The sequence below is a fragment of the Streptomyces seoulensis genome (assembly GCF_004328625.1).
GTDB classification, from domain to species: Bacteria; Actinomycetota; Actinomycetes; order Streptomycetales; family Streptomycetaceae; genus Streptomyces; species Streptomyces seoulensis.
On record NZ_CP032229.1, the window covers coordinates 6,181,203 to 6,238,873 of the forward strand.

Sequence of the window (57,671 nt, forward strand, 5' to 3'; positions counted from 1 at the left end):
TCCGACTACTGGCTCAACCAGCAGGGCCGGCTCACCGAGCCCATGGTGAAGTGGCCCGGCGCCACCCACTACGAGCCCATCAGCTGGGAGAAGGCGTTCGAGGTCCTGGCCAAGGAGCTGAAGCAGCTCACCTCCCCCGACGAGGCGATGTTCTACGTCTCGGGCCGGCTGAACAACGAGGCCGCCTTCCTCCTCCAGCTGTTCTCCCGCGCGTTCGGCACCAACAACCTGCCCGACTGCTCCAACATGTGCCACGAGTCCACCGGCTGGGGCCTCGGCGCCGCGCTCGGCATCGGCAAGGGCAGCGTCTCACTGGACGACATCCACCACTCCGACCTGATCTTCCTGGTCGGCCAGAACCCCGGCACCAACCACCCGCGCATGCTCGCCGCGCTGGAGGAGACCAAGCGCAACGGCGGCGAGGTCGTCGCGGTCAACACCCTCCCCGAAGCCGGCCTGATGCGGTTCAAGCACCCGCAGAAGGCGCGCGGTGTCATCGGCAACGGCACCCAGATCGCCGACCAGTTCGTGCACATCCGCGCCGGCGGCGACATGGCCCTCTTCCAGGGCCTCAACAAGCTGCTGCTCGACGCCGAGGACGCCGCGCCGGGCACCGTGCTCGACCACCAGTGGATCCGGAAGAACTCCCGCGGCTTCGAGGAGTTCGCCGAGAGCGTCCGCAAGATCTCCTGGGACGACATCCTCCTCGCCACGGGCATGACCCTGGACGAGATCAAGGAGGTCCATGAGCGGGTCATGAAGAGCAAGAGCGCCATCGTCTGCTGGGCGATGGGCGTGACCCAGCAGAAGCACGGTGTCGCCACCATCCGCGAGATCGTCAACTTCCTGATGCTGCGCGGCAACCTCGGCAAGCCCGGCGCCGGTGTCTGCCCGGTCCGCGGCCACTCCAACGTGCAGGGCGACCGCACGATGGGCGTCTGGGAGCAGATGTCCGACACGTTCCTGGACGCGCTCGGCCGCGAGTTCGGCTTCGAGCCGCCCCGCCACCACGGCTACGACGCCGTGCAGGGCATCCGCGCGATGTACGAGGGCAAGGCCAAGTTCTTCCTCGGCGTGGCCGGCAACTTCGTCCGCGCCACCCCGGACAGCGAGTACACCGAGCAGGCCATGCGCAACTGCTCGCTGACCGCGCACATCTCGACCAAGCTCAACCGCTCCCACACCGTCTGCGGCGACACCGCGCTGCTGCTGCCCACCCTGGGCCGCAGCGACCGGGACATGCAGAACGGCGTCGAGCAGTGGATCACCGTCGAGGACTCGATGAGCGACGTCCACCGCTCGCACGGCAAGCTGCCCCCGGCCTCCAAGCACCTGCTCAGCGAGGTCGCCATCATCAGCCGCCTGGCGATCGCCACCCTCGGCGACACGTACGGCATCCCGTGGCAGGACTTCGAGGCCGACAACGACCGTATCCGGGACCGGATCTCCCGCGTCGTGCCCGGCTTCGAGAACTTCAACGAGCGCATCCGGCAGCCCGGAGGGTTCAACCTGCCGAGCCCGGTCAACAGCGACACCTTCCCGACCCCGAGCGGCAAGGCCGAGTTCTGGGCCAGCCGGTTCGAGATGCCGCACGTGCCCGCAGGCCACCTGCTGCTCCAGACGCTGCGCTCGCACGACCAGTGGAACACCATCTGGTACGCGCCCAACGACCGCTACCGGGGCATCCACAACGCCCGCCGGGTCGTCATGGTCAACCCGGCCGACCTGGAGCAGTTCGGCTTCCGCGACGGCGACATGGTCGACCTGGTCAGCGTGTGGACCGACAAGGAGCGCCGCGCCGAGTCCTTCAAGGTCGTCGCCTACCCGACGAGCCCCGGCTCCGCCGCCGCGTACTACCCGGAGACCAACGTGCTCGTCCCGCTGGACAGCGTCGCCGACATCAGCAACTGCCCCACCTCCAAGGGCGTGCTGATCCGGCTGGAGCCGTCCCGCATCCCGGCCCCCGGCCTCGCCGGCTGACCCGGCCCCCGACTCCCCTCCCGACGGTCCGGGAGGGGACGTGAACCGCGGACGGCCCGGTGCCCGCTTCCCGGCGGAACCGGGCCGTCCGCGGCTGCCACCCGTATCCGGCGCCCCGCCCGTGGCCGGGCCGCCACGCCCGTACTTCCGCCCTCTCCTCGTACCACGGCGTCACCTAGAGTGGATTCCCCACGCCACCGCCGCATGCCGTCACCGCAGGAGCCGACCCCGGCGGGCCCCAGCCACGGCCCGGCCCGCCGCCCCGACAAGCGGCCCCCCGCAGGGCGGGCCCACACTGGCTCCAGAGGTGACGGCAACCCCGGCCCGGAGCCCGAGGAGAGGAAGAAGACCATGGGACGAGTGACCGTGCGGCGTCGAGTGCTCCGCATCCGTGACGGCGCGTCCTCGCACCGCCCGGACACCCTGGCCGCCGAGGAGCCGATGGAGATCCGCGTCGGCGGCCGCCCGCTCACGGTGACCATGCGCACCCCCGGCGACGACTTCGACCTCGCCGCCGGCTTCCTGGTCAGCGAGGGCGTCGCGCACGCCGAGGCCGACGTGGCCGGCATCCGCTACTGCCTGGGCGCCACCGACGACGGCAGCAACACCTACAACGTGGTCGACGTCGTCCTCGGCCCCGGCGTCGAGGCCCCCGACGCCTCCCTGGAGCGCAACTTCTACACCACGTCCTCCTGCGGCCTGTGCGGCAAGGCCAGCCTGGACGCGGTCCGTACCGTCGCCGCCTGGTCCGTCGCCGACGACGGGCTGCGCATGAGCCCGCAGATGCTGGCGACCCTGCCGGAGAAGCTCCGTGCCGCCCAGAAGGTGTTCGACAGCACCGGCGGTCTGCACGCGGCCGGTCTCTTCTCCTCCGACGGCGAACTGCTCTGCCTGCGCGAGGACGTGGGCCGGCACAACGCCGTCGACAAGGTCGTGGGACACGCCCTGCGCTCCGGGATGCTCCCGCTGCGCGGCTGCGTCCTGATGGTCAGCGGCCGCGCCTCGTTCGAGCTGGTGCAGAAGGCGGTCATGGCCGGCATCCCGATGCTCGCCGCCGTCTCCGCCCCGTCCTCGCTCGCCGCCGACCTCGCCGCCGAGAGCGGCGTCACCCTGGTCGGCTTCCTGCGCGGCGACTCCATGAACGTCTACACCGGCGCCGAACGCCTGGAACCGCAGCCCGTCGCCTGACCCGCCCCGGTGGCCGCGCCCGATACGGGCGCGGCCCCGGCCGGTACTACGCGAGCGGCAGCGCGGGACCGCCGGGCAGGCGCTCCAGGGCGCCGGCCACGTCCGTCTCGGTGGCGACCTCGGTCAGCGCGCGGGCCATCACCGACCCCGGCTGCTGGGACGTCGTCACCAGGCCCACCGGCACCGTCCAGTCGGGCTCCACCAGCGGCACCGCCCGCATGCCGTGCGGCACACCGAACACGTGCAGCCAGGCGTGCGGGACGACGCTCGCCCACCGGCCGGTCCTGACGTGCGCGAACAGCGCGGCCACGGAGTCCGTCTCCACCCGGGGCACCGGCTTCGCGCCCGCCTTGGCGAACACGTCGTCCAGCACCCGCCGGCCCTGCATCGACTCGTTCAGCAGACACAGCGGGAGCCGGGCGGCCTCCGCCCAGGTCGCCGTCGACTGATGCGCCAGACCGTCGGCCGCGGTGATCAGCAGCACATAACGTTCCTCATAGAGCGGAATGGCCTGGAAATGCCCCGAGAGTTCTTCCGGCAGATACGTGATTCCGGCGTCGATCTCGAAATTCTGGAGCTGCCGGAGAATGTCCTCCGACTGAAGATCCGCTATCACTTCCACGGTGACCAGCGGATGCTCCGTGCAGAACGGACCGGTCAGCAGGGAGACGGCCGCGGACGCGGTCGGCACCGAGCCGATCCGCATCCGCCCGCTCAGCCCGCAGCGCAGGGCGCCGACCTCGTCCCGCAGCGCGTCCCGGTCCGCGAGAATCCGCTGCGCCCACACGACGATGCGCTCGCCCTCCGGAGTGAGCCCCTCGTACTTGCGGCCGCGGCGGACCAACGGCACGTCAAGTTCGTCCTCCAGCTTCCGGATCGCCTCGGAGAGCGCGGGCTGGGAGACGGAGCACGCCTGGGCGGCGCGGGCGAAATGGTGCTCCCGCGAGAGAGCGACGAGGTATTCGAGTTGGCGAAACAGCACGTCATGGGTGTACCCGACCGCTGACCGAAAAGCCAATCGGCGCAGCGGCCCCGACCGCCCGGACCGCTGCCCGCCGGCGGCCCCCGGGGCGGGCCGCGCGGGCTTCGCGGCCGCCTCCGCCGCGTGCTGACCGTAGGCGAATTCACACCCTGCCGGACTCCCCTTCGGTATTGTCCGGCAAATTCACCGAGCGTAATGCGCGAGGGTACTCGGCCCTCCCTGATTTGCTAGAGTTAGTGATCTATGAAACGCGGCAACACCTCTCAGCTCACCGCTGGACTGGCCCGTGTTCTCTCGCCACGCGGCTCCTTCCAGATGGCCAAGGTCAGCGGGGCGCTCCCTTTCGCGCTGCGGGCCGCGCTCACCATGGCGCTGCCCACCCTGCCGCTGGTGCTGCTCGGCCACCCGGACCTCGCCGTCTTCCCGGCCCTGGGCGCCTTCACCATCACCTTCGAGCGCAGCCTCCCGCTGCGCCGCCGCAGCCGGCTGTGGGTGCTCGCACTGGTCGCCGTGGCGATGACGGCCGCCGTGGGGCTCGGCTCGCTGCTCGCCGTCTGGGTGGGGCCCTCCGGCCCCTGGAACCAGGGCCTCGCCGCCGTGGTGGGCATGGCCGCGGTCGCCGGACTCGCCAAGTTCGGCTGTGACTACGCCGGGCTGCGGGGCCTCGGGGCCGTCCTGATCCTGGTCGCCTTCGCCATCACCGCCGAGGGCACGCCCGCCCTCACCGACGTGCTGCCGCACACCGCGCTCACCGCGCTCGGCGCGGCCATCGCCTGGCTGGTGTGCCTGCCCAACTCCCTCCAGCCAGAGCGGCTCCAGCGGCTCGCGCTCGCCGACGCCCTGGAGTGCTTCGCCCGCGCCCTGGAGGCCGCCGGGCCGATCGAGACCTCCAAGGCCCGCCACCAGGCCATCGTCGCCGCGCTGCGCGCCCACCACGCGCTCAACGACCCCGACGACGGCGACGGCGTCCTCGGCCTCACCCGCCGGACCCCCGGACGGCCCGTCACCGGCTACTCCGCCGACTACGTCTGGGCCCTGCTGACCACCGACACCTGGCGCGACGCCGAGGGCGAGGCCGTCGCCCGCCACCTGCGCGAACAGGCGCGAACGCTCTCCGACCGCCGCTGGCACACCCTGCTGCCGCTGCCCGAGGAACTGCTGGAGCCGCACACCGGTGACAGCGCCCCCGGCCGCCCCGCCACCGTAGTCCCCGCCCCGCCCAGGACCCGGCCGCCGACCCCGCCCGCCTCGGCCGCGCACACCGACGGCAGACCCGCCGGGACCCGCGGACGGCGCCGCCGCCGGGCCGCCGCCTTCCTGCCGACCGCCGTACGGACCTTCGTCGGCACCGCGGCGGCCGGCGGGATCGCCCTCTTCCTCGGCGTCGGCCACAGCTACTGGGCCGCGATCTCCGCCGCCGCCGTGCTGCACTCCGTCAACGTGTGGAGCACCATGCAGCGGGCCGTGCAGCGCACCCTCGGCACCGCCATCGGGCTGCTGCTGACCAGCGCCGTCCTCTTCCTGCACCCCGGCCCGGTGACGATCATCTGCCTGATCATCGTCTTCGAGTTCTGCCTCGAGTACGTCGTCGCCCGCAACTACGGCCTCGGCGTCATCTTCCTCACCCCGCTCGCCCTGCTGCTCAGCGAGCTGTCCTCGCCGGTCTCCGCCTCCCGGCTGCTGCACGACCGCGTGATCGGAAGCGGCATCGGCATCAGCGTCGGCCTGGTCTGCGCCCTGCTCCTGGTGCACGGCCGGGCCGCCGTCCGCATGCGCGAGGCGCTGCACCTGTGCACGGTCGTCTCCGACCAGGCCGAGCACGCCCTGCACAGCACGGCCGGCCGGCGCCGGGTGGCCCAGGTGCAGCTGGCCGCCTCCGCCGTCGAGCTGTACGAGGCGAAGGAGGCGGCGAGCGGCGAACTGCGGCCCACCGGCGTCGACCCCGCCGCCGTCGCCGCCGCCGAGCACCGCGCGTACGACCTGCTGGGGCGGCTCAGCCGGGCCGTGCTCGCCGACGACCGCGCCAGACGCGGCCGGGGCCGCAGACGCCCCGGAGCGGCTCGGCCGTCGTGAGCCGCAAAGGCTCAGCTTTACTTCCATAAACCCCGCTGCGCCGCACCGGCGCAAAGCCACGCGACGCGAATTCGCGGGATTCGGCGCGGCCGATGTGAACAGGCCGCGCCGTCGGCGAGAATCCGCACGGCAAGCCGCCCGGAGCGTCTATGTTCGTCTCGCGTGCAAGCTGATCAGAAAGCAGGTTTCCATGACCGAGACACAGCCCGTCGTCGTTCCTCCGGCCAGGGCGGCGGTATTCCTCGTGGTCACCATCGACGAGGGCGGCGAGGACACCGTACGAGGCTTGCTGGAGGACGTGCAGTCGCTGCGCCGCTCCACCGGATACCGCGATCCCGACGCCCAGTTGAGCTGCGTGGTCGGCATAGGCTCCGCGGCCTGGGACCGCCTCTTCAGCGGGCCGCGCCCCGCGGAGCTGCACCCCTTCGTCCAGCTGGACGGCGAGCGCCACAAGGCCCCCGGCACCCCCGGCGACCTCCTCTTCCATGTGCGCGGCCGCCGCATGGACATCGTGTTCGAGCTGGCCCGGCAGTTCGCCCAGCGGCTCAAGGGCGCCGCGACGGTCGTGGACGAGGTGCACGGCTTCAAGTTCTTCGACGACCGCGACCTGCTCGGCTTCGTGGACGGCAGCGCCAACCCCGAGGGCGAGCGCGCCGCCGACTCGGTGTACGTCGGTGACGAGGACCCGGACTTCCAGGGCGGCAGCTATGTCATCGTGCAGAAGTACCTGCACGACATGGACGCCTGGCACGCCCTGTCCACGGAGGCGCAGGAGCGCGCCATCGGCCGGTCCAAGCTCGCCAACATCGAGTTCCCGGACGACGTGAAGGCCCCCGACTCCCACGTCGTGCTCAACACGATCGAGGGCAAGGACGGCCGCGAGCTGAAGATCGTCCGCGAGAACATGCCGTTCGGCACCATCGGCGACGACGAGTACGGCACCTACTTCATCGGCTACGCACGTACCCCCGACGTCACCGAGCGGATGCTCCGGAACATGTTCCTCGGCCGGCAGCCCGGACAGCACGACCGGATCCTCGACTACTCGACGGCCGTCACCGGTTGCCTCTTCTACGTCCCGACCGTGGCGTTCCTCGACGCGCTCCCCGCGGCCCCGGAGAAGAAGGCCGAGCGGGACATAGCCCTCAACGCCTCATAGCCCCAGCACGCCTGAATGGACGGCACCGGCCCTCTCGGAAGGCCGGTGCCGTCCGCGTTCCGGCGTGCCCCGACCCCCTGCCAGCGGACGCTGATCGGACCCAGGAAGCACTCATGTCGCCTCTCTCGCACGGCACTTCCCAGCAGCAGCCCGACGAACCCGCCCTCGCCGTCAACCCGTTCTCCGGCCAGGCGAACCCGGTGAGCGGAATGACCGAGGACCCGCCCAAGCACCGCCTGGCGGAACGGCCGCTGGCCCCCGACACCGCCTATCAGGTTGTCCGCGACGAGCTGATGCTCGACGGCAACGCCCGGCTCAACCTCGCCACCTTCGTCACCACCTGGATGGAACCCCAGGCCGGGCGGCTGATGGGCGAGTCCCGCGACAAGAACATCATCGACAAGGACGAGTACCCGCGCACCGCCGAGCTGGAGCGGCGCTGCGTGGCCATGCTCGCCGACCTGTGGAACGCCCCCGACCCCTCGCAGGTCGTGGGCTGTTCCACCACCGGCTCCAGCGAGGCGTGCATGCTCGCCGGGCTCGCCATGAAGCGCCGCTGGACCCAGCGCAACGCCGACCGCTATCCCGGCAGCGCCCGCCCCAACCTGGTCCTCGGCATCAACGCCCAGGTCTGCTGGGAGAAGTTCTGCAACTACTGGGAGGTCGAGGCCCGCCAACTCCCCATGGAGGGCGACCGGTTCCACCTCGACCCGCACGAGGCGGTCGAGCTGTGCGACGAGAACACCATCGGTGTCGTCGGCATCCTCGGCTCCACCTTCGACGGCTCCTACGAGCCCATCGCCCAGCTCTGCGCCGCCCTCGACGCCTACCAGGAGCGCACCGGCATCGACATCCCGGTGCACGTCGACGGCGCGTCCGGCGCGATGATCGCCCCGTTCCTCGACCCGGACCTTCAGTGGGACTTCCGGCTCCCGCGCGTGGCCTCCATCAACACCTCCGGCCACAAGTACGGGCTGGTCTACCCCGGCGTCGGCTGGGCGCTGTGGCGGGACAAGGCGGCGCTGCCCGAGGACCTGATCTTCCGGGTCAACTACCTCGGCGGGGACATGCCGACCTTCGCCCTCAACTTCTCCCGCCCCGGCTCCCAGGTCATCGCGCAGTACTACACCTTCCTGCGCCTGGGCCGCGAAGGCTTCCGCGCGGTGCAGCAGGCCACCCGGGACGTCGCCATGTCGCTGGCTCGGAAGGTCGAGGACATGGGCGACTTCACCTTGCTCACCCGGGGCGACCAGCTGCCGGTGTTCGCCTTCACCACCGCCGACCACGTCACGTCCTACGACGTCTTCGACATCTCCCGCCGGATGCGCGAGACCGGCTGGCTGGTGCCCGCGTACACCTTCCCGCCCAACCGGCAGGACCTCGCCGTGATGCGGGTGGTGTGCCGCAACGGCTTCACCCGCGACCTCGCCGACCTGTTCGCCCAGGACCTCGCCCGGCTGCTGCCCGAACTGCGCGACCAGCCGCACCCGATGGTCCGGGACCACCAGGCCGGGACCGGCTTCCACCACTCGGAGAACCGCGCGGAACGGTAGCCCGCAAAAAGGTGCCCTGTACAGGCAGTTCACCGTCGCCCCGCACCGCCGGCCCGCTCCCGGCGCCCCGTGGGGCGACGCCGTTCCTGGTCACGGGCGCACCCCCGTGTCCTAGGCTGGGGCGTACTCGCGTCATGTGCACGCAGCGAGTCGGCCTGGGACACAGGGAGTTGTGATGAGCCAAGACACGTCGGGACGACCCACCGAAGACGCCGGGAAGCGGGCCCCGGTGTTCCGGCCCTACCACCACCCGGCGGCCGGCTGGGGCGCCGCCAAGAGCGTGACGCGCTTCCTGATACGCGAGCGTGAACTCCTCGAAGGCCCCAAGGCCATCCAGAAGATGAACCACGAGGGCAAGGGCTTCGACTGCCCCGGCTGCGCCTGGCCGGACGACCTCAAGGGCCTCCGGCTCGACATCTGCGAGAACGGCATCAAGCACGTCACGTGGGAGATGACCCACAAGCGCGTCGGCCCCGCCTTCTTCGCCGCCCACACCGTCGGCGAACTCGCCACCTGGAGCGACGCCGCGCTGGAGGCCCAGGGCCGCCTCACCCACCCGATGCGCTATGACGCGGACACCGACACCTATGTCCCCATCTCCTGGCAGGACGCCTTCGAGCTGGTCGGCAGCACCCTGCGCGGTCTCGACAGCCCCGGCCAGGCGTCGTACTACACCTCCGGCCGGCTGGGCAACGAGGCTACCTTCCTCTACCAGTTGATGGCCCGCGAGCTGGGCACCAACAACCTGCCCGACTGCTCCAACATGTGCCACGAGGCCAGCGGCCGCGCCATGCAGGCCGCCCTCGGCACCGGCAAGGGCACCGTCGACCTGGAGGACTGGGAGAAGACCGACGCCCTGTTCATCATCGGCGTCAACGCCGCGTCCAACGCGCCCCGCATGCTCACCTCGCTCGCCGAGGCGTACAAGCGAGGGGCGAAGATCGTGCACATCAACCCGCTGGTCGAGGCCGCCGCCACCCGCACGATCATCCCGCACGACTTCGTCGACATGGCGCTCAACCGCGCCACCCCCACCAGCTCGCTCAACCTCCAGCCGCGCATCGGCGGCGACATGGCCCTGCTGCGCGGCATGGCAAAGGCGATCTTCGCCGAGTCGGAGACCAACCCCAAGGCGCTGGACAAGGAGTTCATCGACCGGCACACCTCGGGCTTCGCCGAGTACCGCGCCGTCGTCGAGGCCACCCCCTGGGCGGAGCTGGAGCTCCAGTCCGGGCTCAGCCGCGCCGAGATCGAGTCCGCCGCCCGCATCTACTGCGACGCCGACCGCTCCATCTTCAGCTGGTGCCTCGGCGTCACCCAGCACGAGCACGGCGTCGACACCGTCCGCGAGATCGTCAACGTCCTCCTGCTGCGCGGCAACCTGGGCCGCGAGGGCGCCGGTCCGTCCCCGGTGCGCGGGCACAGCAACGTGCAGGGCAACCGCACCTGCGGCATCGACCACCGGCCGTCCAAGGAGTTCCTGGACCGGCTGGCCGAGGTCTGCGAGATCGACCCGCCCCGCGAGCACGGCCTGGACACCGTCAACACCATCGAGGCCATGCACACCGGCGACGTGAAGGTGTTCGTCGGCATGGGCGGCAACTTCGCCCTCGCCGCGCCGGACAGCGCCTACACCTTCGACGCGCTGCGCAAGTGCGAGCTGACCGTGCAGGTCAGCACCAAGCTCAACCGCAGCCACCTGGTGCACGGCAAGCAGGCGCTCATCCTGCCCTGCCTCGGCCGCACCGAGAAGGACGAGCAGGCCACCGGTGAGCAGGGCACCTCGGTCGAGGACTCGATGTCCATGGTCCACCTCTCCGTCGGCATGAAGCGCCCCGCCTCCGAGCACCTGCTCTCCGAGCCCGCGATCATCGCCGGGATGGCACGCGCCGCGCTGCCCGACAGCGCCACCCCCTGGGAGTGGTACGTCGAGGACTACGACCGCATCCGCGACACCATGGCCAAGGCGCTGGAGGGCTTCGAGGACTTCAACCGCCGGGTCCGGCTGCCGCTGGGCTTCCGCATCAAGCAGCCCGCCCGCGAACTGGTCTTCCGCACCCCCTCCGAGCGCGCCGAGTTCTCCAGCCCCGGCCTGACCGACGTCGTCCCCGGGGCCGGCATGCTCAAGCTCGGCACGATGCGCTCCCACGACCAGTGGAACACCACGATCTACTCGGACGACGACCGCTACCGAGGGGTCAAGAACCTGCGCACGCTGATCTTCATGAACCAGGAGGACATGGCCGAGCGCGGGCTGAGGCTCTTCGACGAGGTCGACATCACCAGCATCGCCAAGGACGGCAGCAAGCGCAGCGTGTACGGCTACAAGGTGATCCCGTACGACATCCCGCAGGGCTGCGCGGCCGGGTACATGCCGGAGATGAACGTGCTCTGTGCGATCGGTGACTACAGCACCCAGAGCGATCAGCCGCTGATGAAGAACGTGAACGTAGTGGTGACGCCGGTGGCTTAGAACGCCGGTGGCTCAGAACACGGCGAAAGCGGCCGGTCCTTTTCCGTGAAGGCCGGCCGCTTTCGTGTGTACTGCGCTTTCAGGAACCGATCTCGATCGTGCGCCGGGTCGTCGCCTGGGATTTCGGCAGCCGTACCGTCAGGACGCCGTCGGAGAGATCGGCCTGCACGCCCTCGACATCGACGTCACCGGGTACCCGTACCCCGTAGGAGAAACTGCCGTCCCTTCGGCGCAGCGCGTTTCCGCTCGTGTTCTCGTCGAGCGAACCGTGAATGTGCAGTTCGCGTCCGTCGACCTCGATGTTCACGCTGTCCCGGGGAATGCCCGGCAATTCGGCGCGGACCAGATAGGCGTCGCCCGCGTCCTCCTCCTCGACCAGCGGCATCCAGTGCCGGGCCGGTTCGGCCGGCTGTGCGGACTGCTCCACCAGGCGGCTGACCTCGCCCCACAACTGCTGGAGTTCCACCACGGGATCGTGTCCGGCCCACCAGGCCGATCTCGCAACGCCCGCACGTTCGCTCATGCCCGGACCTCTCTTCTCCTCGCGTGCACATATATAAGGAGTGTGCACAACACCCTCGACAGCGGCAGCAAGGCTCTGGCAAACGGGTGGAGCGAGCGCGAAAAACCCTTGGGGGGCTTGCTTCCCCCGGTTGCGAGGCCCTGGACATCGCGGTTCAGTGAATACCTGATCCGTCGCGCACCAGGAGCTGCCATGTCGATGTCGTTCGGTTCACCGTTCGGTTCCTCCGACCCTTTCAGCGACCTGCTGAACCGGTTCTTCGGCATGTCACCGGCGTCATCGCCCCCCGCAGTGCAGCGAGTTCCCATCGGACGGCTCCTGACCGAGTCCTCGCAGGAACTGCTCAACCTGGCCGCGCAGAAGGCCGAGGACGACGGCACCTCCGACCTCGACACCCAGCACCTGCTGTGGGCCGCGACCAAGGTCGAGCCCAGCCGCCGCATCCTGGCGCAGGCCGGGGTCGACCCCGACAAGCTCGCGCAGACGATCAGCGAGGTGCTGCCCGGCGAGTCCGGCACGCCGTCCGCCGAGCCCGGCCTCACCCCGGCCGCCAAGCGCACCCTGGCCGACGCCTTCGCCCAGTCGCAGGCGGCCGGCAACTCCTACATCGGCCCGGAGCACATCCTCGCCGCGCTGCTGGACGACGCCGACTCCGGCGCCGGACGCCTGCTGTCCTCCGAGGGCCTCGACGGCAAGAAGCTGGCCTCCCGCACCGAGCAGGCCGCCCGGCACGACCAGGGCCGCGCCGGGAGCGGAGGGCCGACCAGCACCCTGGACGAGTTCGGCCGCGACCTCACCGAGGAGGCCAAGCAGGGCAAGCTCGACCCGGTGGTCGGACGCGCCGACGAGATCGAGCAGACGGTCGAGATCCTCTCCCGCCGCTCCAAGAACAACCCGGTCCTCATCGGTGAGCCCGGCGTCGGCAAGACCGCCATCGTGGAGGGCCTCGCCCAGCGCATCGTCATCGGGGACGTCCCCGAGACCCTGAAGGACAAGCGGGTCGTCGCGCTCGACATGTCCGGCCTGGTGGCCGGCGCCCAGTACCGCGGCCAGTTCGAGGAGCGCCTGAAGAAGGTCATCGAGGACGTCCAGGCGTCCGAGGGCGAGATCATCCTCTTCATCGACGAGTTGCACACCGTGGTCGGCGCGGGCGCCACCGGCGAGGGCTCGATGGACGCGGGCAACATCCTCAAGCCCGCCCTCGCCCGTGGCGAGCTGCACGTGGTGGGCGCGACCACCATCGACGAGTACCGCAAGTACGTCGAGAAGGACGCCGCCCTGGAGCGCCGCTTCCAGCCCGTCATGGTGCCGGAGCCGAGTGTCGCGGAGACCGTGCTGATCCTCGAAGGGCTGCGCGACGCCTACGAGGCCCACCACCAGGTCCGCTTCGAGAACTCCGCCCTGGAAGCCTGCGCCGGGCTCTCCGACCGGTACATCACCGACCGGTTCCTCCCGGACAAGGCCATCGACCTGATGGACCAGGCCGGCGCCCGCGTCAGGCTGCGCAGCGCGGCCCGCTCCACCGAGGTCGTCGCCCGCGAGGACAAGATCGCCAAGCTGCAGCGCGAGCTGGACGAGGCGGTCTCGGGCCAGGACTACGAGAAGGCCAACGACATCAAGGGCAAGATCGCCGAGGTCGAGAGCGAGGTCGCCGGGATCGAGGAGCGCCGCGAGGGCGTCGTCACCGTCACCCCGAACGACATCGCGGACATCGTCTCCCGCCGTACCGGCATCCCGGTCTCGCAGCTCACCGCCAGCGAGAAGGAGCGGCTGCTCAATCTGGAGGAGGAGATGCACGCCCGCATCGTCGGGCAGAACGAGGCCGTCACCGCCGTCTCCCAGGCGGTGCGCCGCAACCGCGCGGGCATGGGCGACCCCGACCGCCCGGTGGGCTCGTTCCTCTTCCTCGGCCCCACGGGTGTCGGCAAGACCGAACTCGCCAAGGCCCTCGCCGAGCTGCTGTTCGGCGACGAGGACCGCATGATCCGCTTCGACATGAGCGAGTTCCAGGAGAAGCACACCGTCTCCCGCCTGGTCGGCGCGCCTCCCGGATACGTCGGCTACGAGGAGGCCGGACAGCTGACCGAGAAGGTCCGCCGCCAGCCGTACAGCGTGATCCTCTTCGACGAGATCGAGAAGGCGCACCCGGATGTGTTCAGCACGCTGCTCCAGATCCTGGACGACGGGCGGTTGACCGACGGCCAGGGCCGTACCGTCGACTTCCGGCACACCGTGATCATCATGACGTCGAACATCGGCGCCCATCTGATCCTTGCGCACCAGGGCGACGTGTCCGAGATCAAGGACGACCTGCTGGAGGAGCTGCGCGGGCGGTTCCTGCCGGAGTTCCTCAACCGGATCGACGACATCATCATCTTCCACAGCCTCACCGAGGACGACCTCTCGCAGATCGTCGACCACCTGCTGGCGCAGACCCGGCGCCGGGTGGAGTCGCAGGGGCTGCACCTGGAGGTCACCGAGGCCGCCAAGAAGCTGCTCATCGCCCACGGCCACCAGCCGGAGTTCGGCGCCCGTCCGCTGCGCCGCACGATCCAGTCCGAGCTGGACAACCGCATCGCCGAGCTGCTGCTCAGCGGGCAGACCGAGCCCGGGGACACGATCGTCGCCGATGTGAAGGACGACTCGCTGCACGTCACCGTGCGCGGGGCGGGCGACAGGAAGTCCGGCAAGGACGACGACTCCGAGGGGAAGAAGGCGGCCAGGAAGAGCGCGTCCGGCGGCAAGAAGAAGGCCGAGTCCAAGGACGACGGCAAGGGTGCCGACACCAAGGACGCCGACGCGAAGGACAGCGGGGCCAAGTAGGACCGACGGCGGCAAGGAGACCCCCATGGCGCACCACCACAAGTCCAACAAGAAGGTCGAGGGCGACCCCGACCGCGGGCACGGCCGGGGCCTGCCCCGCCGCCCGGACGAGACGGAACTCCAGGAACGCACCCAGGAGGACCGGCGCGACGTCGGCCTGCCGGTCCGCGAGCAGGAGAGCCCCGAGCGGATCTACGAGCAGGAGAACGCCGAGATCGACCGCCAGGTCGACCGGGGCGAGGTGGAGACGGGAGACCTGACGCGCCGGCAGCGCGAGCAGGAGGACCCCTTCCCGCCGTCCCACTACAACGGCTGACACGGCGAAAAGAGCCTGGGCGCCTCCGACATCATGTCGGGGGCGCCCAGGCTCTTCGTCGTGCTCTCAGCCCTGGTCGCCGGGCGTGCCCAGGGAGACGACGACCGCGGTGGCCTCGCCGTCCGGGGCGTCGTAGCTGACCGAGTCGCCCGGGGCGCGGCCGAGGAGCGCGCGGCCCAGCGGGCTGTCGGAGGTGACCAGCTTCGGGTCACGGGCGTCGGCGATCTCGCCGATGTGCAGGGTGTCCGTGGTGCCGTCCGCGAACCGGACGGTGACCGTCGTGCCCACTCCGACCTTGTCGGTGGGCACCGGGCCCGCGATACCGGCCTGGCGCAGCCGGTCCTCGATCCGGTCGATGCGCTCGTCCAGCCGGTTGAGCTGGTCGGCCCGCTGGATCTCGTCGGCCTGGTCGGCGCGGTCCCCGACCTCGTCGGAGTCCTTCAGCGTCGCGGCGACCGTCTTGCGCTCCTCATGCAGATCGGACAATTCCTGCTCGAGCGCCTTGCGTGCGTCGGCGCTGATCGGCTCGGGGTCACCGGTCATTCCTGCTCCAGTGCTACAGACGGAAGTGCTGGACAAGTGCACCCTACTGGCGCGAGCCCGGTGCCGGGGGAACCTCGGGCACCCAGGGCCGCTGCCACGGCGGACTGCCCGCCACCAGGGCGTCCGCCTGGGGCGGGCCCCAGGAACCGGGCTGGTAGGGGTGGACCGGCGGGGGATAGGTGAGGAGGGGCTGGATGATCCGCCAGCACTCCTCGACCGCCCGCTGCGGGGCGAAATACCGGTCGTCACCCGTCAGGGCCGCGTACAGCAGGCGCTCGTACGGGGCGAGGGGCTTGCCGAGTTCGCGGGCGAAGATGGTGTCCAGCGGGACCAGCCGCCAGGCCGACTCCTCGTCCAGCGCGGAGAGTTGGAGGCGCATCCCCGCCTCGGGGTCGATACGCAGCACGATCTGGTTGGCGGTCACCCGACAGGGGTCGGGGAGGAAACCGAGCCGGGGAGGCTCGCGCAGGATCAGCCGTACCTCCGTCACCCGTACCGGCAGCCGCTTGCCCGCGCGGATGAAGACCGGCACCCCGTCCCAGCGCGAGTTGTTGATCTCCAGCCGCAGCGCCGCGTAGGTCTCCACGGTCGAGTCCGGTGCCACGCCCGGGAGTTGCTGATAGCCGAGGTACTGGCCGCGCACGTACGCGTGCACGTCCGCCTCCGGCATCGCGCGCAGCACCTCGATCCGCTTGTCCCACAGATCGGTCGCGCTCGGCCCGACCGGCGGGTCCATCGCCACCAGGGCCAGCACCAGCAGCAGGTGATTCTGGATCACATCGCGCAGCGCGCCCACGTGGTCGTAGAAGGAGCCTCGGTCCTCGACGCCGAACTCCTCGGCCATCGTGATCTGGATGGCCACCACGCTGTCCCGGTGCCACAGCTCGGCCAGCGCGGAGTTGGCGAACCGCAGGTACTCCAGCTCGATGACGGGTTCCTTGCCGAGGAAGTGGTCGACCCGGAGGATCTGGTTCTCGTCCAGCACCGCCGTCAGCCTGCGGTCCAGGGCGCGGGCCGAGGCCAGGTCGTGCCCGAACGGCTTCTCCAGCGCCACCCGCGCCTGCCCGAGCAGCCGGGCCGAGGCGAGCTGGTCCACGATCGGCGCGAACAGCGCGGGCGGGGTCTCCAGGTAGAACAGGGGACGCCTGCGCCGGCCCAGTTCCTGGGCGAGCCGCCCATAGGTCTCGGGCGCGTCGAGGTCTCCGGCCACATAGGCCATCCGGTTCGCCAGCCGGTCGAACACCGCCCGGTCGAGCGACCCCTCCGCCTCCTGGACCGCCTCGCGGACGAGGCCGGTCAGCTCCTCGTGGCTCATCTCGCGCCGGCCGACCCCGATCACCGGGCAGTCGAGCAGCCCCCGCCCCTCCAGCTTGTACAGCGCGGGGAAGGTCATCTTCCGTGCGAGGTCCCCGGTCACTCCGAAGATCACCAAGGCGTCGGCTTCCCAGGTTCCGGCCATCGGCGGATGCTCCTCACCCCGGCTGCGGGCGCGCGTGACGGCGCCCCCCTTTTCTCGGTTGTCCCGGTCTCTCGTATCGTCCGTGCCCCGGACCCGGCGCGCGACTCGGGGCGTGCGCCCCGGCGACTGTGCTCGCGGGGCATATCCGCATGTATGGTGTCCGGACCGCGGGGCAGGAGATCATCCGTCCCCGCACCGAACGTGCCCGACCACGCCAGAAGGAGGCCCGCATGTCCTCGAAGCGACGCCGGAAGAAGAAGGCCCGCCGCAAGAACGGCGCCAACCACGGCAGCCGGCCCCAGTCCTGAAGGACGGCCGCACCGGGCCCGGTCACCCCACCACGGGGCGACCGGGCCCGGCCCGTTCCCAGGCCGCTCAGATCCGGCTGCGGTCCCTGGCCCGGCGGCCGGTGTCGTCCCCGGCGGGACCGGAGCGCCCGAACCGGGCTTGAAGGGCCGCGTCGACCTCCTCGAAGGAGCGGTCCTTCGTCTCGGGCACGAACCGCGCCACGAACAGCAGCCCGCAGAGGCAGATCGCGGCGAACACCAGGAACGTCTCGCCCTGCCCGATCGCGGCCGCCAGCGGCAGGAACGCCTGGCTGACCGCGAAGTTGCAGATCCAGTTGGTGGTCGTCGCCGTGCTCGACCCCAGCGCCCGCACGGACGGCGGGAACACCTCGCCGACCAGCACCCAGAAGATGGGCCCGAGACCGCCCGCGTAGGCGGCGATGTACAGGATCATGCAGAGCAGGGACAGCTCGGAGTTCCAGCCCGCGATGAAGCTCAGGCCCAGCAGCCCGACCAGCACCGCCATCCCGGCCAGCGAGACCAGCAGCAGGGTGCGCCGGCCCGCCCGGTCGATGAGCCTGGTCGCGACGATGGTCATCACCAGGTTGATGACACCGATGAACACCGAGTAGAAGATCGAGTTGGAGGCGCTGAGCCCGGTCTTCTCGATGATCGTCGGCGCGTAGTAGATGATCGTGTTGATGCCGCCGAACTGCTGGATGACGGCCATCGTCACGCCCACGATCAGCGCCGGGCGCACCTTCGGGCCCAGCAGCGTCCGCCAGCCCGGCCGGGGCGCGTGGCCGCCGTCCCGGTGCCGCAGCCCGGTCGCCACCCGCTCCGCCTCGTCCTTCGGCAGCACCAGCGCCAGCACCTCGTGGGCCTGGGTCCAGCGGCCCTTGCGCACCAGCCAGGGCAGCGACTCCGGCAGCACCAGCAGCGCGCACAGCGTCAGCACCGACGCCGGGACCGCGCCGAGCGCGAACATCAGCCGCCAGTCGCCGCTGCCGGAGAAGGCCAGGTCGATCAGGTACGACACCAGGATGCCCACCGTGATCATGAGCTGGTTGGCGCTGAGCACCCGGCCCCGGATCGCGGTCGGGGAGATCTCCGAGAGGTACACCGGTACGGTCGCCGAGGCCGCGCCCACCGCGAGCCCGAGCAGCACCCGGCCGGCCAGCAGCTGCCAGTACGTCGGCGCGGTCGCGGCGATGGCGGTGCCGACGATGAAGACGGCGCCCTCCAGCGCCACCGCCTTCCGGCGTCCGATCGCGTCCGCGAGCCGGCCCGCGAGCAGCGCGCCCACCATGGCGCCGACCAGCAGGACGGAGACGATGGTGCCCTGCTCGGCGGCGGAGAGACGGAAGTCGCGGGTGATGAACAGCAGGGCGCCGGAGACCACCCCGGTGTCGTAGCCGAAGAGGAAGCCGCCGACGGCGATCAGCGCGGCCCAGCGGTAGATCTTCCGCAGGCCCTCCGGGGGCACCTGGTCGACCGGTCCGTGCGTGCCCGGTTCACGGGAGAAGCCCTGCATCTGCACGTCCTGTCGTCGTCGATTGGTCGTCGGTCCGTAGTCGGCCCGCCGTCGGTCACGAATGGCGGCCGGGCACAGCGCGGCGCGGGCAACGTGTTCCGCGCCCGGCCCCGGCGGAAACGGCGCCCTCACCCGCGCGGCACCGCAATCCTCCGTACGGCCCCGCAACGGTGGCCGACCGCTCTCGCGCGGCCGAGTGTGGGTGCGGTCGACGCCGTGATCTCCGCCCCGGAAGAGGGTTACTGTCCGGCCATGAGCGAACAGGGTGAACCCGGAATGGAACGAGGGACGAACGCGGGCAAGGGCCCCTACCTGGACGCCCGCGTGGGCTCCGCGGGTGGTCCCGGCGCGGGCGGATCGACCTTCACCGTCCTCGTGGCGGCCGCCGCCAACTTCGGTGTCGCCCTCGCCAAGGCCGTCGCCGGTGTGCTCAGCGGGTCCAGCGCCATGCTCGCCGAGGCCGGGCACTCCGTCGCCGACACCATGACCGAGGCCCTGCTCTTCGTCGCCCTCAAGCGCAGCAAGAAGCCCGCCGACGACGACCACCCCCTCGGCTACGGGCCCGAACGGTACATCTGGGCGCTGCTCGCCTCCGTCGCCACCTTCGTCGGCGGCGGCGTCTTCGCCGTCTACGACGGCATCCACGCCCTCACCCACGACGAGAAGCCCGGCAACCCGCTGATCTCCTACATCGTGCTCGCCGTCGCCTTCGTACTGGAGGGGCTGTCGCTGCGCACCGGCTGGCGGCAGGCCACCGGACGGGCCGAGCACTTCCGGGTGCCGATCCTGCGCTACCTCCGGCACACCCCCGACACCGCCGTGAAGGCCGTCGTCATGGAGGACTCCGCCGCGCTCGTCGGCCTGGTGCTCGCCGCCCTCGGCCTGCTCGGCGGACAGCTCACCGGCTCCGGGATCTTCGACGGCATCGCGTCCATCCTCATCGGTGTGCTGCTGATCGTCGTGGCGTACGTCCTCGGCCGCGCCAACACCGAACTCCTCGTCGGCCGCGCCCTGCCCAAGCCGATGCGGGAGGCCGTGCGCCGCGAACTGCTCTCGGTGGACGCCGTCCAGGACGTGATGGAGCTGACCACACTGGTGCAGGGGCCGGGGGAGATCCTCATCGCCGCCAAGGTCGACTTCCGCGACGTCTCCACCTCCGCACAGATCGAGTGGGCCTGCGAGGAGGCGGAGACCCGGCTGCGCACCCTGATCCCGGCGGTCAAGCGCGTCTACCTCGACCCGACACCCCCGCGCACGAGCGCGCCGGGCCTCCCGGAGTGACGGCCGGTCAGCTCGGCTGGGGCACCATCCGGTGCAGGCCCCGGCGGTCGTAGTAGCGGGTCGCCGCGAAGCCGAACGCCAGGGCCACCGCGAAGCCGATCGCGATCATCACCCAGCCGCGCTCAAGACCGGCGTCCGCACGGGCGTCGAAGTAGAGGATCGCCCGCACCCCGGCCGCCAGCTGGCGCATCGGCTCGAAGGAGCCGAGGAACCGGTAGAAGCCCGGCACCGCCTCCAGCGGCACGGTGGCGCCCGAGGACGGCAGCGCGAACGCGATGAAGACGAACATCGACACCAGCTGGCCCAGGCTGCCGAAGGCGGCGTTGATCGCCTGCACCCCGAGCCCCAACGTCAGCACCGCGCAGTACGAGAACACCCACAGCAGCCCCGGACGCGGGGCGTCCATGCCCAGCACGACGATCGTCGCCAGCATGATCAGCGAGGTGGTCAGCAGCGCCAGGCCCGCCGTCATCGCCATCTTCAGCACCAGCGTCTGGGTCCGGTCGATGTGCACCGTCGGGCGCCGCGAGTGCCAGGGGCCGATCTCGGTGTCCGCGTAGCCGAGCGCGCTGTCGACGCCGTTGTGGACGATGTTGCCGCCGATGAACCCGGCCAGCACCAGCAGCAGCGAGTAGTAGAAGGCGCTCAGCCCGAGCCCGCTGTGGGCGCCGATGGGATGGCCCACCTGGGTCCGCACCTCCACCGGGTCGGCGATCAGCACCCGGGTCGCGGCGCTCGCCCGCTGCACCTCGGGGGTCGCCGACAGCTGCTTGCCGATGCCGACGGACACCTGGTGCGCCGCGCTCTGCGTGATCCGCCCCGCCAGCGAGGAGGCCAGACTGCCGACGCCGGGGTTGGTGAGCGCGGTCAGCGCCGGGCGGGTCCTGGCATCGGCGGTGGCCAGGGCACCCACGGTCGCCGTGAAGTCCGCCGGGATCACCAGGGCGCCGTACACCTTGCCCGACGCCAGCTCGTCCTGCGCCCTGGCCCGGGACATCGGGCGCCAGCGGACCCGGCCGTCGGAGGAGCCCGAGGACAGGATGGAACGGGCGGCCTGCGTGCCGACGTTGGCCTGTTGGCCCGGCAGCGGCTTGCCCGTGTCCTGGTTCACCAGCGCCACCGGCATCCGGTGCAGGCTGCCCTCCGGGGTCAGGATGCCGCCCATGTACAGCAGCGACAGCACCAGCGCGACCAGCGAGCTGAGCACGGCGGGCATCAGCCACAGCTTCCACCGCCCCAGCAACTGCCCCGCGCCCACCCATGGTCCGGACGCGTGCGGGGGCATCCCGGAAGCCATACCACTCCAAGAGGTGCAGTCGGCGGCAACCGCCGAACGGGCTGCGGCGAGCGGCCCGCACCAGCACGTTCGGCCGCCGGACCGCACCGCCTGCGGACGCAAGCCGACGATAGGTCCCGCACGCCGAAACGTCCCGCCACCACACCGGCCGGCCACTTTGGATGACCGGCGCGGACGGACCTCGTAAGGTGACCCCTCCAGCGCATCCGGTCCCCCCACCGAAGGGACCGCCGCCGCCGTGATCCCCGAGCCCCCCGAGCACCGCCCCTACGTCGTCATCGGCGGCACCAGCCTCGCCCGCACCGTCTCCGGCGAACTGGAACGGCTGCTGCCGCAGTGCGACGTCACCTCGCCCGCCGAACCGGCCGCCCCCGCCCTCGCCGGCCCCTGCGTCGACGCCGGCCACCTCGCGCTGCGCCGGTGCGACGACGGCGTACGGGCCGTGCGCACCCGGGGTGAACTGCCGTGCGTGGAGCAGTGGCTGCCGGACCGGCGCGGGCCCTGGCGACGGCTGGAGAAGCTGGCCGCGCAACTGCGGCCGCACGACGCGGGCGCCCGGCTGCTGCTGTTCGGCCTCTGCGGCATCCTCACCGTGCTGCTCGCCGACTGGTCCTGGATGTTCGCCCACGGTCACCCGCCCGCCGAGGCGTTCTTCCACGCCGCCCGGGTCGGCCCCGCCACCGCAGGGGAGGACGAGACCGGCCACCAGATCGCCTCCGGGCGTCCGGGGCGACACCGCGCCCGCCGCCGCGTCCTCCTGGTGACGAGGCGCGAGTCCCACGTGTCCCTTCTGTCTTTCGGGGGGCGTACCGCCCCGTCGCTCGCTAGCGTGTTGCCCAGTTCGGACCGCTCCGCCGACGGAAGGGACCTCCCATGGGCCGACGCAAGGATCTCGGACTGCTGGCCGTACGCCTCGGCACCGGGGGCGTGCTCGCCGCCCATGGCGCGCAGAAACTGCTCGGCTGGTTCGGCGGCGGAGGGATCGCGGGCACGGGCAAGTTCATGGAGTCCGTGGGCTTCCGGCCCGGGAAGGCGAGCGCCGTCGCGTCCGGGTCGGCCGAGCTGGGCGGCGGGCTGCTGCTCGCGCTCGGTCTCGCCACGCCCGCCGCCGGTGCCGCCGTGGCCGGGGGCATGGGCGGTGCCGTCTCCGTGCACCGTCCCAACGGGTTCTTCGCCACCGCGGGCGGCTTCGAGTACCCGGCGTACCTCGGCTACATCGCCACCTGTGTCGGCGTGACGGGGCCCGGCCGCTACTCCCTGGACCGGCTCATCGGCTACCGGCTCGACCGGCCCCGGCTGGTCCTGCTCTCCTTCGCGCTGAGCGCCGCCGGCACCGCCGTGGTCGTCGCCCGGCGGGAGCGGGTGCTGTCGGCACAGCGGCGCGAGGAGACGGCGCCGGCCACTCCGGCTCCCTGACGGGGTCGCATCTGCGAGCTCGATTCCGATTACCGCCTGGAGAATGCGGCGCGGAACTCGGTCACGAAGACCGGATTCCGTGCCGTTCGTTGTTATCGGCAGATCTTTTCCGGAAGCCTTGTGGAGGAATTCCCGAGCTTGGTCGAAAACCCTGTTCGGCCCTTGTTTCCAAGGGCTGCGCGTCGCGTGGCGGCTGCTGATACCCCGACATAGTCTGGCTTAAAGCGCCATATAGAGGTATGACGCATGCCGCGACGGCGGAAGGGTGAGATCCTTGAGCACCTTGGACGAAGAACAGTCACGGATGATGGAGGCGGAGTCGGATCTCGAGCCCCGCGTGGGCCCGGTCCCCAAGGGGGAGCCGTACTTCCACCCTTACCATCACCCCGCCGCGGGATGGGGCGCCGCCAAGAGCGTGACCAAATTCCTGCTGGACGAGGGAACGCTGATCGAGGGCCCCCGGGCCATCATGAAGATGAACCACGAGAACGGTGGTTTCGACTGTCCCGGATGCGCGTGGCCGGACGACACCAAGGGCCTGAAGCTCGACATCTGTGAGAACGGAATCAAGCACGTCACGTGGGAACTGACGCACAAGCGGGCCAACCGCGAGATGTTCGCGCGCCACACGGTGAGCGAAATGCACGAGTGGAGCGACTTCAAGCTGGAGGACCAGGGCCGGCTCACCGAGCCCATGGTCTACGACGCGGCCACCGACCACTACGTGCCGATCTCCTGGCACGACGCCTTCGAACTCGTCGGACGCCATCTGCGCAACCTGGAGAACCCCAACCAGGCGTCGTACTACACCTCGGGCCGGCTCGGCAACGAGGCCACCTTCCTGTACCAGCTCATGGCGCGCGAGCTGGGCACCAACAACCTGCCCGACTGCTCCAACATGTGCCACGAGGCCAGCGGACGCGCGCTGACGGCGGCCCTCGGCACCGGCAAGGGCACCGTCGACCTCAAGGACTGGGAGGCCACGGACGCCCTGTTCATCCTCGGCGTCAACGTCGCCTCCAACGCGCCGCGCATGCTCACCTCGCTGACCGAGGCGTTCGACCGGGGCGCGCAGGTCGTGCACATCAACCCGTTCATCGAGGCGGGCGCCACCAAGGCGATCATCCCGCACGACTTCCTGGACATGGCCACCTTCCACGCCACCCGGACCAGCACCCTGGACCTCCAGGTGCGGGTCGGCGGCGACATGGCGCTGCTGCGCGGCATGGCCAAGGCGGTGCTGGAGCAGGCCAAGACCGACCCGAAGGCCATCGACAGCCAGTTCATCAACCGGCACACGGTGGGCTTCGAGGAGTACCGGGCGCTGTGCGAGGCCACCCCCTGGGAGGAACTGGAGCGCCAGTCCGGGCTCAGCCGCGCGGACATCCTCAAGGCGGCCCGGATCTACACCGACGCCGACCGCTCCATCATCAGCTGGTGCCTGGGCGTCACCCAGCACGAGCACGGCGTGGACACCGTCCGCGAGATCGTCAACCTGCTGCTCCTGCGCGGCAACCTGGGCCGCGAGGGCGCCGGCCCGTCGCCGGTGCGCGGGCACAGCAATGTGCAGGGCAACCGCACCTGCGGCATCGACCACCGCCCCGAGCCGGAGTTCCTGGACCGGCTGGCCGAGGTCTGCAAGATCAACCCGCCGCGCGACCACGGCCTCGACACCATCGGCACGCTCCAGGCGATGAACCGGGGCGACGTCAAGGTGTTCATCGGTATGGGCGGCAACTTCGCCCTCGCGGTGCCCGACTCGCCGTTCAGCTACGAGGCGCTGCGCAACTGCGACCTGACCGTCCAGGTCAGCACCAAGCTGAACCGCAGCCATGTGGTGCACGGCAAGGAGGCGCTGATCCTGCCGTGCCTCGCCCGCACGGACAAGGACCACCAGCGGGCCGGTGTGCAGAGCACCTCCGTCGAGGACTCCATGTCGATGGTGCACCTGTCGGTCGGCATGAAGCGGCCCGCCTCCAAGCACCTGCTCTCCGAGCCCGCGATCATCTCCGGCATGGCACGCGCGGCCCTGCCCGCGAGCCCCACGCCGTGGGAGTGGTACATCGAGGACTACGACCGCATCCGGGACACCATGTCCGAAGTCCTGGACGGCTTCGAGGACTTCAACCGCCGGGTCCGGCTGCCGCTGGGCTTCCGCATCAAGCAGCCCGCCCGTGAGCTGATCTTCCTCACCGAGTCCGGCAAGGCGGAGTTCTCCAGCGCCAAGCTGGCCGACGTGGTGCCCGCGCCGGGCATGCTGGCGCTCGGCACGATGCGCTCGCACGACCAGTGGAACACCACGATCTACTCGGACAACGACCGCTACCGCGGCATCAAGAACCTGCGCGAACTCGTCTTCATGAACGAGGACGACATGCGCGAGCGCGGGATCTCGGAGTTCGACCCGGTGAACATCGTCGCCACGGCGAAGGACGGCAGCCACCGCTACCTCGACGGCTACCTCGCCATCCCGTACGACATGCCGCGCGGCTGCGCGGCCGGGTACATGCCCGAGATGAACGTGCTGATCGCGCTGTGCGACTACAGCACCCAGAGCGACCAGCCGCTCATGAAGCACGTCAAGGTGCACATCACCGCGGCGACCTGACGGTTCCCCGGCGCCCGAGCGTGAGGCGGGCCCCCTCCGGCCGGAGGGGGCCCGCCTTCACATGCCGGCTCAGTGGCCGGAGGGGATGTGGTGCACCGCGATGCGCTTGCTGAACACCCAGTACGTCCAGCTCTGGTAGAGGATGATCAGCGGGGCGAAGATGGCCGCGACGATCGTCATCACCGTCAGCGTGTAGGACGCGGACGAGGCGCTGGACACCGTCAGCGACCAGGCCGGGTTGAGCGTCGACGGCATGACGTCCGGGAACAGCGTCAGGAACAGCATGGCGAACGACGCGACCACGGTGAGCGCGGAGAAGACGAACGCCCAGCCCTCGCGGCCCAGCTGGTTGAAGAACAGGGCGACGGGCAGCGCCGCGAACGCCACGATCATGACGCCGAGGCTCTGGCCGTTGCCCGAGTTCGCCTGCGTCCACAGCAGGAACGCCAGGACCAGCAGGAGGGAGGCGAGGCCCAGTACCGGCACCGCCTTGCGGGCGCGCTCGCGCATCTCGCCGTCCGTCTTCAGCGCCGTGAAGATCGCGCCGTGGCAGGTGAACAGCACCACCGTGGCGAAGCCGCCGAGGATCGCGTACCCGTTGAACAGGTCGCCGGGGGAGCCCACGTAGGACTTCTGGCGGTCGATGGCGATGCCCTGGACCATGTTGGCGAAGATCAGGCCCCACAGGAACGGGATGATCACCGAGGTCCAGAAGGTGACCTGCTCCCAGCCGAGCTGCCAGCGCATGCTGTCGCGCTTGGCCCGGTACTCGAAGGACACCCCGCGTCCGATCAGACAGAGCACGATGATCAGCAGCGGGATGTAGAAGCCGCTGAACAGGGTGGCGTACCAGTCGGGGAAGGCCGCGAAGGTGGCGCCGGCGGCGGCGATCACCCAGACCTCGTTGCCGTCCCAGACGGGGGCGATGGTGTTGATGAGGACGCGCCGCTCGGTGCTGTTGCGGGCCATCGTCTGGGTGAGGACGCCGACCCCGAAGTCGAACCCCTCCAGGAAGAAGTAGCCGACCCACAGCAGGGCGATCAGGATGAACCAGAGATCGTAGAGATGCATGGCGATCCGTCCTCAGTACGCGATGGAGAGCGGCTTGTCCTGGTCGTCCGGGGACATGCGCAGGGTCGGGTCCTTGGTGGGGGGCCGCTCGTCGACATCGGGCCCCGGTTTCGAGTACTTGACCATCAGGCCGCCCTCGACCACCGCGAGGATCGCGTAGACCACGCTGAGCGCCACCAGCGAGCCGACCTGGGTGCCCACGCCGACATTGGGGGAGACGGCGTTCGCGGTCTTCATCAGGTGGAACACCACCCACGGCTGACGGCCCATCTCGGTGAAGATCCAGCCGAAGCTGTTGGCGAGCAGCGGGAAGCCGAGGGTCAGCGCGATGATCCGCCAGCTCCACTTGGTGAAGAAGTCGTTCATCCGGATCTTGTCGGTGATCATCAGGTTCGGCGGCTCGTCCTCACCCGTGCGGAACCTGGGTCTGACCCAGAACTTCTTACGGGTGAGATAGAGCCCGACCAGGCCGATGGTGAAGCTGGTCATGCCGAAGAAGATCATCAGGCGGAATCCCCAGTACGTCATGAAGATGTTGGGGATGTAGTCGGCTCGGGTGCCGCCGAAGAGCTTCACCTGCTCGTCGGCCCGGTTGTTGATGCCGGGGACGGCGGAGTGGAAGTCGCTCTTGGCGAGGAAGGACAGCGCGCCGGGGACCTCCAGGGCGACGTCGTTGCGCCCCTTGTTGACATCGCCCACCGAGAAGATCGAGAAGGGCGCCGGTGCCTGGGTGTCCCACAGGGCCTCGGCCGCCGCCATCTTCATGGGCTGCTGCTCGAACATCACCTTGGCCAGCCGGTCGCCGCTGAGCGCGGTGAGGATGCCGGCCACCGTGCAGACGACCAGGGCCAGCTTGAGCGAGCTGCGCATGGCGGCGATCCGCTTGCGGTTGGTGTCCTTGCCGCGCTTGGCCCGCCACAGGTGGTAGGCGGAGATGCCCATGACGAAGGCGGCGCCCGTGATGAACGCCGCCGTCAGGGTGTGGAAGACCTGCACCAGAGTGGTGTCCTGGAAGAGGACCCGCCAGATATCGGTGAGCCGGGCCTTGCCGTTCGCCGGGTCGATCCGGTAGCCGACCGGGTGCTGCATAAAGGAGTTCGCGGCCAGGATGAAGTACGCGGAGAGAAGGCTGCCGATGGTCACGATCCAGATCGTCGCCAGGTGGATCTTCTTCGGGAGCCGGTTCCAGCCGAAGATCCAGAGCCCGATGAACACGGACTCGAAGAAGAACGCGACCAGGGCCTCCATCGCCAGCGGGGCGCCGAAGACGTCACCGACGAAGCGGGAGTAGCTCGACCAGTTCATGCCGAACTGGAACTCCTGGAAGATGCCCGTGACCACACCAAGCGCCAGGTTGATCAGCAGCAGCTTTCCCCAGAACTTGGTGGCGTGGAAGTACTTCTCCTTCCCCGTCCGCACCCAGGCCGTCTCCAGACCGGCGACGATGCCTCCCAGGCCGATGCTGAGCGGGACGAAGAGGAAGTGGTAGACGGTCGTGACACCGAACTGCCACCGGGCAATGGTCTCCTGAGCGATTGCAAGTTCCACTACGTCCTTCTCTCGCTCGATCCGACCGTAATCTGGATAAAAGGTATCTCCAGGGCATAGTTCCGTCGACTTGGGGAAGGCGCTGTGCTCATGCGCCGGAAGGGAACTCGTATGTGCATGGAGAGATGCGCATTCAGGGTGGTAAATGCCTATGTGCGCACACCGGAACGGTGGAATGGACGCGAATTTCCCGACCGTAGGTGAGGCAGACTCGGTCCCATGACATCCACGACGCGGACGCGGACGCGGACGCGGGCCACGGCCGTGGTCGTCGGCGGCGGCCCCAACGGACTCGCCGCCGCCGCACTGCTCGCCAGGGCCGGTCTCGACGTCACCCTCCTGGAGTCCGCCGACGGCGTCGGAGGCGGCACCCGGAGCTACGAGGCGCTGCTGCCCGGCCTGCTGCACGACCACTGCTCCGCCATCCACCCCATGGCCGTCGGCTCACCGGCCCTGCGGGAACTGGAGCTGGAACGGCACGGACTGCGCTGGCTGCTGCCCGAGATCGACTGCGTCCACCCCCTCGACGACGGCACGGCAGGCGTGCTGCTGCGCTCCGTCGCGGAGACCGCCCGCCTCCTCGGCCCCGACGGCGACCGCTACCGGGCGCTGATCGAACCCTCGGTACGGCAGTGGGACGCGCTCGCCGGGGAGGTGATGGGCCCGCTGCTGCGCGTCCCCTCCCACCCGCTGCTGCTCGCCAGGTTCGGCCTCCCGACCACCCTGCCCGCCACCGCGCTCGCCCGTCTCTTCCGCGCCCCGCAGACCCGTGCGCTCTGGGCCGGCATCGCCGCCCACGCCTTCCGTCCGCTGGGCCGCCCGCTCACCTCGGCCATCGGGCTCGGCATCCTGGTCTCCGGACACGCCGCCGGATGGGCCGTCGCCGAAGGGGGCTCGCAGTCCATCGCCGACGCGCTGGAGAAGGCGCTGCTCGCGTACGGGGGGCGGGTCGAGACGAACGTGCGGATCACCGGCCACCGGCAGATCCCGGCCGCCGACGTGACCCTGCTCGACCTCGACCCCGGCCAGGCCGCGAGGATCTACGGCGACCGGCTGCCCGCCCGGACCCGGTTTGCCTACCGGCGCTTCCGCCGGGGCCCCGGCGCCTTCAAGATCGACCTGGCGGTCGAGGGCGGGATTCCCTGGACCCATGACAAGGCCCGGCGCGCCGGGACCGTCCACCTGGGCGGCACGCTCGACGAGATCGCGCGCAGCGAACGGGACGTCACGGCCGGGCGCATGCCAGAGCGGCCGTTCGTCCTGGTCGGCCAGCAGTACCTCGCCGACCCCGGCCGCTCGGTGGGGGACGTGCACCCGGTCTGGGCCTACGCGCACGTCCCCTACGGCTACACCGGGGACGCCACGGAGGCGATCCTGCGGCAGATCGAACGATTCGCCCCCGGCGCCCGCGACCGGATCACGGGCCTGCGCGCCACCACCCCGGCCGGTTTCGCCGCCGCCAACGCCAACTTCGCGGGCGGCGACATCCTCACCGGCGCGAAGACCGTCCCCCAGCTCGTCCTGGGGCCCCGGCCCACGCTGGACCCGTACTCCACCGGGCTGCCCGGCGTCTTCCTCTGCTCGGCGGCCACCCCGCCGGGGCCGGGCGCGCACGGCATGTGCGGGGCGGGGGCGGCCGCTTCGGCGCTCAGGTACCTAGCGCGCCAGTAGCTCCAGCGTGTCGATCACGCGGTTCGAGAAGCCCCACTCGTTGTCGTACCAGGCGACCACCTTGACGTGGCGGCCGTCGACGCGGGTGAGGGCCGAGTCGAAGACGGAGGAGGCCGGATTGCCGACGATGTCGGAGGAGACCAGGGGGTCCTCGGAGTACTCCAGGACACCGGCGAGCGGACCCTCGGCGGCCGTGCGGTACGCGTCGAGCACCTCGTCGCGGGTGACGTCGCGGGCCACCGTGGTGTTCAGCTCGACGATCGAGCCGACCGGTACCGGGACCCGGATCGAGTCGCCCGACAGCTTGCCGTCGAGGTTCGGCAGCACCAGGCCGATCGCCTTGGCCGCGCCCGTGGTCGTCGGCACGATGTTCACGCCGGCCGCGCGCGCCCGGCGCGGGTCGCGGTGCGGGCCGTCCTGGAGATTCTGCTCCTGGGTGTAGGCGTGCACGGTCGTCATGAAGCCGTGCTCGATGCCGGCCAGACCGTCCAGCACGGCGGCCAGCGGGGCCAGCGCGTTGGTGGTGCAGGAGGCGTTCGACACGATGGTGTGCAGCGCCGGGTCGTAGGTGTCGCTGTTCACCCCGTACGCCAGCGTCACGTCGGCGCCGTCCGAGGGGGCGCTGACCAGCACCCGCTTCGCGCCCGCGTCCAGGTGGGCGCGGGCGGCCTTCGCCGAGGTGAAGCGGCCGGTCGCCTCCAGCACGATGTCGACGTCCAGCTCGGCCCAGGGCAGCTGGGCGGGCTCGCGCTCGGCGAGGACCTTGATGCGGCGGCCGTCGACCACGAGGGTGTCGCCGTCCACCTCCACCGGGCGCCCGAGCCGTCCGGCCGTCGAGTCGAAGGCCAGCAGCCGGGCCAGGCCCGCGGGTTCGGTGAGGTCGTTGACCGCGACGACCTCGAGGTCACTGTCGCGTTCGAGCAGAGCCCGCAGCACGTTGCGTCCGATGCGGCCGAATCCGTTGATGGCGATGCGCGTCATGAATGGTGTCCCTTCCGTCCGCCCCCAGGTTCGCGGGAAGGGGCCGCGCGCGGCAGTGGCAGGAGCGCCATGGTTCACAAGGATCGCGCCAGGGCTACTCGCCCCGGGCGAACGTCCGCCGATAGTCGCTCGGCGTGGTCCCCAGCACCCGCTGGAAGTGCAGCCGGAGGTTGGTGCCGGTGCCGAGCCCCACCTCGTCGGCGATCTGTTCCACGCTCCGCTCCGAACGCTCCAGCAGCTCGCGCGCCAGGTCGACCCGGGCCCGCGTCACCCACTGCATCGGCGTGTACCCGGTGTCCTCCGCGAACCGCCGGGAGAACGTACGCGGCGACACCGCCGCGTGCCGGGCCAGAGACTCCAGGCTCAGCGGCTCACCGAGCCGGTGCAGCGCCCACTCCCGGGTCGCGGCGAACCGCTCGCCCAGCGGCTCCGGCACACTGCGCGGCACGTACTGTGCCTGGCCCCCGCTGCGATACGGCGCCGCGACCAGCCGCCGGGCCGCGTGGTTGGAGGCGGCCACGCCCAACTCGCCGCGCAGCATGTGCAGACACAGGTCGATGCCGGAGGCCGCCCCGGCCGAGGTGAGCACGCTGCCCTCGTCCACGAACAGCACGTTCTCGTCCACCCGGACCAGCGGATACCGGGCGGCCAGGGCGCGCGCGTAGTGCCAGTGCGTGGTCGCGCGCCTGCCGTCCAGCAGACCGGTGGCCGCCAGCGCGAACGCCCCCGTGGAGATCGCCGCGAGCCGCGCGCCCCGCTCGTGCGCCGCGACCAGCGCCGCCACCACCGGCCCCGGCGGGTCCTCCCGGTCCGGGAACCGGTAGCCCGGCACGAACACGACGTCCGCCCACTCCAGCGCCTCCAGGCCGTGCGCCACGTGGTACGACAGACCGTCGCCGCCCGTCACCAGACCCGGCGCCGCCCCGCACACCCGCACCTCGTACGGCATGCTCGCGCGGGTCGTGAACACCTGCGCCGGGATACCCACGTCGAGCGGCTTGGCGCCCTCCAGGACGAGAACGGCGACACGGCGGAAACGGGAGGACGGCACGGGCAGCAGCGTACGCACAGCTCGGCGCGAATGCCCCGCGAGGCACCGGGCGACCCCCCGATATGCTGCTGTTTTCTCCAGTACCGGCCGCCTCGGAAGGAATGCCCCGTGGAGTTCCGGCTGCTCGGCACCGTCTCCGTCGACACCCGCCGAGGACCGCTGCCGCTCGGCCCCGCCAAGCGCCGCAGCCTGCTCGCCGCGCTGCTGCTGTCGGCCAACACCCCGGTGCCGACGGGCCGGCTGACCGCCTGTCTGTGGGACGACGAGCCCCCGAGCCAGGCACGCGGGGTCATCCAGGGCCATGTCTCCCGGCTGCGCGCGCTGCTCGCCGAGGGCGACGCGGAGGCGTACGGCGTCGAACTCCTCACCGCCGGGGACGCGTACGCGCTGCGGCTGCCGGAGACCCTGCTCGACGCCCAGCGGTTCGAGGAACTGCTCACCCTCGCCCGTGAACAGCGCGACCCCGCCGACGCGGTGCTCATGCTCGGCGACGCCCTCGCCCTGTGGCGCGGCCCCGCCCTCGGCGGCGCCTTCGCCGGGCCGCCGCTCCAGGCCGCCGCGCACTCGCTGGAGGAGTCCCGGCTCTCCGCCGTGGAGCAACTGGCGTCCGCCTACGGCAGGTTGGGCGAACATCATCGGGCCGCCGCCGTGCTGCGCACCGAGGCCGTCGCGCATCCGCTGCGGGAGTCGCTGTCCGCCGCGCTGATGACCGCCCTCTATCAGGCGGGCCGGCAGTCGGAGGCCCTCGACTGGTTCCACCGCACCCGCAGACTCCTCGCCGACGAACTCGGCATCGACCCCGGCCGTGAACTCGCCGACGCCTACGGGCTGATCCTGCGCGGCGACCCCGTACCCGAGCTGCTGGCCGCGCGCCCCAAGGGCGGGGCCGTACCCGTGGCCGAGCCCTCGGCCGAACCGGTGCGGACGCCCGTACCGCCGCGTCCCGCCCTCGTGCCCGCCGAGGCGCACGCCGACCTGCTGCCCCGCGTGCCGCGCGGCTTCCACGGCCGGGGCGCCGAACTCGCCGCGCTCGGCCGGGCCGCCGCCGGAGAGGCGCCGGTGTGCCTGGTGACCGGGCCCGCCGGGGTCGGCAAGACCGGCCTCGCGCTGTGGTGGGCGCACCGCAACGCCGACGCCTTCCCCGACGGACGGCTCTTCGCCGACCTGCACGGCTTCAGCGACACCGGTGAGCCGGCGCTGATCGAGGTGCTGCGCGAGTTCCTGCTCGCGCTCGGGGTGCCGCCGCGCCGGATACCCGAATCGGCCGCCGCCGCGGCCGCGCTGTTCCGCAGCCTCACCGACCGGCTGCGACTGCTGGTCGTGCTCGACAACGCCCGCGACTCCGGCACCGTCCGCGCCCTGCTGCCCGGCGGCGCCGACTGCGTCACCGTCGTCACCAGCCGCCACCGCCTGGAGGGGCTCATCGCCTCCGACGCGGCCCGTCCCGTCCCCCTCGGCACGCTGGACGCACAGGACGGTACGGCGCTGCTCGCGGGCGTCCTCGGCGAGGAACGGGTGCTCGCGGAGCCGGTGGCCGCGCGCAGGCTCGCCGAACTCTGCGGCGGGCTCCCGCTGGCCCTCCGGGTCACGGCGGCCCGGCTCGCGGGGCGCCCGCAGTGGACCCTCGCCCACCTCGCGGACGAACTCGCCGACGAGCGCGGGCGGCTGGCCCGCCTCGCCGTCGACGACACCGGGGTACCGGCCGCCCTCCGCCTGACCGTGCAGCACCTCTCCGGCCCCGCCGCGCACCACTTCGGCCGGCTCGGCCACCACCCCGGCACCCACTTCGACCCCTACACCGCGGCCGCCCTCGCCGGCACCGATCCGCCGGCCGCCGCCCGCGCCCTCGAACACCTCGGCGCCGCCCACCTCGTCACCGAGACCGCGCCCGGCCGCTGGGAACTCCACGACCTCGTACGCCTCTACGCCCGCGACCTCGACCCCGCGGCCGGACCGCACGCGCTCACGGGCGTACTGGACCACTACATCGCCACCGCCCTCGCCGCCGCCGAGACGGCCCAGCCGGGCGGCGAGCCCTGCTTCGCGCTGCCCGCCGACTTCCGACGGCCTTCCGCCGTACGGGACTTCGCGGACCGCGCGGAGGCGATGGGCTGGCTGGCCGCCGAACGGGAGGACCTGGCGCGGGCGGTGTCCGCCGCGCGGGCCGCCGATCTGGACGACCGGGCCTGGCGGATCATCCTCCTCCAGTGGCCCCAGGTGGTGTGGCGCTCGCGGGACAACTGGGTGCCGCTGCTGTACACGGCCCTGGAGTGCGCGCAGGCCGTGGCGGACCCGTACGCCGAGGCGCGTGTGCGCACCCTGCTGGGCTGGGTGCTGAGCGAGGAGGGCCGCCTCGCGGACGCCCTCACCCTCCTGGAACCCTCACCCGCCCTGGCCCGCCGCACCGGCGACCGTCTCGGCGAGGCCACGTCCCTGGTCAACCTGGCCGTGGTCCAGTCCGCCCAGGGCGACCTGGACGCGGCCCTGGCCAACTGCACCCGGGCCGCCGCCCTGGCCCGCGAGGAGGGCAACCCGCACACGGAGATGCTCGCCCTCCTCCACCTCGCCCGCACCCACCTCACCTCCGGCGCCCCGGAACAGGCCCTCCACGTCGCCCGGACCGCCCTGGACCTCGGCCCCGAACACGAGGAGGCCGCCCGCACCTCCCTCCTCCACACCGTCTCCGGCGAGGCCCACCTCGCCCTCGGCGACAAACCCGAAGCCCTCCGCCTCCTGGAACGCGCCGCCGACGAAGCGGAATCCGCCGGCTACGACGAGGGCACCGTCCGCGCCCTGGAGGCCCTGCTCCGGGTAAGCGGCCGAGCGGACCACCGCAAGCGACACGAGGAGGCGGTACGGAGACTGGCGGGGGAGGACGGGTAGCGGGAGCGGTGTGGTCCGTGGTCGTCGTGGTGCCGGCCGAGGTGCTGGGGCGGGTCGAGCCGGGGGACGGCAGCGGCACAGGACCGGCGTCAGAGGGACGTCAGCCGGACGTCAGCGGGACGGCAGTGGGGGCGGTGAGAGTGGGGGTGTCAGCAGGTCAGTGGCTGGCCGGCGGTTCGGAAGGGCCGTTGTCGACCTTCACCTCTCGGGGGAAAACCATCATGAACGCCTCGCGCCGTACGGCCCTCTTCTCCGTCGCCGCCTCCGCCGCGCTCGCCCTGTCCCTGACCGCCTGCCAGAGCGGGGAGGGGACCAAGTCCGAGGGGGCGGCGCCCGTGGCCAAGGACACGGCATCCGCTTCCGCTCCCGCCTCCGTGGCCGCTTCCACGCCTGCGGGCGGCGCGAGCGCCGGCAGCGACACCGGCACCGGTACCAGCACCGCCGTCGCGACCACGCACAAGACCGGCACCGGTTCCTCCGGCGCCGGCAAGGGCACCGCCACCCCCCTCTGCCGGGCCCATGACGTCAAGGTCGGCTCCCAGCGGCAGGACGGCCCGCCCTACACCCACATCATCCTCACCGCGCGGAACACCTCCGACCACCGTTGCGAGATGGCCGGGTTCCCGCACATCCAGTTCATCGAGGGCCACCGGCAGGACGTGCCGTCCGTGGCGAAGAGCAAGCCGGCCGTGCCGACCGTGCTGAACCCCGGTGACCCGGCCTTCGCGCTGGTCAAGCTCTCCGACGGCGGGGTGGACGAGGACAACGAGGTGGTGAACGCGTTCCAGCTGATCCTCCAGGGCGACTCCTCCGTCATCGCGGTGAACTCCTCCGCCGGCGGCGGCATCGCGGTCGACCTCCCGAAGGCGCTCACCGGCTACTGGACGACCGAACTGCGCAACGGCGCCGACGACTTCTGATCCGTACCCCCGGAGCACGCCCCCTCGGGAGAGGAAGATCACCCGTGGGGGCGCGGTCTTGGCCAGGCAGGTCGCACGCGGTACCGTCGGGGCGATATCGACGACGGCGAGACGGAAGCCGGTGAGAAACCGGCACGGTCGCGCCACTGTGTGCGCGGTCCCTCGAGGGGCCGCGCGAGTCAGACCCGTGGCCGTCGTCCTGTGCACCACCGAGATGGGACGCGAACTCCCAGAGGAGGTACTGCCATGGCGCAGACCGTCGCTCAGCCGACAGCCGGAACGTCCGTCGCTCCCGCCAAGCTGCCGCTGAAGGAGATAGCGCCCTGGGCGGTCTTCTTCGGTGTCCTCATGCTGGTCCTGCTGTACTTCGTCGGCGCCGAGCAGGGCGCCACCTCCGTGTTCAGCGGCACGGACGTCCACGAGTGGGTGCACGACGCCCGCCACCTGCTCGGCTTCCCCTGCCACTGACGCGAGGGACGCCGCACACCCATGAACTCCGCAACCGTGAGAAACCTCCTCGTGCGGGGCATGCTCGCCGGCCTCGGCGCCGGAGTGCTCGCCCTGATCGCCGCGTACTTCCTCGGCGAACCGAACGTGGACAGCGCCATCAGCTTCGAGGGCCACCACTCCCACGAGCACGAGGTCGAAGTCGTCTCCCGCTCGCTCCAGTCCACCGCCGGACTGGCCACCGGCGTCCTCGTCTACGGGGTCGCCTTCGGCGGGATCGCCGCGCTCGCCTACTGCTTCGCGCTCGGCCGGGTGGGCCGCTTCGGCCCGCGCGGGACCGCGCTCCTGCTGTCCGGCACCGCGCTGCTCGCCGTGTACGTCGTGCCGTTCCTGAAGTACCCGGCGAACCCGCCCTCGGTCGGCGACCCGGACACCATCGGCAAGCGCACCACGCTGTACTTCCTGATGATGCTGCTCAGCGTGCTCCTGGCCATCGGCGCCACCCTCCTCGGCAAACGGCTCGCCCCACGCCTGGGCAACTGGTACGCCACCTTCACCGCCGTGGCCGCCTTCGCCGTCGCCATCGGCCTGGCGTACGCCTTCCTGCCCGTCGTCAACGAGGTGCCGGAACACTTCCCGGCCACCCTCCTGTGGCGCTTCCGCCTCTCGGCCCTGGCCATCCAGACGGTCCTGTGGGCCGGCTTCGGCCTGCTCTTCGGGGAGTTGGCCGACCGCCTGCTGAACCCCCGCCCCGCAGCGGAGCGCCCTACCGGCCAGGCGGTCGCCGCCTCCCACTGAGCCGGTGACGTAACGGCGAGAGGGGCCCCGGAGAACCTCCGGGGCCCCTTTCACTCGCCCCCGAGCGGTCGCCCCAGCCGCAGGTTCCAGCGCCCGCACCGCCCGGACAGCTCCGTCGCCGTGAGCGGCGCCACGTCCAGGCGCCAGAACGCCCCGGCGGGCAGGCCCAGCGCGTGCACCACGGCCGCCCGCACCACCTCGGGCTCCACGACGGCGACCGTACGGCCCTCCGGCACCGATTCCAGCCAGCGCCCTACCCGCGCGCACACGTCCCTTGCCGACTCCCCGCCCGGTGCCGGGTGCTCCGGGTCGGCAAGCCAGTGGGCCAGGGCCTCGCCCTCCGTCACGCCGACCTCGGCCAGGGTGCGGCCGCGCCAGCGTCCGGCGTCCAGGGGTGCGAGGGCTGCCGTCTCCGTGCCCCGGAGGCCCAGTGCCTTGGCCGTGTCCCGGCAGCGGGCGCCGGGTGACAGCACCACCCGGGCCGCCTGCGGCAGGTCCGCGGCCGTCACGCTGACGGGTTCGTCGATGGACGAGGAACCGTCGTAGAAGCGGGCCTCGCGCAGGGCGGGGCCGATGGCGGGCGGGACGAGCAGCAGGCGACTGGTCATCCGGGAAACCTCCTGATCACACGGGTGCGTCCCGGCCTCGCAGCGCGGGACCGGGACGAACGGACGCCGGGACTAACGCAGTTCACCCCGCACGGTACGGGCCGCCGCCACCAAATTCTCCAGCGATGCCCGTGTCTCCGGCCAGGCGCGGGTCTTGAGGCCGCAGTCCGGGTTCACCCACAGCCGCTCGGCGGGGATCGCCTTCAGCCCCGTACGCAGCAGCTCGGCCGCCTCCTCGGCGCTCGGCACGCGCGGGGAGTGGATGTCGTACACGCCCGGACCCGCCTCGCGGGGGTAGCCGTGCGTGGCCAGTTCGCGGGCCACCTGCATGTGGGAGCGGGCGGCCTCCAGGCTGATGACGTCGGCGTCGAGGTCGTCGATGGCCCGCACGATGTCACCGAACTCGGCGTAGCACATGTGGGTGTGGATCTGCGTCTTTGGCCGGACGCCCGCCGTGGTGAGCCGGAACGCCTCGGTGGCCCAGGCGAGATAGGCGGGCCGGTCGGCGGCGCGCAGCGGGAGCGTCTCGCGCAGCGCGGGCTCGTCCACCTGGATCACCGAAGTGCCCGCCGCCTCCAGGTCGTTCACCTCGTCGCGCAGGGCGAGCGCGACCTGCCGGGCGGTGTCGCCGAGGGGCTGGTCGTCGCGGACGAAGGACCAGGCGAGCATCGTCACCGGCCCGGTCAGCATGCCCTTGACCGGGCGGTCGGAGAGCGACTGGGCGTACGTCGTCCAGCGGACCGTCATCGGCTCGGGGCGGGAGATGTCGCCGGCCAGGATCGGCGGGCGGACACAGCGGGTGCCGTAGGACTGGACCCAGCCGTGCTGGGTGGCCAGATAGCCGGTGAGCTGCTCGGCGAAGTACTGCACCATGTCGTTGCGTTCGGCCTCGCCGTGCACCAGCACGTCCAGGCCGGTCTTCTCCTGGAAGGAGATCACCTCCTGGATCTCCGCCCTGATGCGCTCCTCGTACCCTGCCGTGTCGATCCGGCCCGCGCGCAGGTCCGCGCGGGCGGTGCGCACCTCGCCGGTCTGCGGGAACGAGCCGATCGTGGTCGTCGGCAGCAGCGGCAGCCCGAGGTGGGCCCGCTGGGCGGCGGCCCGCTCGGGGTAGGACTGCGCGCGGCGGGCGTCGGCGTCCGTGACGGCCTCCGCGCGCGCCCGGACCGCCGGGTCGCGGGTGATGGGGGACCCGGTACGGGAGGCCAGGTCGGCCCGGTTGGCGGCGAGTTCGGCGGTGATCGCGTCCGTGCCGCGTGCCAGACCCTTGGCCAGGGTGACGATCTCGGCGGTCTTCTGCCGGGCGAAGGCCAGCCAGCGCAGGATCTGCGGCTCGATGTCCCGCTCGGGGGTGGTGTCCAGCGGCACGTGCAGCAGGGAGCAGGACGCGGCCACGTCGACCCGGCCCGCCAGCCCGAGCAGGGTGCCCAGGGTGGCGAGGGACTTGGAGAGGTCGTTGACCCAGACGTTCCGGCCGTTGACGACCCCGGCCACCAGCCGCTTGCCGGGCAGTCCGCCGACGGCGGCGAGCGCCTCCAGGTTGGCCGCCGCGGCCTCGGTGAAGTCCAGCGCCAGCCCCTCCACCGGCGCCTTCGCCAGCACCGGCAGCGCCTCGCCGAGTCGGTCGAAGTAGGAGGCGACGAGCAGCTTGGGCCGGTCGGGCAGCGCGCCCAGGTCGCGGTAGGCGCGCTCGGCCGCGTTCAGCTCGGCCGGGGTGCGGTCCTGCACCAGTGCGGGCTCGTCGAGCTGCACCCACTCCGCCCCGGCCGCGCGCAGATCCGCCAGCACCTCGGCGTACACCGGGAGCAGCCGGTCCAGCAGGGTCAGCGGGTCGAAGCCGGCGGGGACACCGGGCGCGGGCTTGGCCAGCAGCAGGTAGGTGACCGGGCCGACGAGCACCGGCCGGGCGGTGAGGCCCAGCGCGAGGGCCTCCTTCAGTTCCGCGACCTGCTTGGCGGAGTCGGCTGAGAACACGGTGTCCGGGCCCAACTCGGGTACCAGATAGTGGTAGTTGGTGTCGAACCACTTGGTCATCTCCAGCGGCGGCGCGTCCTGCGTACCCCGCGCCATGGCGAAGTAGCCGTCCAGCGCGTCGGCCTCGACGGCGGCCCGGTGCCGCCGGGGGATCGCGCCGACCATCGCGGTGGTGTCGAGCACGTGGTCGTAGTACGAGAAGTCCCCGGTGGGGACCTCGTCGATGCCGGCCTCGGCGAGCGCCTGCCCGTTGGCGCGGCGGAGGCCGGCCGCGGTGGCCCGGAGGGCTTCGGCGGTGACGCGGCCCTTCCAGTAGCCCTCGATCGCCTTCTTCAGCTCCCGGTCCTGGCCCTGGCGGGGGTAGCCGTACACGGTCGACCGTGCTGCCGCGGCTGCGGACTTCGGTGTCACGGAGATCTCCTTCACGAGATGGATCCCTGAGGTCCCGGCGACGGGACGAGCACGTGAAGGGGTGACGGCCAGGCGGCCCCGGCCCGCGCGGTGCGGCGCGGTGGTCCGACTGGTTGCGTACGCCGACCCGCCCTCGAGGTCACCGGAACTCCGTACGCGAGTTCGCGCACGGGCAGATGGCAGGTCTTCGGACTCGCGGGCTCGTCCTCGTCACGAGGACACCTACTGGCCGTCGCTTCCCAGATCCGTGCGTCGGACCCAGTGCGTATGACGGCGGTCGTTCCCGCTCACCGCTGCGGGGCAGTCCCGGATTCCCACCGGGTTCCCTCTTGCGACACCCCGCCTGGCGGACGGGGCGAACCAGCTGCAGGGCTCAGCCTACGGGCCGTGACCGCGCGCCGCCGGTACCGTCCGGCATTCGGATGGTGATCCGGGCCACGCGTACGGGAGTCACCGCGCGGCCGGGTCCAGTTGGGCCAGGGCGGCCGTGACCAGGGCGGCTGTGCCTGTGTCCAGGGTGAGGCGGACGCTGGGGAGGTAGCGGGGGGAGTGGTTGTGGGGGAGGCCGCGGAACTTCTCGGCCGGCCCGCTGCCGGGGGCCGCCGCCCACTGGGTGGGGCCGACCGAGCCGAGCATCCAGTAGGCGCCCCGGATGCCGGGCCGGCCGTGCAGATGGCCGCCCGCGCCGGTGAGCAGCGGGAAGTCCTCGGTCGCCGACGACGCGGGCCAGCCGGTGACGCGGGCCGCGCCGAAGGCGGCCTGGTGGGCGGCGCGCACGGCTGTCGTGACACCGGGGTCGGGCCGGGTGACGCCGGAGCGGGCCAGTTCGCGCACGGTGACCCGGGGCGGCAGCGCGGCCGAGGCGGCCTCCGCGCGCACCACCCGCTCCACCGCCGCCGTGCCCCGGACGAGCGCCGCCTCGGAGAGGGCGCGGACGGTGACCCGCAGCTCGGCGCGGGTGGCTATGACGTTCCCGGTGCGCCCGGTGTCCCCGGCGCGCAGCGAGGACGCGGTGACCAGCAGCCGTTCCGCCGGGTCCGTCTCGCGGGCGGCGACGGCCGGGAGCCGGGTCACCGCGCCGGCCGCCGCCAGCAGCGGATCGGCCGTCAGATGCGGGGTGGCCGCGTGTCCGCCGTCCCCCTCGAAGACCACCTCCATGGTGACGCTGCCCGCCATCAGCGGCCCGTCGGCGTGCGCCACCATCCCGGCCGGGAACGCGGCGGTGTGCTGGGCGAGGACCACGTCGGGGGCGGTGATCCGGTCGTACAGGCCGTCCTCCAGCATGGCGCGGGCGCCGCTCAGCGTCTCCTCGGCCGGCTGCCCGACGACCAGCAGCGTGCCGCGCCAGCGGTCCCGGTGTGCCGCGAGCCAGCGGGCGGCCGCCGCCGCGCACGCCAGATGGGCGTCGTGCCCGCAGGCGTGCATCACGGGCACCGGCCGCCCGTCCGGGCCCGGCGCGGTCGCGGTGCTGGCGTACGGTACGCCGGTCTCCTCGGCCACCGGCAGCGCGTCCAGCTCGGCCCGCAGCAGCACGGCCGGGCCGTCACCGTTGGCCAGTTCGGCGGCAACCCCGTGGCCGCCGACCCCGGTCAGCACGCGGAAGCCGTCCGCCACGAGCCGCTCCGCGAACCGGGCGGCGGTGCGCTCCTCGGCGCCGGACAGCTCGGGATGGCGGTGCAGGTCGAGATACAGCTCGGCGGTGGACGGCAGCAGGGCGTCCAGACCGGGCGGCACACCACCGCCCACGGTCACGGACGGAGGGGACTGGTCGCTGCTCACGGCGGGGGCTCCAGGGGTCGTCGTACGGGGGGTGTCAGCGAAGTGACAGCCATCGGTCAGGGAGTTGGCGTGGGACGCGCGTAGAAAGGTGGGTGTCGGGGGGCACGCTCCTCCGGCTGGTTCAGCGCACCACCGGACGGGGCCGTCCCGGCCGGCCGCAGGTCACCTGACCCGGAAGGAGCCACCATGGCTGACAACACCCTCGCCTCCCTCGCCCAGGAGATCCTCGACCTCGAGTCGGAGACCTTCGAGATCACCGACTACTCGGACGCCAGCGAGGTCATGCTCGGTTCGTCGACGAGCTGTTCCTCCACCAGCACCTGCTCCAGCACCACCAGCACCACCTCCTGCACCGCCTGACCCAAGGCGACTCGCACCCACGGTCCCCGGCCCGCCTCGGCGCGCCGGGGACCGCCGGTGTGCGCGGGTCTTTCTGACGGCCCGCGCCCGACGAGCAGAACGCCTGCCCCGCTCACGGGAACGGATGCGGCACCCGCCGCAACTGCTCCTCCCGCAGCGGCGCCGGGACCATGCCCGCCCGGTACGGCGCGGTCCGCAGCCTCGGCAGAGTGAGGGCCCGCTGCCGGGTCCAGCCGAAGTCGATCGGCAGCAGCCCCGGAGCCAGCGCGGCCACCGTGCGCAGCCCCATCCGCCGCTGCTCGGGGGTGGTCTGGTCGACGGCGATCACCTCGCAGCCCGCCTCGCCCAGCAGGTCCCGCACCAGCAGCAGATCGTCGCGGAGGTCGCCGGTACGCGGCCGCCGCTGCTCCCAGGACGCGAACAGCTCGTCGAGCGGGGCCGTGCGGGGCGGCTTGAGGTAGCCGGTGGCGTGGACCCGCATCGCGGGCAGCCCGAACAGCGCCGCGTGGTCCGGGAGCCGCTTGACGAGGTCGAAGTCCTCGGCCATGGCGGCGAGTTCGACGGGCCGCTCGGCGACCTGGCCGGGCAGGTGCGGGATGTACGTGAGGATCTCGGAGACCGCCGACTCCACGGCCGTCTCCGGGTCGAAGGACGCGCCCGCCGCGAAGGCCAGGGAGCCCGGCGCGTCGTCGCGGCGGACCGCGAGCCCGGTGACGACAGGCACCGGAAGGTCCACCCGGTTGTCGAAGACATGCACGTCGTAGCCCTGGAGCGCGGCCCGCGCCACCATCGCCCGCACCGCCGGGGAGCGCACCGAGTCCAGGTCGATCTCGGGGAGCGGGAGATCGCCGTACCAGCCGAGCAGGAAGGCGTCCCGCTCGATCAGTTCGAGCAGGCCGAAGAAGACGGCCTCCTCCCAACTGCTTGCGGTGGCACAGCCGTTGGAGCATTCGAAGACGAAGTTGTCGGCGGCCGTGCCCGCGCTGTAGTAGACGAGCCGGGCCGGGACCAGTACCGGGCGGCCGTCCCGCAGCGACCAGCCGGTGACCCACGGGATCGGCCGGGCCGGGTCGAAGGGCTCGACCATCGGGTCCTCGGCGTAGGTGCGCGGCCCGTACAGCCCGCAGGCGCGCGGGTCGAGGGCGCGGTCGCCCAGTTCCTCCAGCGAGGCCGTCACCACCGGGGCGCGGTGCCGGCGATGGGTGCCCGCGTACCGCTCCAGGCCCTCCAGGAAGGCCAGGTCGCGGCTGTCGGCGAACGAGTTGGCCTGGCCGCTCCAGGTGACGTCGGTGAGACCGGCGTACCCCCGCATGAAGACGCTGCCCGCGACCGGCGCGGTGGTGGGGGAGGTGACGTCGATCCAGGTGCCGCCGCCCAGCACCCCGCACACCGGGTTGGCCAGCGCCTTCACCGGCAGCGGATGGTCCGACGCCCGGCGCAGCCGGTAGGAGTCCGGGCGCGGCTTGGGCAGCGGGCCGGGTGCGGGGAGCGTCGCCTCCTTCGCCGCGCGGGCCGCCGACTCCTCGGTGAAGGGACGGCAGCGCGGGCACATCGGCTCCGGCAGCAGCGGGAATGTCCGTACCCGCAGCGTCTCCAGGTCCAGCTCGGTGACCTGCGGCAGCCCGGCGTCCGGGCCCTCGGCGGGATGCCGGGCGGCGCCGGAGGCGATCAGCCGGTGCAGCGACCACACCGCGTCCACCGTGTGGTCGGGCAGCACCGGCCACGCCCCGGCCGCCGTGGTCTGCGTACCGGTCTCCAGCGCGTCCCGCTCGGTACGGGTGCGCAGCCGCTGGCGGCGCATCGCCAGACAGGTCCCGCACGCCGGACCGGCCGCAGGGGCGCCGCCCCAGGGGCCGAGCAGGACGGCCTGCGCGGTCAGGTGCACGGTGGCGGCCGGGCCGCAGGCGAGTCCGGTGTCGCCGAGCACGTTGGTGTCGCCGATCCGGGAGACGGCGGGCGCGGGCAGCCCGGCGGCGCCGGCCCGCGCCGCCAGCCGGGAGTGCAGGTCGGCCCGCGCGGCCTCCAGCGGGGTCATCGTCGTCGTCATGTCCGGTTGCTCCAGCGGAAGATCCGGGTGGCGACCACCCCGAAGACCAGGGCGAACACCGCGAGGCCCGCGCAGTCCAGCGCGATGTCCCCGAGGTCGCCCCGGCCGCCCATGGCGTCGGTGAGACCGTCGTTGAGATAGTGCAGCGGCAGCACCTTCGCGGCGGTGCGCAGCCAGCCCGGCATCAGGTCGTCCGGGAAGAACGAGCCGGACAGGAACGCCATCGGCACCATCACCAGGTTGGCGATGGCCGCGACCGCCTCCGGGGTGTCGGCAAGACTGCCGACGACCAGCCCCATGGCGAGGAACGCGGTCACCCCCAGCACCAGCAGCGGCAGCGCCGCCCACCAGGGGCCCATCAGCCTCAGCCCGAAGAACGGCAGCAGCGCGACGGCGGTGAACAGCACGGTCTGCGCCATCGCCACCCCCATCGCCACCGTCCACCGCGAGGCCAGCAGGGTGCGCAGCGGGGTCGGGGTGCGCCAGATCAGCCGGAGCAGGTCGTCCCGGCGCCACTGCATCAGCGCGAACCCCACCGAGAACACGGCCGCGTTGCCCACGCCCCAGGACAGCACGCCCGGCGCGATGTAGTTGATGGAGGCCAGCCCGCCATTGACCTTGTCGCCCTGGAAGATCAGGCCGAACAGCACCAGGAAGGCGAGCGGGAAGGCGAAGGTGAAGAAGAGGGTCGTCTTGTCGCGCACGCTCGCGACATAGGTGGCCCTGGTCAGTGCGGCGTAGGCGCTCAACGGTGGTGCTCCGATCCGGTGCCGGTCAGCGAGAGGTAGGCGTCTTCGAGGGTGGGGGTGCGCACGGAGACCGAGTCGATGTCCACCAGGTCGCCCAGGGCGGGCAGTACCCGGTTGGGCACCGTCGTCTCGATGACCAGATCGGCGCCCTGCACGGTGGCCCGGTCCACGCCGGCCAGGGCGAGGGCGGCCTCGGGGGAGAGCTTGTCGGCGGGGACCAGCAGGCGGGTCGGCGCGGCCAGGGCGCGGATCAGGCTGCGGGGCGAGTCCAGCGCGACGACCCGCCCCCCGGCGATGATCGCCACCCGGTCGCACAGCGCCTCGGCCTCGTCCAGGTAGTGCGTGGTGCAGATGATCGTCCGCCCCTCGGACCGCAACGACCGCAGCAGCTCCCACAGTTCGCGCCGCGCCTCCGGGTCGAGGGCGGCCGTCGGCTCGTCCAGGAAGATCAGCTCCGGCTCGTTGAGCAGCGCGGTGGCCACCGCGAGCCGCTGGCGCTGGCCGCCGGAGAGGTGGTCGATCCGCGCGTCCGCCTTCTCGGTCAGCCCGACCCGCTCCAGCGCCGTCCGCGCGGCCTTCGGCGCCATGCCGTACAGCGCGGCCACCGTGCGCAGATGCTCGGCGGCCGTCAGCCGGGCGAAGAAAGCCGACGCCTGGGTCTGCACCCCGATCCGGGCCAGCAGCGCGATGTCGCGCGGCCAGGGGCGCTGCCCGAACACCGTGACACTGCCGGAGTCGGCCTCCCGCATGCCCTCCACGATCTCCACCAGGGTGGTCTTGCCCGCGCCGTTCGGCCCGAGGATGCCGAAGAACTCGCCGTGGCGCACTTCAAGGGAGACGCCGTCGAGCGCCGTCACCTCCCCGTAGCGCTTGCTGACGCCGTCCAGGGCGACGACGGTCTCGGTAGCGGCGCCGCGCGGGGCGGCCTCCGTCCTGCTGTCGGGTGCGCTCATCTCGCCTTTCCTCAACTGGGTCACTACGGACGGGACTTCATGCCCCGCATCGGGGGAGGCGGCCGGGTCCGCCTGGGTGGTACGCCGGTCCCGCAGGCGCCGGCCGAGCCCGCCCAGCGCCCACAGCAGCAGGACGGCGGCGAGCAGTGCGGGCGGCAGCGACCAGGCGAGCACCGCCAGGCCGTCCGGCAGCGTGGACCGCAGCGCGGCCCCGCACAGCACCAGCAGCGCCGCGCTCTGCACCGCCGTCAGCAGCGCGAACCCGCCGTACAGCAGCCGCAGGCGCGCCGGGTACGCGGCGAGACCCGGACCCCGCCGGAACACCGCCCGCACCGCGAGGCCGGTGAAGGTACGGGCGCCCTCGGACAGCGCGGCCACTCCGAGCGCGTGCCCGAGCGCCTTGTAGCCGTCCAGCGGGGGCAGCGGCAGCAGGTTGGCCACGCCCAGGACGGTGCCGAGCAGCAACAGCGCCCCCAGCGCGGGCCGGGCGTCGGCGCCGGCGGGGAGCAGCGCCCACACCGCGTAGAACGGCACCAGGAACAGCAGGTTGGCGAAGACGCCCGCGCAGGCGGTGGCCACCTTCCGGGCCCGGCTGCCGAGGAACTGGACGTCCTCCACCTCGCAGTACAGATAGGTGGCGAAGCAGATCCAGCGCAGCCCGATCTCCGTGACCCGTCCACCCCAGGCCCGCGCGAACAGTCCGTGCGCCAGCTCGTGCAGGGCCAGCCCGCACCACAGCACACAGCCGATCGCGAACAGCAGCACCGGCTGCCGCGCCGTCTCCTCCGTCTGCCGCCACAACGTCCCGGCCTGCACCGCGACGGCGACGAACACACCGACCGCCAGCGCGGTCAGTACCGCCAGCACGGCCGGCCGCCGGGCGGGCGCGGTGAGCCGGTGCAGTCGGTCCATCAGCGCGGGCGCGTCCGCCACCATCCGGGTCCGGCCGGCCAGAATCCCGTTCGGCGGCCGCTCGGGTCCGGCCGGAGGCGCCGCCGACGGCGCGGGCGAGCCCTCCAGCAGCCCCCGCCCGTGCAGCAGCCGGAGCAACTGCCCCCACTGCGCCTCCCCGAGCCGGGCACCGAACGCGCCCGCGTACTCCTCGCCGAGCTCCTCCAGCGTGCGGGAACCGTCCAGCCGGCTGATCAGGAAGTGCTCCTTCGGCCCCAGCTCCAGCCGCCGCCCGGTACGCGGGTCCTTCAGCAGATGGATACGGGCCGCACCGCGCACCAGCCGGGGCCCCGCCACCAGATCGGGGCGGACCCTGGGCCGACTGGCAAGGAACGTCCCGGTGGTCACCCCTCACCCCCACGGCGCCAGCCCGCCAGCGAGTCGCCCGCGTCGGCCCCGTCGCCCCGCGCGCCGCCGTCCCGGAGGGCGCGGGCGAGCACGTACGACAGGAACGCCTCGTCGCGCACGGTCGTGCTCAGCCGGTTGTTGGTCATGTGCAGATACGGCGACAGCAGCATCGGCAGCGCCTGGGCCGGGTCGGTGGGGCGCAGATCCCGGCTGCCGTCCCAGGAGCGGAACACCAGCGCGCCGTCCCGGGTCAGCGCCAGGGCCCGGTCGCGCAGCTCGGCGCAGTGCTCGGCCCAGCCGCGCAGGAACGCCGGGAGCCGCCCGGTGTCGCCCGCCGCGACCGCCGCCCGGATGTCCCGGAACCGGCCCGGCAGGCTCGCGCCCATCGCGGTGTACGCGCGGTCGTAGCCGTCGTCGGCGGTGTAGTTGGTGCTGGCGAACGCCCGGTTCCAGAAGGTGTGATAGCGGTCAAGGAAGGCCAGCAGGGCTTCGTCGTCCCGCAGGAACGTACCCGCCATCACCGTCATCAACTGGGCCGAAAGCCCGAGCAGTACGGTACGCAGATGGAGGTTCATCGAGCGAGCGGCCTCGATGACCAGGTCGCTGGAGTGCTGGAAGTGCCACTCCGCCAGCTCGATCCCGGCCGGACCCCCGTACTTGCCGTACTCGGGCTCGTACGGGCGGTCCTCGAAGGAGTTGTTGGGGCGCAGCAGCATCCGGCCGTCCGGGCCCAGGTACTCCGCGCGCTCCTCGTCGCCGAACTCCAGGGCGAACAGGGTCTCGTAGAGGTCGGCGAAGAAGCCGTCCTTCACCTCGTACAGCGCGGGCCGCTCGCGCAGGAAGGTCTCCAGCGCGGCGTGCGCCCGCTCCCGGACCACGGGGGCGTCGGCGGCGCGGGCCGGTTTCAGGCGGAGGCGCAAGTGCGGGCCCTCCAGCCAGTAGTTGATGAAGAAGTACCCGGCGAGCAGGCCCTCCTCGGTGAGCGCGTCGACCAGCGGGCGGACGCACTGGACGAGCAGCGGGCGGGGGCTGGCCGCGTAGAAGACGTGCACGGCCAGCCACTCGCCGGGCGCCTGGCCGGGCAGGGCGGAGGCTTCGGTGGGAGCGGTCGTCATGGGGTGGCGTCCTCTTCGGTCCGGGCGGGCGGTACGGGCAGCAGTTCGACGGCGAGTTCGGCCACATGCCGCCCGCGCGGTGAGGTGACGTGCAGTTCGTCCTCGGCGGGGAGCATCTCCTCGAAGACGGTCCGGGCCCGTTTCCCGGCGAGGAGCGCCTCCAGGGCGGTCAGCGAGAGCGGGCTCTCGAAGTCCACGTACTGCGGCTTGGACCCGCCGAACCAGGCCGTGCCCTGCCCGTCCGCCGTCTCCTCGTGGACGGTGGCGAAGGCGCGGGCGGGCAGGCCGTGCCGGACCCGCCAGCGGTGCCAGGCGAGATACCAGTCGGCGTCCGGGGTGCCGGGCTCCCGCAGCGGGAGGCGGCCGTCGGCGACGGTCCAGGAGCGCCGCTGGAGCACCAGGGCGTGATGGCGGACGCGGGGACGCCGGGTGACACCGTCCGTCGCCTCGCCCGCCGGCACCCCGCGCCACACGTCCGGCACCGAACGGGAGGTGGGGGAGAACAGCAGCAGGGTGCGCGGGATCTCGGGCAGCACCATCGGCACCAGATAGCCGAGGTAGACCGGGACGACCTCGCGGTCAAGGCGCCGGGACCGCAGCAGCAGCCGGTCCTCGGTCTCGTCGTGCACCGCGTACAGGTCGTCCAGGTGGAGGCGGGCCTGTTCGGGGGCGGTGCTGTTCTCACCGGGGCAGACGATCTCGTGGTCGGTCAGCCGGCCGTGCAGGTTGAGGTTGGTGGTCGCGGCTCCGGCCGTCACCTCGGCGAGGACCGCGCCGGGCGGCAGCACCGAACGCAGCGCGTTGCGCAGCGAGTCGGTGAGGCCGGGCCCGTCCGGGCCGTCGAAGCAGTGCGTGAACCGGGTGAAGGGGAAGCAGAGCCCGCCGTAGGAGTTGTTCAGCACGGCCAGCGGGCCGTCCTCGCGGCGGGCGAGCTGGAGGAAGTGGCTCTGCGGACGGAACGCGGGCGCGGCGGCGCCGAGGGCGTCGGCCATCTCGTCCACGGTCGCGTCGTCGAGTACGAACTCCTTGGCATCGGTGGGGAGTTCGGCCCAGCGTTCCCGCATCCGTGCGGTGAGCGTGGCGCGGGCCCGGTCGACGGAGGTGATCTCCGGGACGCCGAGCCAGTTCTCCTCCGGCGCGTGGCTGCCGTCCGGGAGGTAGCCGTCCTTGGCCGCGGTGAACTGGAGGTACTGGCGGAAGACGTCCTCGTGGAAGTCGTGGACCAGCCGCAGCAGATCCTCGCAGCGACCTCCCCGCCCGTACCGGGCGACGAAGAAGCCCTTGAGGGTGAGCCGTTGGGGCAGCGCCACGTCGAAGGCGGGCAGCACCCGCCCGATCGACCGCAACGGCGCGGCCACCGGCTCGGCCCACTCGGCGAGCGGCGCGCCGGTGGTCCCGGCCGAGACGTCCTCGTAGAGCAACGTCTGCGGAAGCACGGGGCGTTCAGCGCCCAAGTCGAGCTGGAGGGCGGCGAGTTCGCTGCGGAGTTCCGCCAGCAGCGAGCGCCGGGCGGGCACATCGGCGTCCCCGTACCGCGCGACCGCTCCGGCCGGGCCGTCCAGCCGGGCGGCGACGGTGTCCGCCCACTCCACGCCCAGGCTCCGCAGCGCCCGCTGGAAGCCGCGCAGCGGGTCGGGACTGTGCACGCCGGTGTCGAGCAACGGGATCTGGAGCATGCCCAGTTCACGCAGCGCGGCGAGATAGTGGCCCGCCTCCTCCTCCCCGGCGCCCGTGGAGGCGGCCAGCCAGCGGGCCAGGTCGCCGTGGGTCAGTGTGCCCTCGGTGTCGCGCAGCAGCGTCAGCATCCCGTCGAGGGCGCCCTGCCGGCGCAGGAAGAACAGCCGGTCCTGGGCGGCGTCGAAACTGACCGGCGCGCTGTCGTCCCCGGCCGTGACCGCCCGCCGGACATAGCGCACCCGGTCGTCGTCCCGCGTCCAGCCCGAGGCCGGTGCCACCGGCAGGTCGGCGCGGCGCGCCGGGTCGGCCACGATCAGCTCGGCGAGCCGGGTGAGGACGACCACGTTGAGCCGGGGGTGGCTCGTCCAGGCGTCGCCCACCTTGGTCAGGTCGCCGCCCTCCGTGAAACCGCCGAGCGCCACCCCGGTCAGCGTGCTGAACGGGCTGGTCTTGCAGGCGGTCCGGTACAGGTACGACAGCAGCGAACGCTCCATCTTCCGGGCCCGCTTGCCCGGCGCCGGGGAGCTGTCGGTGGCGAACGCGTCGAGCCGCTCCTCCAGCGTGGGCGAGGCCAGCAGCAGACCCCGGCGCAGCCGGTCGTCCAGCGCCAGCCCGCGCAACGCTGCACGGGTACGGGCCAGCGCGCCGCCGAGCACCGTCTCGCCCTCGGCGCGCAGCTCCTCCCAGCGCAGCCGCGCGTCCAGCCACGCGGTGAGGTCCGCGCCGGTGTCGCCGCCCAGCCCCGAGGCGAGGGCGCGGGCGGCGGGGAGGTCGGCGGGCAGGCGGTTGTTGAAGACCTGGCGGCGCAGCGCGAGCAGACGGCGGCGCAGGGCCGCGTCCTCGGTGGCGCCGACGGCGGCGGAGAGGGGGTCGCTCAGCCGGGCGCCCAGTGCGCGCAGCCTGTCCTCCTCGGCCGCCGTGCGGGCGGCCCAGCCGGCGGTCTCCGGGGCGCGCAGCACCTCGACGGTGCCGACCGGGAGGCCGGCCACGCGCAGCATGAAACGGCGGTGCAGGGTCACAGTGGTGTCGGCGGCTGTGGTGGCCGGGCTCATACCGTGCTGCCCCTTTCGTGTCGGGACTCCCGCGGACCGGGCAGGAGGCGGTCGGTCGGGCGGGTCATGGGGCGACGATGTCGTAGCGGTAGTCGGCGGGCCGGGGCCGCTCCTCGCCGATCATCATGATCAGCAGCGGCACCTCGCCCCGGCCGGCCACCCCGAACTCCTCCGCGTACGACACGCAGTCGAAGCCCAGCGCGACCCCGCAGCCGGTCCCGGCGGCTGAGGCGGCGGTGTAGACGGCCTGGGCGATGGCGCCCACGGCGGCGTTGACCAGCCGCAGTCCCCGGTCGCCGACCGCGTCCAGCACCGCGTACGTACGCGCCACCGGAACCAGCACGGCGGCCGCCTGCTCCAGGTTGTAGTTGGCCAGGAAGTAGTTCTCCTGGAGGAACGCCCCGAACTCGCCGGACTTCAGCAGCACCAGCCCGCCGGTCCCCCGGTCGTACTCGTAGAGCCCCGGCGGTACGTCACGGACGTGGTTGACGAAGACGTGGAACCGGGTCAGCGGAGCCCCGCCCGGAGTCTCCACGTCGCTGTCCAGGGTGGCGGCGGTGACGGCGGCGGCCAGTGTCACCGCCAGCTTGGCCGGGTCCAGCGGCTCACCCGCGCTGAACCGGCCGAAGCTGCTGCGCCGTTCCCGCAGCGCCCGCCGCACGGTGGTGTCCAGCGGCGCCGGACCGGGCAGCGGCACCCGCTCGCCGTCCCCCGCCGGAGCCGCGAGGGCCGGGTCCAGCCGGCCGGGGGCGGGCCGGTCGGCGGCGCCCGCCAGCGTGGCCTCGTGCACCCGGCCCAGGGTCGGGAAGGTCAGCGTCCGCCGCGAACGCTCGTCCGGCACCCGCCGCACCGCCGCCCCCGGCGTCTCGGGTGCGGCCGTCTGCGGTGCGGGCGCGGCCCAGCGCAGCGGCACCACGGCGAACACCCCGTCCTCGGAGGGGTCCAGCCCCAGCAGGCGCCCGACGCGCGGCTCGTCGAACCACAGAGCGGTGTCCAGCCGCAGTCCGTGCGCCCGCGCCCACATCCGCCAGGTCTCCAGCAGGGCGCCGATGTCCATCGTCACGGCGTGGTAGGAGAAGCTGTTGTACTTGAACGCGTTCTGCCAGAAGGTCACGCCGAGCACCAGGAACTGGTCGGTGTCGGCCTCCGCCAAGCCGCCCAGGGCGGACCGGAGTTCGCCGGTCACATCGCCCGACAGCAGCCGGCTCAGACGGTGCTGCGGGGTGTCGTAGTAGTAGACGCCCGGGGTGAGCGGGCCGCTCGCGCCGCTCACCCAGTGCACGCCGATCGGGTACAGGCCGCCGCCCGAGGCGGTGCCGCGCGACCAGTTGGCGTGGGTGTGGAAGGGCAGCGAACCCAGGTCCGTGTTGGCCTGTACGGCCAGCCGGCGTCCGGTCAGCCCGTATGAGTCCCGGAGCATCGCGCCCAGCAGGGGCAGCGTGAACGCGCCCGTGCCCGGCTCGCCGAACAGGCCCCGGCCCAGCGTGGCGTCCTCCGCGCAGCCGCCGTCGGGCAGCGGGAAGGAGGGCGCGCCGGGGAAGTACTTGCCCTTGCGGGGCCGGTCGGACCAGTCGGGCACGAAGTCGGCCGGTTCCATGGGGACCCTGCCCCGCCGCATCACCGCGGTCGCGTACTCATGGGCGTATCCCATGGTCACTCCCTAGTCAGCTCGTCTGTGGCGGGCGCCCTGCGGTTCGGGCCGGGCGCCCGGGATGTCGTTGGTGCGGACAGCCGCGGGGGCGGTCAGGGGAAGGGGTGCGGGGCCGGATTGCAGTCGTCGGGCAGCAGATCCGCCGTCCGCAGCCCGGCCTCCCGCAGCGCCGTACGGGTACGGGGCAGCCACGGGCCGCGCTGGCGGCTCCAGCCGAAGTCGATCGGGAGCAGGCCGGGGACCAGCACCTTGGCCGTGCTCAGCCCCGACTCCCGCTGCTCCGGCGCCGTCTGGTCCACCACGACCACGTCGAAGCCGCGCGCGGTCACCTCCGCCACGACCGCCTCCACGTCCGCGCGCAGATCCGCCGGGCGGGGCCGGGGGCGGTCCGGGGCGAGCGAGGCGAGCGGCACGCGCTCACCGTCGTCCCGGCCGCGCAGCAGGAAGTCGGTGTACGGGCCCATCTCGGGCAGCCCGTACAGCAGCGGATGGTCGTGCAGCACCCGCACCTCGTCGAAGTCGGCCGCCATCCGGCGCAGCCGCCGCTCCTCGCGGGCGGTGCGGCGGCGCAGGTTGACCGAGTCGGTGGCGATCTCGCACAGCCCGCCGGCGAGGGCGTCCTCCGGGTCGAGGGAGGCGCCCGCGCCGAAGCAGAGCAGCCCCGGCCCGCCGTCCACCCGTTGGGCGACGGCGGTCACCACCGGCACCGGGAAGCTGATCCGGGTGTCGAAGAACCGCGCCCGGTACCCGTACATCGCCAGCCGGTCCACCATCGCGCGGGTCGCGGGCCGGGTGCTGCTCGCCGGGTCGATCTCGGGCAGCCTGGCCCGGCCGAACCAGGCCAGCAGGAAGGCGTCGCGCTCGATGGTCTCCATCAGCCCGTGGTGCACGGCCTCGGCCGGACTCCCGCCCGAGGCGCAGCCGTTGGAGCTCTCCTGCACGAACCGGCGCCGGATGCCGCCCGGCGCGTGGTAGTACGCGACCACCTCGGGCACCAGTACCGGCCGGGTGTCCCGCAGCGACCAGCCCCAGACCCACCGCACGGGCCGGTCCGGCGCGAAGCGGGGCGCGCCGACCGCGTCCGCGTCGAAGGTGTCCGGGTACAGCCCGGTGACCCGGGGGTCCACCGCCGTGTCGCCCAGCTCCTCCAGCGTGGCCGTGACCACCGGGCGCCGGGCCCGCGCCCGCATCCCCGCGTACCGCTCCAGCCCCTCCAGCAGCCCGACCCGCACACTGGTGCCGTACGCCCCGGTGTGGCCGCCCCAGTAGCACTCGCGCAGATAGGCGCCGGAGCGGGTGGTGAAGGCACCGACCGCCGACGAGGTGGACGCCGAGGTCAGATCGGGCGCCACGGAGGGCCCGAGCATCCCGGTCACCGGGTTGGCGAACGCCTCCAGCGGCAGGTCGTACGCGGCGAGCGGCCGGGTACGGAAGCTGCCCGGCGTGTGCTCCGGGGCGGGCTCCAGGGCGATGCGGGCACCCTCGGCCGTGTCGTCCGGGCGGTCCGCGCAGCCCGGACACTCACCGTCCGGCACCAGCGGGAACCGGGCGACCCGCAGCGTCTCCAGGTCCAGCAGCCACACCCACGGATGCCGTACGGCAGGCGGGTGCGCGGCGGCCGCCGAGACGAGCGCGGCCAGCGCGTCCACCACGAAGCCGGCCTCCCACGGCGGGGTCCCGGTCGCCCGGGTCGGCCCGCCCCGCTCCAGCGCGTCCCGCAGGAACCCGGCCCGCACCGCCTGCCAGCGCCGGGCCAGACAGCGTGGACAGCCACGGCCGCCGACGGGGGCGACCGGGCCGACCACGGCGTGATGCCCGTAGAGGCCGACGGGGATCGCGCCCGGGATGAACTCCGCTGTGGATGCGCCCAGTTCGTCGCGGACACCGAGCGCGGTGACCACGGCGGGCCGGCCCGGGACACGGGAGGCGAGCGCGGCGGTCAGCCGTGCGCACACCAGGTCCCAGGGCGCGTCGACGGCGACCGGCGCCGCCTCCGTCTCAGTGGGCACCGGACCCGCCACGGGTGAGCAGCACGCGCACGGCGTGGATCTCGCCCGCCGCCAGGTCCGGCGCCGCCACCGGCACCGCGAACGCGTCGCGCCCGGCCGCCGCGAGCGCGTCCAGCACCCCGGCCCAGTCGGCCCCGTCCGCCCGCAGCGGCGCCGGCTCGCCCTCGGGGACCAGGGCCGCCGCCTCCAGGTCGGCCCACAGCGGGTCGCCGAGGTCCGGCTCGGCCCCGGCCCGCCGCAGCTGCTCCGCGCCGAGCAGATCGCGCAGCGCCTCCAGCACCGCCTCGCGCGGACGCAGGCCGCTGCCCGGCGCCCAGCGCACCTCCCCGCTCTCCGGGTCGGTGCGGCGGGCCAGGGCCACGGGCAGCGCGGTGACCCCCTCGGTCAGGTCCAGCACCTCCACCGTGGCGCCCAGGTTCTCCGCCGAGCGCAGCAGGAACAGCAACTCGGCGTCATCGGTGAGGGAATCGAGGTCCACCAGCCGTACGGGCGCTTCCCTGCGGACCGCCCGGCGCAGGGCGTCGTGGGCCAGCGCGGAGCGCAGGGCGCGGGCCAGAGCCGCGCGGGGAGTGCCCGCCGCGCCCGTACCGGCCGAGGTGCGCTCGAAGAGACCCTGGTCGTTCCAGCCGCCCAGGGTGCGCACCGCGCCCGTGGGCACCAGCACGGTCCGCCCGTCCAGCAGCGAGGTCGCCTCCGACCAGGCGGTCACCTGTGCCACGGGTGTCTCCAGTCCGCCGGACAGGGCGAGTTCGGCCGGCGCGACCCGGCTGCCCTCGCCGCCCGTCCGGGGCGGCACCACATGCTCCGCGTACACCTCCGCGCCCCGGAACAGGGCGGCGAGCCGGGCCCCGGCCACATGGTGCACGTCGATCGCGGAGACCTCGCGCACCCGGCCGGGGGAGACGCCCAGGCGTACGGTGCTCACCTTCAGCGGGGTCTGCTCCCAGTCGTCGTCGGCGTAGCCGCCGAACACCCCGGCGGCCTCGCGGACCAGGACGTCCCGCAGCTCCAGCGCGGCCAGCGCCCCCTTGGCCGCCGCCTCGTCCGCCGGGCCGTCGGCGGGCAGCAGTGCCGGCTCGTCGTCCGCGTGCGGCACCCGCAGGGCGGCCCCGTCCGGGGCCTTGGTTTCACCGGGGGCGCAGAACCGGCAGCGGGGGTGCGGCAGCAGCGGTTCGGCCAGTACGTCCAGGGAGTTGAGGTCCTGCACGACGACCTGGTTACGGGTCTCGGCGGGCAGCGCCTCCGTCACCAGCCGGAACACCTCGAACGACAGCAGGTTGCCGAGCATCCCCGCCAGCGGCCCCGTCGGCACCCGCGCGGGCGTCCCCAGCGGCGCGGCCGGACCGAGGCCGGACCACAGGTCGGCGCTGTCGGCGGCGTCCGAACCGGCGCCCAGCCGCAGCGCGGCGCAGGACCAGCAGCCCGGCGTCCCGGCCGTCATCACCGGCCCGACCACCGCCCGTTCCCCGAACGTCCACGCGCCCAGCAGCCGCCGCCCCTCGGGCACACCCTCCGAGAGCAGCCGCAGCAGTTGCGCGGGCGCGCCCGCCCCGGTCACCAGCACGGTGTCCCAGCCGTCCAGGTCGGCCCAGCCGAGGATGCCCCCGGCCAGCCTGGCCAGCGTGGGCGCGCAGCCCGCCCCGGTGAGTTCCGCGACCTCCGCTGCCAGACCGGCCGTGTCCCGGGGCTCACGGTCGAGGGCGCCCTCCGCCGCGTCCTCGACCGTGACGGCCACCGTGGCACAGCCGTTGCGCAGCAGGCCCAGCGCGGCCCACCCCGCCATCTCGTCGTCCCCGAGCACCGCCACGCGGGTGTCCCGGTACCGGGCGAACCTGCCGTGTGCGTCGTCGGCGTAATGGTCCAGATAGTCGAGCTGATGGGCGAAACGCGCCGTCACCTGCGGTGACAAAGTTACGTCCGTGGGTCTTGGTCCGGCATCCCGGGCGAAACCACGCGCGTAGAGTGCGCGCACGAGTCGGACCACCATGTCGCGCTGCTTGTCCCCCAGGCCGGCGCAGAGTTCCTCGACCCGGCGCTCGCCGTCGAGATGGGGCACGATCAGCGCGGCGAAACGGTACGCGGACTGGGTGACGACGTTGAAGCCACCGTGCGCGTTGTGGAACAGCACCCCGTCCGGGGTGCGGGTGAACAGGACGTCCCGGCGGATACGCGGCCGCGAACGGGCGATCTCCTCGTGGGACGAGGGAGCAGGGGCCATGCTGTCTAACCTCCGTGAAGAGCGGGGGAGCGGTCAGCCGGCGGCGGGTGGGGACTTCGGCGCCGGATCGTGCGGTGCGGTGGCCGGGAGGCTGGTGCCGGCCGCCTGGACGAAGAGCCGCAGCAGGTCGTGGACCCGGTAGCGGCCCGACGGGTCCTCCTCCAGCAGCCCGGCGTCCACCAGTGCGCGCAGCACCAGCGCGCCAGGCGCCGGGGGAGAGGCCCGCTCCAGCGCGGACGACGCCCCGGCGGACCCCGAGGGCGGTACACCGGACGCGGGCAGCGCCGGGCGCCCGCCGTACGGCTCGCCGCGCAGCACCGCCAGCTGAAGACCGCGCAGCGCCGCACCCGGCTCCACCCCCAGCTCGGAGGTGAGATGGGCGTGGATACGGCGGTACTCCGCGAGCGCCTCGGCCCGGCGGCCCGAGCGGTACAGCGCCTCGATGAGCAGCGCCGACAGCCCCTCGTGGCCGGGCTGGCCGCGTACCGCCTCGCGGGCCTCGGCGATCATCTCCCGGTGCCTGCCCAGGCGCAGTTCGCCGTCGAAGACCCGCTCCACCGCGAGCAGCCGTTCCTCGGCCAGGCGCGGTACGTGGTCGCGGTGCAGCTCGTCGGAGTGGACGTTGCCGAGCAGCGGCCCCTTCCACAGTCCCAGCGCCGCCCGCGCCAGCCGCAGCGCGGACTCCGGGTCGTCACCGGCCGAGGCCCGGCCGAGCAGGTCGCGGAAGTGGAGGAGGTCCAGGGTCTCGGCGTCCGCCTGGAGCCGGTAGCCGCCGGGCACCGCCTCGATGGCGTGGTCGGCGACCCCGTACTTGGAAAACAGACGGCGCAGTCGGAGAACACAGGTGTGCAGGGCCGATCTCCCGCCGGACGGCGGACGGTCGCCCCACACCACGCGCTGGAGC

Annotated in this window: 40 protein-coding genes and 2 riboswitches (2 of these 42 cut by a window edge); of the genes, 18 read left to right on the top strand and 22 right to left on the bottom strand. The window is 72.5% G+C overall.

The features are described 5' to 3' along the window. Window positions 1-1,980: the 3' portion of an FdhF/YdeP family oxidoreductase gene (locus D0Z67_RS28355; RefSeq protein WP_031179460.1), read on the top strand. The gene continues 321 nt to the left of window position 1, outside the view; the window shows 1,980 of its 2,301 coding nt (coding positions 322-2,301); its start codon lies off the left edge, out of view; the stop codon is at window positions 1,978-1,980. 351 nt (window positions 1,981-2,331) lie between these two features. Beyond that, window positions 2,332-3,168: a formate dehydrogenase accessory sulfurtransferase FdhD gene (gene fdhD / locus D0Z67_RS28360; RefSeq protein WP_031179461.1), complete on the top strand. Its 837-nt coding sequence runs from the start codon at window positions 2,332-2,334 to the stop codon at window positions 3,166-3,168. A gap of 46 nt (window positions 3,169-3,214) precedes the next feature. Here the strand turns inward: fdhD and D0Z67_RS28365 are convergent, their stop codons facing one another. Then, entirely contained in the window at window positions 3,215-4,150 is a 936-nt protein-coding gene (locus D0Z67_RS28365; protein ID WP_031179462.1) for a LysR family transcriptional regulator, read from the bottom strand. A gap of 243 nt (window positions 4,151-4,393) precedes the next feature. Between D0Z67_RS28365 and D0Z67_RS28370 the strand changes: the two genes are divergently transcribed. The 4 genes from D0Z67_RS28370 to D0Z67_RS28385 all read left to right on the top strand — a co-directional run bounded on the left by D0Z67_RS28370 (window position 4,394) and on the right by D0Z67_RS28385 (window position 11,408). Then, entirely contained in the window at window positions 4,394-6,223 is a 1,830-nt protein-coding gene (locus D0Z67_RS28370) for an FUSC family protein (protein ID WP_078873046.1), read from the top strand. A gap of 190 nt (window positions 6,224-6,413) precedes the next feature. Then, the gene (locus tag D0Z67_RS28375; protein WP_031179464.1) at window positions 6,414-7,382 is read left to right on the top strand and encodes a Dyp-type peroxidase; all 969 of its coding nucleotides are present in this window, start codon (window positions 6,414-6,416) and stop codon (window positions 7,380-7,382) included. 113 nt (window positions 7,383-7,495) lie between these two features. Further along, a complete protein-coding gene (gene gad / locus D0Z67_RS28380) occupies window positions 7,496-8,935 on the top strand; it encodes a glutamate decarboxylase (RefSeq protein ID WP_031179465.1) in 1,440 nt (479 codons plus the stop codon). A gap of 175 nt (window positions 8,936-9,110) precedes the next feature. Beyond that, window positions 9,111-11,408: an FdhF/YdeP family oxidoreductase gene (locus tag D0Z67_RS28385; RefSeq protein ID WP_031179466.1), complete on the top strand. Its 2,298-nt coding sequence runs from the start codon at window positions 9,111-9,113 to the stop codon at window positions 11,406-11,408. 79 nt (window positions 11,409-11,487) lie between these two features. Here D0Z67_RS28385 and D0Z67_RS28390 read toward each other — a convergent pair whose 3' ends face one another. Then, window positions 11,488-11,931, bottom strand: a complete 444-nt coding sequence (locus D0Z67_RS28390) for an Hsp20/alpha crystallin family protein (protein ID WP_031179467.1) — start codon at window positions 11,929-11,931, stop codon at window positions 11,488-11,490. Window positions 11,932-12,123: 192 nt separating this feature from the next. Between D0Z67_RS28390 and D0Z67_RS28395 the strand changes: the two genes are divergently transcribed. Both D0Z67_RS28395 and D0Z67_RS28400 read left to right on the top strand, forming a co-directional pair. Next, a complete protein-coding gene (locus D0Z67_RS28395) occupies window positions 12,124-14,754 on the top strand; it encodes an ATP-dependent Clp protease ATP-binding subunit (protein ID WP_051887466.1) in 2,631 nt (876 codons plus the stop codon). Between the two features lie 25 nt (window positions 14,755-14,779). Beyond that, window positions 14,780-15,070, top strand: a complete 291-nt coding sequence (locus tag D0Z67_RS28400; RefSeq protein WP_031179469.1) for a hypothetical protein — start codon at window positions 14,780-14,782, stop codon at window positions 15,068-15,070. Window positions 15,071-15,136: 66 nt separating this feature from the next. On the opposite strand, the gene D0Z67_RS28405 is transcribed toward D0Z67_RS28400, so the two are convergent. Then, window positions 15,137-15,613 carry a GreA/GreB family elongation factor gene (locus D0Z67_RS28405; protein WP_031179470.1) on the bottom strand — a complete coding sequence of 159 codons (477 nt, stop codon included), beginning with the start codon at window positions 15,611-15,613 and terminating at the stop codon, window positions 15,137-15,139. Window positions 15,614-15,656: 43 nt separating this feature from the next. Beyond that, window positions 15,657-17,072 (bottom strand): glucose-6-phosphate dehydrogenase, encoded by a 1,416-nt coding sequence (locus tag D0Z67_RS28410; protein WP_031179471.1) that lies wholly within the window; start codon window positions 17,070-17,072, stop codon window positions 15,657-15,659. Between the two features lie 230 nt (window positions 17,073-17,302). Between D0Z67_RS28410 and D0Z67_RS30630 the strand changes: the two genes are divergently transcribed. Further along, window positions 17,303-17,380, top strand: a complete 78-nt coding sequence (locus tag D0Z67_RS30630) for a 50S ribosomal protein bL37 (protein ID WP_370443954.1) — start codon at window positions 17,303-17,305, stop codon at window positions 17,378-17,380. Between the two features lie 67 nt (window positions 17,381-17,447). Here D0Z67_RS30630 and D0Z67_RS28415 read toward each other — a convergent pair whose 3' ends face one another. Then, entirely contained in the window at window positions 17,448-18,893 is a 1,446-nt protein-coding gene (locus D0Z67_RS28415; RefSeq protein ID WP_031179472.1) for a sugar porter family MFS transporter, read from the bottom strand. 252 nt (window positions 18,894-19,145) lie between these two features. Here D0Z67_RS28415 and D0Z67_RS28420 point away from each other — a divergent pair, with 252 nt between their 5' ends. Then, window positions 19,146-20,174, top strand: a complete 1,029-nt coding sequence (locus D0Z67_RS28420; protein WP_234312608.1) for a cation diffusion facilitator family transporter — start codon at window positions 19,146-19,148, stop codon at window positions 20,172-20,174. A 7-nt stretch (window positions 20,175-20,181) separates the two neighbouring features. Here the strand turns inward: D0Z67_RS28420 and D0Z67_RS28425 are convergent, their stop codons facing one another. Next, complete coding sequence (locus tag D0Z67_RS28425) at window positions 20,182-21,471, bottom strand: YhgE/Pip domain-containing protein (RefSeq protein WP_031179474.1); 1,290 nt, start codon at window positions 21,469-21,471, stop codon at window positions 20,182-20,184. A gap of 873 nt (window positions 21,472-22,344) precedes the next feature. On the opposite strand from D0Z67_RS28425, the gene D0Z67_RS28435 reads away from it, so the two are divergent. Together D0Z67_RS28435 and D0Z67_RS28440 are read left to right on the top strand one after the other, a co-directional pair. Continuing rightward, window positions 22,345-22,887 (top strand): DoxX family protein, encoded by a 543-nt coding sequence (locus D0Z67_RS28435; RefSeq protein WP_031179475.1) that lies wholly within the window; start codon window positions 22,345-22,347, stop codon window positions 22,885-22,887. Window positions 22,888-23,191: 304 nt separating this feature from the next. Next, window positions 23,192-25,495, top strand: a complete 2,304-nt coding sequence (locus tag D0Z67_RS28440) for an FdhF/YdeP family oxidoreductase (RefSeq protein WP_031179476.1) — start codon at window positions 23,192-23,194, stop codon at window positions 25,493-25,495. Between the two features lie 69 nt (window positions 25,496-25,564). On the opposite strand, the gene cydB is transcribed toward D0Z67_RS28440, so the two are convergent. Continuing rightward, window positions 25,565-26,566: a cytochrome d ubiquinol oxidase subunit II gene (gene cydB / locus D0Z67_RS28445; RefSeq protein ID WP_031179477.1), complete on the bottom strand. Its 1,002-nt coding sequence runs from the start codon at window positions 26,564-26,566 to the stop codon at window positions 25,565-25,567. Window positions 26,567-26,578: 12 nt separating this feature from the next. Further along, the gene (locus D0Z67_RS28450) at window positions 26,579-28,114 is read right to left on the bottom strand and encodes a cytochrome ubiquinol oxidase subunit I (protein ID WP_031179478.1); all 1,536 of its coding nucleotides are present in this window, start codon (window positions 28,112-28,114) and stop codon (window positions 26,579-26,581) included. 219 nt (window positions 28,115-28,333) lie between these two features. On the opposite strand from D0Z67_RS28450, the gene D0Z67_RS28455 reads away from it, so the two are divergent. Further along, on the top strand, window positions 28,334-29,785 hold the full coding sequence (locus tag D0Z67_RS28455; RefSeq protein ID WP_051887467.1) for a phytoene desaturase family protein: 1,452 nt from the start codon (window positions 28,334-28,336) through the stop codon (window positions 29,783-29,785). On the opposite strand, the gene gap is transcribed toward D0Z67_RS28455, so the two are convergent. Further along, complete coding sequence (gene gap / locus D0Z67_RS28460) at window positions 29,771-30,766, bottom strand: type I glyceraldehyde-3-phosphate dehydrogenase (protein ID WP_031179480.1); 996 nt, start codon at window positions 30,764-30,766, stop codon at window positions 29,771-29,773. The genes D0Z67_RS28455 and gap overlap by 15 nt on opposite strands. A 94-nt stretch (window positions 30,767-30,860) precedes the next feature. Beyond that, window positions 30,861-31,817 (bottom strand): GlxA family transcriptional regulator, encoded by a 957-nt coding sequence (locus D0Z67_RS28465; protein ID WP_031179481.1) that lies wholly within the window; start codon window positions 31,815-31,817, stop codon window positions 30,861-30,863. Window positions 31,818-31,925: 108 nt separating this feature from the next. On the opposite strand from D0Z67_RS28465, the gene D0Z67_RS28470 reads away from it, so the two are divergent. From D0Z67_RS28470 to D0Z67_RS28485, 4 genes are all read left to right on the top strand, one after another. Next, complete coding sequence (locus D0Z67_RS28470) at window positions 31,926-34,700, top strand: AfsR/SARP family transcriptional regulator (protein ID WP_031179482.1); 2,775 nt, start codon at window positions 31,926-31,928, stop codon at window positions 34,698-34,700. A 221-nt stretch (window positions 34,701-34,921) separates the two neighbouring features. Beyond that, window positions 34,922-35,620 carry a DUF4232 domain-containing protein gene (locus D0Z67_RS28475; protein ID WP_031179483.1) on the top strand — a complete coding sequence of 233 codons (699 nt, stop codon included), beginning with the start codon at window positions 34,922-34,924 and terminating at the stop codon, window positions 35,618-35,620. Between the two features lie 62 nt (window positions 35,621-35,682). After that, window positions 35,683-35,830, top strand: a riboswitch (cobalamin riboswitch). A gap of 36 nt (window positions 35,831-35,866) precedes the next feature. Continuing rightward, complete coding sequence (locus D0Z67_RS28480) at window positions 35,867-36,088, top strand: CbtB domain-containing protein (RefSeq protein WP_031179484.1); 222 nt, start codon at window positions 35,867-35,869, stop codon at window positions 36,086-36,088. 21 nt (window positions 36,089-36,109) lie between these two features. Beyond that, on the top strand, window positions 36,110-36,865 hold the full coding sequence (locus D0Z67_RS28485) for a CbtA family protein (RefSeq protein ID WP_031179485.1): 756 nt from the start codon (window positions 36,110-36,112) through the stop codon (window positions 36,863-36,865). Window positions 36,866-36,915: 50 nt separating this feature from the next. Here the strand turns inward: D0Z67_RS28485 and D0Z67_RS28490 are convergent, their stop codons facing one another. The 3 genes from D0Z67_RS28490 to D0Z67_RS28500 all read right to left on the bottom strand — a co-directional run bounded on the left by D0Z67_RS28490 (window position 36,916) and on the right by D0Z67_RS28500 (window position 41,637). Further along, window positions 36,916-37,473, bottom strand: coding sequence for a histidine phosphatase family protein (locus D0Z67_RS28490; RefSeq protein WP_031179486.1), 558 nt, complete (start codon window positions 37,471-37,473; stop codon window positions 36,916-36,918). Between the two features lie 72 nt (window positions 37,474-37,545). After that, a complete protein-coding gene (gene metE, locus D0Z67_RS28495) occupies window positions 37,546-39,858 on the bottom strand; it encodes a 5-methyltetrahydropteroyltriglutamate--homocysteine S-methyltransferase (RefSeq protein ID WP_031179487.1) in 2,313 nt (770 codons plus the stop codon). A 161-nt stretch (window positions 39,859-40,019) separates the two neighbouring features. Further along, a riboswitch (cobalamin riboswitch) is annotated at window positions 40,020-40,238 on the bottom strand. A gap of 70 nt (window positions 40,239-40,308) precedes the next feature. Then, entirely contained in the window at window positions 40,309-41,637 is a 1,329-nt protein-coding gene (locus D0Z67_RS28500) for an amidohydrolase (protein WP_234312610.1), read from the bottom strand. Between the two features lie 186 nt (window positions 41,638-41,823). Here D0Z67_RS28500 and D0Z67_RS28505 point away from each other — a divergent pair, with 186 nt between their 5' ends. Beyond that, window positions 41,824-41,997, top strand: a complete 174-nt coding sequence (locus D0Z67_RS28505; protein ID WP_031179489.1) for a thiazolylpeptide-type bacteriocin — start codon at window positions 41,824-41,826, stop codon at window positions 41,995-41,997. Window positions 41,998-42,109: 112 nt separating this feature from the next. Here D0Z67_RS28505 and D0Z67_RS28510 read toward each other — a convergent pair whose 3' ends face one another. The 9 genes from D0Z67_RS28510 to D0Z67_RS28550 form a co-directional block, all read right to left on the bottom strand. Next, the gene (locus D0Z67_RS28510; protein ID WP_031179490.1) at window positions 42,110-44,044 is read right to left on the bottom strand and encodes a TOMM precursor leader peptide-binding protein; all 1,935 of its coding nucleotides are present in this window, start codon (window positions 44,042-44,044) and stop codon (window positions 42,110-42,112) included. Then, the gene (locus D0Z67_RS28515) at window positions 44,041-44,793 is read right to left on the bottom strand and encodes an ABC transporter permease (protein ID WP_031179491.1); all 753 of its coding nucleotides are present in this window, start codon (window positions 44,791-44,793) and stop codon (window positions 44,041-44,043) included. Before D0Z67_RS28515 ends, D0Z67_RS28510 begins: the two co-directional genes overlap by 4 nt. Beyond that, window positions 44,790-45,746, bottom strand: coding sequence for an ABC transporter ATP-binding protein (locus D0Z67_RS28520; RefSeq protein ID WP_037774389.1), 957 nt, complete (start codon window positions 45,744-45,746; stop codon window positions 44,790-44,792). Before D0Z67_RS28520 ends, D0Z67_RS28515 begins: the two co-directional genes overlap by 4 nt. Before the next feature lie 1,295 nt (window positions 45,747-47,041). Continuing rightward, window positions 47,042-48,160 (bottom strand): lantibiotic dehydratase C-terminal domain-containing protein, encoded by a 1,119-nt coding sequence (locus D0Z67_RS28525; RefSeq protein ID WP_051887468.1) that lies wholly within the window; start codon window positions 48,158-48,160, stop codon window positions 47,042-47,044. Continuing rightward, window positions 48,157-50,889, bottom strand: a complete 2,733-nt coding sequence (locus tag D0Z67_RS28530) for a lantibiotic dehydratase (protein ID WP_051887469.1) — start codon at window positions 50,887-50,889, stop codon at window positions 48,157-48,159. Before D0Z67_RS28530 ends, D0Z67_RS28525 begins: the two co-directional genes overlap by 4 nt. 64 nt (window positions 50,890-50,953) lie before the next feature. After that, complete coding sequence (locus tag D0Z67_RS28535; RefSeq protein ID WP_031179495.1) at window positions 50,954-52,540, bottom strand: nitroreductase family protein; 1,587 nt, start codon at window positions 52,538-52,540, stop codon at window positions 50,954-50,956. Between the two features lie 92 nt (window positions 52,541-52,632). Further along, on the bottom strand, window positions 52,633-54,549 hold the full coding sequence (locus D0Z67_RS28540; protein WP_031179496.1) for a TOMM precursor leader peptide-binding protein: 1,917 nt from the start codon (window positions 54,547-54,549) through the stop codon (window positions 52,633-52,635). Further along, window positions 54,539-56,767 (bottom strand): TOMM precursor leader peptide-binding protein, encoded by a 2,229-nt coding sequence (locus D0Z67_RS28545; RefSeq protein WP_031179497.1) that lies wholly within the window; start codon window positions 56,765-56,767, stop codon window positions 54,539-54,541. Before D0Z67_RS28545 ends, D0Z67_RS28540 begins: the two co-directional genes overlap by 11 nt. Window positions 56,768-56,800: 33 nt before the next feature. Next, window positions 56,801-57,671, bottom strand: the 3' portion of a protein-coding gene (locus D0Z67_RS28550; protein ID WP_107059504.1) for an AfsR/SARP family transcriptional regulator. Its footprint extends 218 nt past the window's final position; the window shows 871 of its 1,089 coding nt (coding positions 219-1,089); its start codon lies off the right edge, out of view; its stop codon occupies window positions 56,801-56,803.

Excerpts from the sequence above, each read along its gene's own strand:
- fdhD (WP_031179461.1), top strand. The coding sequence starts at position 2,332 with ATGGGACGAGTGACCGTGCGGCGTCGAGTGCTCCGCATCCGTGACGGC.
- D0Z67_RS28370 (WP_078873046.1), top strand. The coding sequence starts at position 4,394 with ATGAAACGCGGCAACACCTCTCAGCTCACCGCTGGACTGGCCCGTGTT.
- D0Z67_RS28375 (WP_031179464.1), top strand. The coding sequence starts at position 6,414 with ATGACCGAGACACAGCCCGTCGTCGTTCCTCCGGCCAGGGCGGCGGTA.
- gad (WP_031179465.1), top strand. The coding sequence starts at position 7,496 with ATGTCGCCTCTCTCGCACGGCACTTCCCAGCAGCAGCCCGACGAACCC.
- D0Z67_RS28385 (WP_031179466.1), top strand. The coding sequence starts at position 9,111 with ATGAGCCAAGACACGTCGGGACGACCCACCGAAGACGCCGGGAAGCGG.
- D0Z67_RS28390 (WP_031179467.1), bottom strand. The coding sequence starts at position 11,931 with ATGAGCGAACGTGCGGGCGTTGCGAGATCGGCCTGGTGGGCCGGACAC.
- D0Z67_RS28395 (WP_051887466.1), top strand. The coding sequence starts at position 12,124 with ATGTCGATGTCGTTCGGTTCACCGTTCGGTTCCTCCGACCCTTTCAGC.
- D0Z67_RS28400 (WP_031179469.1), top strand. The coding sequence starts at position 14,780 with ATGGCGCACCACCACAAGTCCAACAAGAAGGTCGAGGGCGACCCCGAC.
- D0Z67_RS28405 (WP_031179470.1), bottom strand. The coding sequence starts at position 15,613 with ATGACCGGTGACCCCGAGCCGATCAGCGCCGACGCACGCAAGGCGCTC.
- D0Z67_RS28410 (WP_031179471.1), bottom strand. The coding sequence starts at position 17,072 with ATGGCCGGAACCTGGGAAGCCGACGCCTTGGTGATCTTCGGAGTGACC.
- D0Z67_RS30630 (WP_370443954.1), top strand. The coding sequence starts at position 17,303 with ATGTCCTCGAAGCGACGCCGGAAGAAGAAGGCCCGCCGCAAGAACGGC.
- D0Z67_RS28415 (WP_031179472.1), bottom strand. The coding sequence starts at position 18,893 with ATGCAGGGCTTCTCCCGTGAACCGGGCACGCACGGACCGGTCGACCAG.
- D0Z67_RS28420 (WP_234312608.1), top strand. The coding sequence starts at position 19,146 with ATGAGCGAACAGGGTGAACCCGGAATGGAACGAGGGACGAACGCGGGC.
- D0Z67_RS28425 (WP_031179474.1), bottom strand. The coding sequence starts at position 21,471 with ATGGCTTCCGGGATGCCCCCGCACGCGTCCGGACCATGGGTGGGCGCG.
- D0Z67_RS28435 (WP_031179475.1), top strand. The coding sequence starts at position 22,345 with ATGGGCCGACGCAAGGATCTCGGACTGCTGGCCGTACGCCTCGGCACC.
- D0Z67_RS28440 (WP_031179476.1), top strand. The coding sequence starts at position 23,192 with ATGATGGAGGCGGAGTCGGATCTCGAGCCCCGCGTGGGCCCGGTCCCC.
- cydB (WP_031179477.1), bottom strand. The coding sequence starts at position 26,566 with ATGCATCTCTACGATCTCTGGTTCATCCTGATCGCCCTGCTGTGGGTC.
- D0Z67_RS28455 (WP_051887467.1), top strand. The coding sequence starts at position 28,334 with ATGACATCCACGACGCGGACGCGGACGCGGACGCGGGCCACGGCCGTG.
- gap (WP_031179480.1), bottom strand. The coding sequence starts at position 30,766 with ATGACGCGCATCGCCATCAACGGATTCGGCCGCATCGGACGCAACGTG.
- D0Z67_RS28475 (WP_031179483.1), top strand. The coding sequence starts at position 34,922 with ATGAACGCCTCGCGCCGTACGGCCCTCTTCTCCGTCGCCGCCTCCGCC.
- D0Z67_RS28480 (WP_031179484.1), top strand. The coding sequence starts at position 35,867 with ATGGCGCAGACCGTCGCTCAGCCGACAGCCGGAACGTCCGTCGCTCCC.
- D0Z67_RS28485 (WP_031179485.1), top strand. The coding sequence starts at position 36,110 with ATGAACTCCGCAACCGTGAGAAACCTCCTCGTGCGGGGCATGCTCGCC.
- D0Z67_RS28490 (WP_031179486.1), bottom strand. The coding sequence starts at position 37,473 with ATGACCAGTCGCCTGCTGCTCGTCCCGCCCGCCATCGGCCCCGCCCTG.
- D0Z67_RS28505 (WP_031179489.1), top strand. The coding sequence starts at position 41,824 with ATGGCTGACAACACCCTCGCCTCCCTCGCCCAGGAGATCCTCGACCTC.
- D0Z67_RS28510 (WP_031179490.1), bottom strand. The coding sequence starts at position 44,044 with ATGACGACGACGATGACCCCGCTGGAGGCCGCGCGGGCCGACCTGCAC.
- D0Z67_RS28520 (WP_037774389.1), bottom strand. The coding sequence starts at position 45,746 with ATGAGCGCACCCGACAGCAGGACGGAGGCCGCCCCGCGCGGCGCCGCT.
- D0Z67_RS28525 (WP_051887468.1), bottom strand. The coding sequence starts at position 48,160 with ATGACGACCGCTCCCACCGAAGCCTCCGCCCTGCCCGGCCAGGCGCCC.
- D0Z67_RS28530 (WP_051887469.1), bottom strand. The coding sequence starts at position 50,889 with ATGAGCCCGGCCACCACAGCCGCCGACACCACTGTGACCCTGCACCGC.
- D0Z67_RS28535 (WP_031179495.1), bottom strand. The coding sequence starts at position 52,540 with ATGGGATACGCCCATGAGTACGCGACCGCGGTGATGCGGCGGGGCAGG.
- D0Z67_RS28545 (WP_031179497.1), bottom strand. The coding sequence starts at position 56,767 with ATGGCCCCTGCTCCCTCGTCCCACGAGGAGATCGCCCGTTCGCGGCCG.